This window comes from Finegoldia dalianensis, from assembly GCF_046255015.1.
GTDB lineage: Bacteria > Bacillota > Clostridia > Tissierellales > Peptoniphilaceae > Finegoldia > Finegoldia magna.
The window spans coordinates 1-57,671 of the sequence record NZ_JBDLBQ010000005.1 but is presented as its reverse complement, the minus strand read 5'-3'; the positions used below and the strand labels follow the sequence as shown (position 1 = coordinate 57,671).

General features: G+C 32.3%; 57 protein-coding genes and 2 pseudogenes (1 of these 59 running past the window's edge). 49 read left to right on the top strand and 10 right to left on the bottom strand.

The genetic code is table 11. From position 1 onward, the window contains the following. The 6 genes from ABDJ34_RS06315 to ABDJ34_RS06290 form a co-directional block, all read left to right on the top strand. On the top strand, window positions 1-978 hold the 3' portion of the coding sequence (locus ABDJ34_RS06315; RefSeq protein WP_002835631.1) for a DUF4097 family beta strand repeat-containing protein. Its footprint begins 57 nt before the window's first position; the window shows 978 of its 1,035 coding nt (coding positions 58-1,035); its start codon lies off the left edge, out of view; it ends in the stop codon at window positions 976-978. 130 nt (window positions 979-1,108) lie between these two features. Then, window positions 1,109-2,230, top strand: a complete 1,122-nt coding sequence (locus ABDJ34_RS06310) for a THUMP domain-containing class I SAM-dependent RNA methyltransferase (protein ID WP_304066398.1) — start codon at window positions 1,109-1,111, stop codon at window positions 2,228-2,230. A 12-nt stretch (window positions 2,231-2,242) separates the two neighbouring features. Further along, the gene (locus ABDJ34_RS06305; RefSeq protein ID WP_094208196.1) at window positions 2,243-3,349 is read left to right on the top strand and encodes a PP2C family protein-serine/threonine phosphatase; all 1,107 of its coding nucleotides are present in this window, start codon (window positions 2,243-2,245) and stop codon (window positions 3,347-3,349) included. Window positions 3,350-3,357: 8 nt separating this feature from the next. Beyond that, complete coding sequence (locus ABDJ34_RS06300) at window positions 3,358-4,635, top strand: glucose-6-phosphate isomerase (protein ID WP_353316536.1); 1,278 nt, start codon at window positions 3,358-3,360, stop codon at window positions 4,633-4,635. Window position 4,636: 1 nt separating this feature from the next. Beyond that, window positions 4,637-5,146: a hypothetical protein gene (locus ABDJ34_RS06295; RefSeq protein ID WP_412701757.1), complete on the top strand. Its 510-nt coding sequence runs from the start codon at window positions 4,637-4,639 to the stop codon at window positions 5,144-5,146. A 15-nt stretch (window positions 5,147-5,161) separates the two neighbouring features. After that, window positions 5,162-6,613 (top strand): helicase HerA-like domain-containing protein, encoded by a 1,452-nt coding sequence (locus ABDJ34_RS06290; RefSeq protein ID WP_412701756.1) that lies wholly within the window; start codon window positions 5,162-5,164, stop codon window positions 6,611-6,613. A gap of 44 nt (window positions 6,614-6,657) precedes the next feature. Here ABDJ34_RS06290 and ABDJ34_RS06285 read toward each other — a convergent pair whose 3' ends face one another. Continuing rightward, window positions 6,658-7,362 (bottom strand): class I SAM-dependent methyltransferase, encoded by a 705-nt coding sequence (locus tag ABDJ34_RS06285; protein WP_412701755.1) that lies wholly within the window; start codon window positions 7,360-7,362, stop codon window positions 6,658-6,660. Between the two features lie 113 nt (window positions 7,363-7,475). On the opposite strand from ABDJ34_RS06285, the gene ABDJ34_RS06280 reads away from it, so the two are divergent. From ABDJ34_RS06280 to ABDJ34_RS06090, 39 genes and pseudogenes are all read left to right on the top strand, one after another. Then, a complete protein-coding gene (locus tag ABDJ34_RS06280) occupies window positions 7,476-8,456 on the top strand; it encodes a C39 family peptidase (protein WP_412701754.1) in 981 nt (326 codons plus the stop codon). Then, window positions 8,457-9,161 carry a TrmH family RNA methyltransferase gene (locus ABDJ34_RS06275; protein WP_412701753.1) on the top strand — a complete coding sequence of 235 codons (705 nt, stop codon included), beginning with the start codon at window positions 8,457-8,459 and terminating at the stop codon, window positions 9,159-9,161. Then, on the top strand, window positions 9,161-9,856 hold the full coding sequence (locus ABDJ34_RS06270; protein ID WP_412701752.1) for an HAD family hydrolase: 696 nt from the start codon (window positions 9,161-9,163) through the stop codon (window positions 9,854-9,856). Before ABDJ34_RS06275 ends, ABDJ34_RS06270 begins: the two co-directional genes overlap by 1 nt. After that, window positions 9,828-10,448 (top strand): epoxyqueuosine reductase QueH, encoded by a 621-nt coding sequence (locus ABDJ34_RS06265; RefSeq protein ID WP_412701751.1) that lies wholly within the window; start codon window positions 9,828-9,830, stop codon window positions 10,446-10,448. The genes ABDJ34_RS06270 and ABDJ34_RS06265 overlap by 29 nt, the downstream gene beginning before the upstream one ends. Before the next feature lie 120 nt (window positions 10,449-10,568). After that, the gene (fdhD, locus tag ABDJ34_RS06260) at window positions 10,569-11,321 is read left to right on the top strand and encodes a formate dehydrogenase accessory sulfurtransferase FdhD (RefSeq protein WP_412701750.1); all 753 of its coding nucleotides are present in this window, start codon (window positions 10,569-10,571) and stop codon (window positions 11,319-11,321) included. Between the two features lie 2 nt (window positions 11,322-11,323). Next, entirely contained in the window at window positions 11,324-11,959 is a 636-nt protein-coding gene (locus tag ABDJ34_RS06255; RefSeq protein ID WP_412701749.1) for a formate/nitrite transporter family protein, read from the top strand. A gap of 10 nt (window positions 11,960-11,969) precedes the next feature. Continuing rightward, entirely contained in the window at window positions 11,970-13,151 is a 1,182-nt protein-coding gene (locus ABDJ34_RS06250; RefSeq protein WP_412701748.1) for a molybdopterin molybdotransferase MoeA, read from the top strand. Further along, complete coding sequence (mobB, locus tag ABDJ34_RS06245; protein ID WP_412701747.1) at window positions 13,148-14,155, top strand: molybdopterin-guanine dinucleotide biosynthesis protein B; 1,008 nt, start codon at window positions 13,148-13,150, stop codon at window positions 14,153-14,155. Before ABDJ34_RS06250 ends, mobB begins: the two co-directional genes overlap by 4 nt. Window positions 14,156-14,164: 9 nt before the next feature. Then, window positions 14,165-14,620 (top strand): 8-oxo-dGTP diphosphatase, encoded by a 456-nt coding sequence (locus ABDJ34_RS06240; protein WP_412701746.1) that lies wholly within the window; start codon window positions 14,165-14,167, stop codon window positions 14,618-14,620. Next, the gene (locus ABDJ34_RS06235; RefSeq protein ID WP_316532430.1) at window positions 14,620-15,528 is read left to right on the top strand and encodes a DMT family transporter; all 909 of its coding nucleotides are present in this window, start codon (window positions 14,620-14,622) and stop codon (window positions 15,526-15,528) included. Before ABDJ34_RS06240 ends, ABDJ34_RS06235 begins: the two co-directional genes overlap by 1 nt. Beyond that, on the top strand, window positions 15,521-16,261 hold the full coding sequence (locus tag ABDJ34_RS06230; RefSeq protein WP_412701745.1) for an NAD-dependent protein deacylase: 741 nt from the start codon (window positions 15,521-15,523) through the stop codon (window positions 16,259-16,261). The genes ABDJ34_RS06235 and ABDJ34_RS06230 overlap by 8 nt, the downstream gene beginning before the upstream one ends. Then, window positions 16,251-16,649 (top strand): zinc ribbon domain-containing protein, encoded by a 399-nt coding sequence (locus ABDJ34_RS06225; RefSeq protein WP_353316524.1) that lies wholly within the window; start codon window positions 16,251-16,253, stop codon window positions 16,647-16,649. The genes ABDJ34_RS06230 and ABDJ34_RS06225 overlap by 11 nt, the downstream gene beginning before the upstream one ends. A gap of 211 nt (window positions 16,650-16,860) precedes the next feature. Further along, the gene (locus ABDJ34_RS06220; protein WP_412701744.1) at window positions 16,861-17,721 is read left to right on the top strand and encodes a DegV family protein; all 861 of its coding nucleotides are present in this window, start codon (window positions 16,861-16,863) and stop codon (window positions 17,719-17,721) included. 211 nt (window positions 17,722-17,932) lie between these two features. Next, complete coding sequence (locus ABDJ34_RS06215) at window positions 17,933-19,087, top strand: TlpA family protein disulfide reductase (protein ID WP_412701743.1); 1,155 nt, start codon at window positions 17,933-17,935, stop codon at window positions 19,085-19,087. A gap of 15 nt (window positions 19,088-19,102) precedes the next feature. Further along, a complete protein-coding gene (locus ABDJ34_RS06210) occupies window positions 19,103-19,255 on the top strand; it encodes a CD1871A family CXXC motif-containing protein (protein WP_353316522.1) in 153 nt (50 codons plus the stop codon). Then, complete coding sequence (locus tag ABDJ34_RS06205; RefSeq protein ID WP_353316521.1) at window positions 19,248-20,144, top strand: 4Fe-4S binding protein; 897 nt, start codon at window positions 19,248-19,250, stop codon at window positions 20,142-20,144. The genes ABDJ34_RS06210 and ABDJ34_RS06205 overlap by 8 nt, the downstream gene beginning before the upstream one ends. Before the next feature lie 101 nt (window positions 20,145-20,245). After that, on the top strand, window positions 20,246-21,016 hold the full coding sequence (locus ABDJ34_RS06200) for a rhodanese-like domain-containing protein (protein WP_412701742.1): 771 nt from the start codon (window positions 20,246-20,248) through the stop codon (window positions 21,014-21,016). A 54-nt stretch (window positions 21,017-21,070) separates the two neighbouring features. Then, complete coding sequence (locus ABDJ34_RS06195; RefSeq protein WP_412701741.1) at window positions 21,071-22,552, top strand: TIGR04282 family arsenosugar biosynthesis glycosyltransferase; 1,482 nt, start codon at window positions 21,071-21,073, stop codon at window positions 22,550-22,552. Beyond that, the gene (locus ABDJ34_RS06190) at window positions 22,524-23,186 is read left to right on the top strand and encodes a TIGR04283 family arsenosugar biosynthesis glycosyltransferase (protein ID WP_412701740.1); all 663 of its coding nucleotides are present in this window, start codon (window positions 22,524-22,526) and stop codon (window positions 23,184-23,186) included. Before ABDJ34_RS06195 ends, ABDJ34_RS06190 begins: the two co-directional genes overlap by 29 nt. Further along, window positions 23,161-24,108: a heterodisulfide reductase-related iron-sulfur binding cluster gene (locus ABDJ34_RS06185; RefSeq protein WP_412701739.1), complete on the top strand. Its 948-nt coding sequence runs from the start codon at window positions 23,161-23,163 to the stop codon at window positions 24,106-24,108. Before ABDJ34_RS06190 ends, ABDJ34_RS06185 begins: the two co-directional genes overlap by 26 nt. Then, window positions 24,105-25,025 (top strand): arsenosugar biosynthesis radical SAM (seleno)protein ArsS, encoded by a 921-nt coding sequence (arsS, locus tag ABDJ34_RS06180; protein ID WP_094223143.1) that lies wholly within the window; start codon window positions 24,105-24,107, stop codon window positions 25,023-25,025. The genes ABDJ34_RS06185 and arsS overlap by 4 nt, the downstream gene beginning before the upstream one ends. Further along, a complete protein-coding gene (locus tag ABDJ34_RS06175) occupies window positions 25,018-25,458 on the top strand; it encodes a C-GCAxxG-C-C family protein (protein WP_412701738.1) in 441 nt (146 codons plus the stop codon). Before arsS ends, ABDJ34_RS06175 begins: the two co-directional genes overlap by 8 nt. Before the next feature lie 295 nt (window positions 25,459-25,753). Beyond that, on the top strand, window positions 25,754-27,298 hold the full coding sequence (locus ABDJ34_RS06170; RefSeq protein WP_412701737.1) for an NAD(P)/FAD-dependent oxidoreductase: 1,545 nt from the start codon (window positions 25,754-25,756) through the stop codon (window positions 27,296-27,298). A 70-nt stretch (window positions 27,299-27,368) separates the two neighbouring features. Then, window positions 27,369-28,322, top strand: a complete 954-nt coding sequence (locus ABDJ34_RS06165; RefSeq protein WP_412701736.1) for a 1-phosphofructokinase family hexose kinase — start codon at window positions 27,369-27,371, stop codon at window positions 28,320-28,322. Window positions 28,323-28,509: 187 nt separating this feature from the next. Continuing rightward, window positions 28,510-29,961 (top strand): IMP dehydrogenase, encoded by a 1,452-nt coding sequence (guaB, locus tag ABDJ34_RS06160; protein WP_094207541.1) that lies wholly within the window; start codon window positions 28,510-28,512, stop codon window positions 29,959-29,961. Between the two features lie 9 nt (window positions 29,962-29,970). Next, a complete protein-coding gene (purE, locus tag ABDJ34_RS06155) occupies window positions 29,971-30,444 on the top strand; it encodes a 5-(carboxyamino)imidazole ribonucleotide mutase (protein ID WP_094205267.1) in 474 nt (157 codons plus the stop codon). Further along, window positions 30,444-31,469 (top strand): phosphoribosylformylglycinamidine cyclo-ligase, encoded by a 1,026-nt coding sequence (gene purM / locus ABDJ34_RS06150; RefSeq protein ID WP_412701735.1) that lies wholly within the window; start codon window positions 30,444-30,446, stop codon window positions 31,467-31,469. The genes purE and purM overlap by 1 nt, the downstream gene beginning before the upstream one ends. 245 nt (window positions 31,470-31,714) lie before the next feature. Then, window positions 31,715-33,310, top strand: coding sequence for an ABC-F family ATP-binding cassette domain-containing protein (locus ABDJ34_RS06145; RefSeq protein ID WP_412701734.1), 1,596 nt, complete (start codon window positions 31,715-31,717; stop codon window positions 33,308-33,310). A gap of 8 nt (window positions 33,311-33,318) precedes the next feature. Next, window positions 33,319-34,851, top strand: a complete 1,533-nt coding sequence (guaA, locus tag ABDJ34_RS06140) for a glutamine-hydrolyzing GMP synthase (protein ID WP_412701733.1) — start codon at window positions 33,319-33,321, stop codon at window positions 34,849-34,851. Window positions 34,852-35,313: 462 nt separating this feature from the next. Beyond that, a complete protein-coding gene (locus ABDJ34_RS06135) occupies window positions 35,314-35,871 on the top strand; it encodes an RNA polymerase sigma factor (protein WP_412701732.1) in 558 nt (185 codons plus the stop codon). Beyond that, window positions 35,868-37,508, top strand: coding sequence for a hypothetical protein (locus ABDJ34_RS06130; RefSeq protein ID WP_412701731.1), 1,641 nt, complete (start codon window positions 35,868-35,870; stop codon window positions 37,506-37,508). The genes ABDJ34_RS06135 and ABDJ34_RS06130 overlap by 4 nt, the downstream gene beginning before the upstream one ends. 176 nt (window positions 37,509-37,684) lie before the next feature. Further along, a complete protein-coding gene (locus ABDJ34_RS06125; protein WP_412701730.1) occupies window positions 37,685-37,888 on the top strand; it encodes a hypothetical protein in 204 nt (67 codons plus the stop codon). A 317-nt stretch (window positions 37,889-38,205) separates the two neighbouring features. Then, a pseudogene (locus tag ABDJ34_RS06120) lies at window positions 38,206-38,376 on the top strand (KilA-N domain-containing protein); the annotation flags it as partial. Between the two features lie 360 nt (window positions 38,377-38,736). Further along, window positions 38,737-40,062, top strand: coding sequence for a DUF2254 domain-containing protein (locus tag ABDJ34_RS06115; RefSeq protein WP_412701729.1), 1,326 nt, complete (start codon window positions 38,737-38,739; stop codon window positions 40,060-40,062). 159 nt (window positions 40,063-40,221) lie between these two features. Continuing rightward, window positions 40,222-40,407, top strand: a pseudogene (locus tag ABDJ34_RS06110) (MobA/MobL family protein); the annotation flags it as partial. 138 nt (window positions 40,408-40,545) lie between these two features. Continuing rightward, window positions 40,546-41,118 carry a uracil-DNA glycosylase family protein gene (locus tag ABDJ34_RS06105; RefSeq protein WP_412701728.1) on the top strand — a complete coding sequence of 191 codons (573 nt, stop codon included), beginning with the start codon at window positions 40,546-40,548 and terminating at the stop codon, window positions 41,116-41,118. A gap of 67 nt (window positions 41,119-41,185) precedes the next feature. Continuing rightward, window positions 41,186-41,473, top strand: a complete 288-nt coding sequence (locus ABDJ34_RS06100; RefSeq protein WP_094225060.1) for an AraC family ligand binding domain-containing protein — start codon at window positions 41,186-41,188, stop codon at window positions 41,471-41,473. 461 nt (window positions 41,474-41,934) lie between these two features. Continuing rightward, a complete protein-coding gene (gene fusA / locus ABDJ34_RS06095) occupies window positions 41,935-43,992 on the top strand; it encodes an elongation factor G (RefSeq protein ID WP_225560406.1) in 2,058 nt (685 codons plus the stop codon). A gap of 191 nt (window positions 43,993-44,183) precedes the next feature. Continuing rightward, window positions 44,184-45,782 (top strand): heparinase II/III domain-containing protein, encoded by a 1,599-nt coding sequence (locus ABDJ34_RS06090; protein WP_412701727.1) that lies wholly within the window; start codon window positions 44,184-44,186, stop codon window positions 45,780-45,782. Between the two features lie 380 nt (window positions 45,783-46,162). On the opposite strand, the gene ABDJ34_RS06085 is transcribed toward ABDJ34_RS06090, so the two are convergent. Continuing rightward, the gene (locus ABDJ34_RS06085) at window positions 46,163-46,828 is read right to left on the bottom strand and encodes a Crp/Fnr family transcriptional regulator (RefSeq protein WP_412701726.1); all 666 of its coding nucleotides are present in this window, start codon (window positions 46,826-46,828) and stop codon (window positions 46,163-46,165) included. Between the two features lie 108 nt (window positions 46,829-46,936). Here ABDJ34_RS06085 and cysK point away from each other — a divergent pair, with 108 nt between their 5' ends. The 4 genes from cysK to ABDJ34_RS06065 all read left to right on the top strand — a co-directional run bounded on the left by cysK (window position 46,937) and on the right by ABDJ34_RS06065 (window position 50,669). Next, window positions 46,937-47,833 (top strand): cysteine synthase A, encoded by an 897-nt coding sequence (gene cysK / locus ABDJ34_RS06080; RefSeq protein ID WP_316523031.1) that lies wholly within the window; start codon window positions 46,937-46,939, stop codon window positions 47,831-47,833. Continuing rightward, window positions 47,820-48,344 (top strand): serine O-acetyltransferase EpsC, encoded by a 525-nt coding sequence (gene epsC / locus ABDJ34_RS06075; RefSeq protein ID WP_412701725.1) that lies wholly within the window; start codon window positions 47,820-47,822, stop codon window positions 48,342-48,344. Before cysK ends, epsC begins: the two co-directional genes overlap by 14 nt. Before the next feature lie 90 nt (window positions 48,345-48,434). Continuing rightward, the gene (locus ABDJ34_RS06070) at window positions 48,435-49,436 is read left to right on the top strand and encodes a hypothetical protein (protein ID WP_412701724.1); all 1,002 of its coding nucleotides are present in this window, start codon (window positions 48,435-48,437) and stop codon (window positions 49,434-49,436) included. 141 nt (window positions 49,437-49,577) lie between these two features. Continuing rightward, window positions 49,578-50,669, top strand: coding sequence for a glycerol dehydrogenase (locus ABDJ34_RS06065; RefSeq protein ID WP_412701723.1), 1,092 nt, complete (start codon window positions 49,578-49,580; stop codon window positions 50,667-50,669). Between the two features lie 59 nt (window positions 50,670-50,728). Here ABDJ34_RS06065 and ABDJ34_RS06060 read toward each other — a convergent pair whose 3' ends face one another. From ABDJ34_RS06060 to ABDJ34_RS06025, 8 genes are all read right to left on the bottom strand, one after another. Continuing rightward, complete coding sequence (locus tag ABDJ34_RS06060; RefSeq protein WP_412701722.1) at window positions 50,729-52,303, bottom strand: antibiotic ABC transporter permease; 1,575 nt, start codon at window positions 52,301-52,303, stop codon at window positions 50,729-50,731. Next, window positions 52,290-53,030, bottom strand: coding sequence for an ABC transporter ATP-binding protein (locus ABDJ34_RS06055; RefSeq protein WP_094208245.1), 741 nt, complete (start codon window positions 53,028-53,030; stop codon window positions 52,290-52,292). The genes ABDJ34_RS06060 and ABDJ34_RS06055 overlap by 14 nt, the downstream gene beginning before the upstream one ends. A 294-nt stretch (window positions 53,031-53,324) precedes the next feature. Further along, entirely contained in the window at window positions 53,325-53,864 is a 540-nt protein-coding gene (locus ABDJ34_RS06050; protein WP_412701721.1) for a DUF3783 domain-containing protein, read from the bottom strand. Between the two features lie 9 nt (window positions 53,865-53,873). After that, on the bottom strand, window positions 53,874-54,290 hold the full coding sequence (locus ABDJ34_RS06045; RefSeq protein ID WP_412701720.1) for a hypothetical protein: 417 nt from the start codon (window positions 54,288-54,290) through the stop codon (window positions 53,874-53,876). Between the two features lie 23 nt (window positions 54,291-54,313). Then, complete coding sequence (locus ABDJ34_RS06040; protein ID WP_412701719.1) at window positions 54,314-55,180, bottom strand: hypothetical protein; 867 nt, start codon at window positions 55,178-55,180, stop codon at window positions 54,314-54,316. Between the two features lie 3 nt (window positions 55,181-55,183). Next, window positions 55,184-55,597: a conjugal transfer protein gene (locus ABDJ34_RS06035; protein WP_102164278.1), complete on the bottom strand. Its 414-nt coding sequence runs from the start codon at window positions 55,595-55,597 to the stop codon at window positions 55,184-55,186. 92 nt (window positions 55,598-55,689) lie between these two features. Continuing rightward, window positions 55,690-57,066 (bottom strand): ATP-binding protein, encoded by a 1,377-nt coding sequence (locus tag ABDJ34_RS06030; protein ID WP_412701718.1) that lies wholly within the window; start codon window positions 57,064-57,066, stop codon window positions 55,690-55,692. Window positions 57,067-57,229: 163 nt separating this feature from the next. Continuing rightward, on the bottom strand, window positions 57,230-57,628 hold the full coding sequence (locus ABDJ34_RS06025; protein ID WP_412701837.1) for a GNAT family N-acetyltransferase: 399 nt from the start codon (window positions 57,626-57,628) through the stop codon (window positions 57,230-57,232). Window positions 57,629-57,671: the final 43 nt, after the last annotated feature.

The window sequence follows — 57,671 nt, the reverse complement described above, 5'->3', positions numbered from 1 at the left end:
ACAACTTACAGAGAAATAAAGAATGATTACGAAGAACATTTTAGAATCGGCGTTGAAAACGGAAAAACTGAAGAAGAGATTTCAACTGAATTAGGTAATCCAAGAGAGATATTCAACGAATGTAAAGAAGCTGGAATCATCAGAGAAAACAACTTATTCGGTATGTTTAACTTGGATAGCATTGGTGATTTCTTTAATTCCAAAATTTTTGACCAATCCAAAGACAAAGACTATGATTTGTCACAACAAACATTGGAATTCGACAATGATTTCCACAGAATTGAAGTTAAATCGAATGCGGACATAGATGTGTCAACTCACGAATTGGATAAAATAATCGTAACTTACACTACAACTGATGAAACACAAAAGTTAGATGTAGATTATATGAATCACGTGTTGAAGCTTGGTAAAGTTAAAATGGAAAAATTCTTCCAAAAAAGTTTCATCAAATCAATTTCTATCAAAATTCCACAAGACAGTGATTTGGGACTAAACATCGCCACAGCAAGTGGAGATGTAAATGTAGATGTTATTAGTAATGATGTTACTTGCAACACTTCAAGTGGTGATGTAAATATCACTACACAATCAAACAATGTAAATGTCAACACTGCAAGTGGAGATGTTCAAGTTTCCAAATGCAAAAAAGAAATTTATGTTAATACTGTAAGCGGTGATGTGAAGGTGAATTCTGAAAATCCAGAAATCACAGTGAACACTGTAAGTGGAGATATCGAAATCGATGTGAACGAAAACAAAGATTTGAATGTGAGGGGTGTATCTAGCGATATCAATATCCATATCAAAGAAAAGAAAGGTTCTATAGAACTTAGAACTGTTAGCGGTGAAATTCAAATTGATAGTTACTACAAAGATAGTTCGAAAAAAATCAGTAAATCTCACGACCAATCATTCTCAAATGATGAAATCGAAATAAGTGCTGCAACAGTTAGTGGAGATATTACTGTAGATTAGAATTTAAATAGACTGCAATGATTTTTCGTTGCAGTTTTTTTATTGTAAATTTACAGTTAAATATTATTATAACGTAAAAAAAACATTGAAAATATGATAAAATAGAAGGTAATATGGAGGAATAATAATTTTGAAAATAATAGTAACTTGCGCATTCGGTTTGGAGAGTTTAGTCAAAAGACAACTTTTGGATATGGGCTATGAAAATTTGAATGTAAACGACGGAAGAATAATGCTTGAATGCGATGAAAAAGATATCGCAAAATTAAATATAAATTTGAGATGTGCAGACAGAGTTCTAATCGAATTGGGTAATTTTAAGGCTGTATCATTTGAACAACTTTTTAAGGGCGTTGAAAAAATAAATTGGTTAGATATTTTGGAAGCGGATTCTAATTTTATTGTAGAAGGCAGAAGTTACAAATCAAAATTATTTTCTATTAAAGACTGTCAATCGATTACAGAAAAGGCGATTATTAAATCTCTTCAGAAAAAATACAAGGTGGATTGGTTCTCAAAATCCAAGGGGAGATTTAGGATTGAAGTTAGTCTTGTAAAAGATATTTGTTCGATAACTTTGGATACCTCGGGAGACGGACTTCACAAAAGAGGCTACAGAGAAGAATCAGTTCTTGCCCCTATAAGAGAAAACTTAGCAGCAGGAATTATCGATTTGTCATTTGCAAACAGCGACAGACCTCTTGTGGACTTGTTCTGTGGTAGTGGAACTTTTGCGATAGAAGCTGCGAGAAAATTCAGAAATATTGCACCAGGGATTGACAGGAAATTCGATTTTATTAACTTTAATGATAAATTCAACGATGCCTACAAACAAGAGCGTACCAAAGCCTTGGAGAGCATTGATTACGATAAAAAGATAGATATTTTCGCTAGTGATGTGGACGGCTCAGCGATTGAAAAAGCAATAGCAAATGCGGAAAATGCTGGAGTCAGGGAGGATATTAGATTCGTGACGAGAGATTTCAGAAATGTTGTGTTAAATGATAATTACTTCGTTCTAATATCTAACCCACCTTATGGAAAAAGGCTTGGCGAAAGACAAGAAGCCGAGAAAATTTATAAGGATTTGGGAATTAAAATGGCGAAATTCAAGACCGCCTCACAATATATAATCACAGATTGCGAAGAGTTTGAGAAATTTTACGGCAAAAAAGCATCTAAAAATAGAAAGATGTACAACGGAAATATGAAGTGTTATTTGTATCAATATTTTGGTCCGAGACCTAAATAGGAGGAGATATCCTTGGAGAAGAAATCAAGTGAAGATGTTAGTGATTTCAAAGGATCTGATTACGAAGTTCTAAATTCTATGAAGGATTTAGTTAGAGTAATAGATAAAGATGGGGTAATAATATTTGCCAATACTAGCATGATAAAATCTATGCCTATCAATCCAATAGGAGTGAATTGCTATTTGGATTATAGTGAAGATTTTCCAAAATGTTTGGCAGATAGGAAATACCGTTTGAACAGCACTATCAAAGAAAAAAGAAAAATAAATGGCGTGGATTATTCCATAACTTCTTCTCCAGTTATGGATAAAGATGGAGAAGTGGTAAGTACTGTCGAGGTTTTCAGAGATATTTCAAAAGAGGTCAAAACTCAGATTGATTTGATTAATGCGAACAAGGACATCAAGGATGAAATCATATTCGCCAAGCACATTCAAAGCAAAACTTTGCCTAGTAAGGGTGAGCATGTTGGTTTGGATTTGGATTACAGCTATATTTCATCTAGGGATTTGTCTGGAGATATCATCGATTGCATAGACATTGACGAAAGATTTGTAGGAATTTACATCGCAGATGTTGTGGGCCATGGGATTGCGGCATCTATTCTGACGATGTTTATCAGACAGACAATGAGGTATTTGGTAAGTAGAATTACAGATTCTAGACCGAAAAGAGTGCTGAAGGATTTGAATACCACATTTACTGAACTTAATTTATCGGTAGACAAATATTTTACGATTTTTTATGGATTATACGATAGAAAACTCAAAATATTTTCATATGCAAATGCTGGTCACAATGGTATTCCATTTTTGATTTCCAATGATAAATTAGAAGAATTAAAAGTTACAGGTCATCCCATCTCTCCAATGTTTGAAGGAGTTGGGTTTGACCAAAGAGATATATTGGTCTCCAGTGGTGATGAATTAATTATGTACACTGATGGGATAACTGAAACTAGAGGATTTGACAACGAATTTTACGGCGAAGAAAGACTAAAAAGAGATTTAATGAAAGTTCCAGACAGAAGAATTGAATATGTGCTAAGCGAATTGAATTCTTTTAGGTTTTTGGAACAGGATGACGATATTGTTCTAGTGAGTTTGAAGGTTCTATAGGAGGAAATATGTTCAAGCTAGATTTTTCAAATACGACAAGTCATAATTCTGTGGATACTTTGAGGACAGAATCCGTAAATGCTTTAGAAAAGCTTTTAAATAAATCCTGTGAAGGTAAGGAATTCACAGGATGGATTGATTTGCCTAAAAATTACGACAGAGAAGAATTCGAGAGAATTAAAAAATGTGCTAAGAAGATAAGAGAAACGTCTGATTGTTTAGTTGTCATTGGAATCGGTGGAAGTTACATGGGAGCTAAGGCGATTGATTATGCGATGAGCGATTATTTTGAGAAATCGGGCATCGAAATCATCTACGCTGGTTTCCAATTGTCTTCTACGTATTTGGCTGAACTTTTGGATTATTTGAAAGACAAGGATTTTTGTGTAAATGTAATTAGCAAATCGGGAACTACTACAGAACCTGCAATCGCTTTTAGATTTATAAAGGAATTAATGGATGAAAAATACACAAAAGAAGAACAAAAGAGCAGAATTTTCGCCACTACTGATAAACAAAAAGGTGCATTGAAAGAATTGTCTGATATCAATGGTTATGAAACTTTTGTAGTGCCAGATGACATCGGTGGAAGATTTTCCGTTCTAACTTCTGTTGGATTGTTGCCACTTTGCGTAAAAGGATTGGACATTGATCAATTGATGGTGGGTGCAGCAAATGCAATGGAAGATTTTACAAAACTTGATTACGAATCAAATTTTGCTTTGCAATACGCTTCATTTAGAAATGATATGTATCGCAATGGAAAAGATATTGAGATACTTATTAATTACGAAATGAGATTAAAATATTTTTCTGAATGGTTCAAGCAATTATTCGCAGAATCGGAAGGGAAAAACAACAAAGGAATATTCCCGATGATGTGTAATTTCACGACTGATTTGCATTCAGTAGGTCAAATGATTCAAGATGGACAAAAAAATGTATTTGAAACTGTGATTTCAGTAGAAAATCCACGCAAAGATTTGTATATAAAATCCGATGCTGATAATTTGGATAATCTGAATTATTTGAGCGGTAAATCAGTGGATTACGTGAATAAGATGGCTATGCAAGGAACGCTTAATGCGCACTTGTCGTCAAATGTTGAAAGTGTTGTCGTGAAAATTGATGAGATTAATGAAGAAAATCTAGGATATATGATTTATTTCTTTGAAATGAGTGTAGCAATTTCGGCGCTTGTTTTGGGAGTGAATCCTTTTAATCAACCGGGAGTTGAAGAATACAAGAAGCAAATGTTTAAATTATTAGAAAAGCCGGGTTATTAATATGAAAGAGAATTTAAAGAAAATAGTTTTGTACGAGAAAAGCTACGAAATTTCGAAAATAATATTGATTTTATTGACATCTGTTTTATTTTTGAAATTTGCTAAGGTAGACCATGTTTTTGTTAAATCGTTTTTTATAACTGTATTTTCATTCGTGCCAATAATAGGAGCGGGAGTGTATTTTATTCCAGCAATCATTCTTAATTTATTAGAATCAAATACACTCAATTTGGCGATTTATGTGTGGTTGTTATTGGCAGTAATATGTATTAACAGAATACTCTACAGTGTTTTTTATGATTTGCCGTTTGATTACAGCCCAATATTTTATGTTATTATGGGAATGATTTTGTATTTGATATTTGGCAAATACATATTGATGGTGTTTAGTTTGTTTGTTTACGGAATAAACGTGTACAACAATTACAACAAGTACAAGAAAACAAAAGCTTTTTACAATAAAGCTTTGTTCAATTTCATTGATTTGAAACAAATTATTCAAGAAAATTAGAATGCGGAGGAAATTGTGGAAAAATTATTGATTGCAAGAGGAAACGAAGATATCGAACTTCTTTCAAATAAAGTAAATCAACATGGGCTTATCGTAGGAGCGACTGGAAGCGGAAAGACAGTTACATTAAAAGTGTTGTGCGAATATTTCTCCGATTTGGGAGTGCCAACTATTTTGTCAGACGTTAAGGGAGATTTGTCAAACTTAGCATCGGTTGGTGAAATGAACGATAATCTTAAATCTAGACTAGATGAAATGAATATCACTGATTTTAATTTCAAAAACTATCCGGTAAATTTATGGGATGTTTACGGAGAAGCTGGACTTCCATTGAGAGTTTCAGTTTCTGAAATGGGTCCGATTTTGTTATCGCAAATTTTGGATTTGAACGATACACAAGCTGGAATTTTGAATATTGCATTCAGGGTTTCAGATGAGGAAGGACTATTGTTGTTGGACATAAAAGATTTGCGTTCTATGCTTAATCATTTGTCAGACAACAGGGAAGTTTATTCAAAAAAATACGGAAATATCACAACTCAAAGTATCAGTGCAATCATGAGAAAATTATTGTACATCGAAGATATGGGTGCAGATAAATTCTTGGGAGAACCAAGTTTGGATATAAGAGATTTGATGAAGACAGATTCTGATGGACGCGGATTTGTGAATATAATTTCTGCTGCAAGACTTATTAACGACAAAAACTTGTATTCGATGTTTTTGTTGTGGCTATTGTCAGAACTTTTCGAATCACTACCAGAAGTTGGAAATCCAGAAACCCCAAAACTTGTGTTCTTCTTTGACGAAGCACATTTGTTATTCGATAATGCAAACAAGATGATAATGGATAAAATTGAACAAGTTGTAAGACTTATTCGTTCAAAAGGTGTGGGAATATTCTTCATCACACAAAACCCACTAGACATCCCAGATTCGATTTCTTCGCAATTAGGAAATAGAATTGTGCATCAATTGAGAGCTTTCTCTCCAAAAGAATTGAAGGCTGTGCAAAAAGTTTCTGAAACTTTCAGAGCAAACGCAGATATGAATGTAAAAGATGAAATTGTAAACTTAAGAACAGGTGAAGCGTTGATTTCATTTTTGGATGAAAAAGGAGCACCAAGTATAACTAAAAAAGGACTTGTACTTCCACCACACTCATCGTTTACGCCACTTTCTCAATCAGACGTGGATTATATTGTGAAAAACTCTGATTTGCATCAAAAATATTCACAATCAATCGACAGAGAATCTGCTTATGAAATACTGCAAAAAAAATTGCAAAATCAAATCAAAGAAGAGCCGGAAAAACAAACTAAGAAATCTAAAAAACAAGAAAAATCTCCGATAGAAGATTTCGCGTCTAAAAGCATCAACTCCATGCTTGGTAGTTTTACAAGACAAATCGGAAGAGATATAGCGCGTGGAATTTTCGGGTCAATAAAAAAAAGCATAAAATTTTAATAAACCTCCCAGAAGGGAGGTTTTTAAATGTGCTAAATTTTATTTTATAGTTTTTCAGCGACTAATACTAACGGTCTAGAATTTTCCTTATCAAAGTCTGCTTTATTAAATCCTCCGTATATTTTTATATTCTCAAAACCATTTTGTTCTAAAAGTGATACTAATTCGTCAGATGTTATTGGGAATAAATTAACGTCGTTTTCAATGGATTTATCACCGGCTGTCATAACTGTGTTAAATCGTATAAAATCACCATTTCTGAAATATTTTCGTACAAATTCCACTTTTTCGTTTTTGATAGTAGGAAGATCTCCCAAGTAATCATCATCTACTTGTAAAAATGGATGGAAGTTAATGATTTGAATTACAAGATTTCCTTTTGTGTCTAACTTGTCGTAGCATTTTTTCAAGAATTCATTTATTTTTTCTGAAGAATCTAAGTGTACCAAAGAATTTCCAATGCAATAAATCAAACCGAAATTATCTCTCAACTTGTCGATATCTAGCATATTCATACATTTAGCATCGATTTTATTTTCATTAATCGCTTTGTTCACAAACTTTTCTTCCAAATCAATCCCCATCACATCAAATCCATCATCTTGAAGTCTTTTCGCAACTTTTCCGGTGGCACATGCTACATCCAAGATTTTACCGTGAGCAAGTTCTTCTAAGAAACTAATTTGTTTATCATTTGGCTGGAAAATATCTTCGTAATTATCTGAAATTGAATCGTAAAATTTACTCATATCATCACCTCTAATGTATTTATACCCAAAAGAATGTTACAATTTTATAAAGTTGTCATAATTTTGTAATAATTTCAAATCCTGTGATATAATTAGATAAATGAGGTGGAAACTTGATACGTAATAATCACGATAGATTTCTAGAAGAAAAAAGAAGGCGCGCAGTAAAACGAAGGATTGTGTTTTCAGTATTTCTTTTAGTAATTCTATTTTCAATCATAAAAGTAAAAAACGATAGACAAGAGCATGCAGTTGAACAAAAACAAGCTGAGATAGCTCAGGAGAAAAAAACTTCCGTACAACAAGACTCCAAACCCGAAGAACCAGTGGAAAAAGAGAAAACTGATGAAGAAGTTTTTGAAAAAATCAAAAAAACTGAAAATATTTACCAAAACACATTTAAGAGAAATGAATTGTTGCACAATTTGGAAGTTTACGCTAAGTACAATCCTAATGCAAAATTAGTGATGAAAAACGCTGATGACATTCATCCATCTCTTTTAAAACTTGCTGGTAATAACTACACTGCAGTTAATTTCGTGGCGAAAACAATTGATTCTACAATTAAAAACGACTATTCATATCCAGAAAACGCAAATAATTCAAATGTGCCATTGTATTTGCAGTGGGACAAGAGATGGGGTTATGAAAAATACGGCTACGGAATTATAGGTTTTACTGGATGTGGCCCTACAAGTTGCGCTATGGCGATGTCGTATTTGAAAAACGATCCTTCAATCACTCCTGCAAAAATAGCAGAAGAAAGTGATCGCAACGGATATTCGTCATCTGAAGGAACAAGCTGGGGATTTTATCCTTATATCGCAAGGAAATACGGATTGAAAGCTGTGCAAATGGATGCGAATTATAATGTTATAAAAGAGAATATAAAAAAAGGAAATCCGATTCTAATTTCTGTAAGACCTGGTGATTTCACACAAACGGGACATGTTATGGTGATTTCGGGAATAGATTCAAATGGCAATATTATAATTAACGATCCGAATAGCTTTACTAATTCACAAAAATCATGGAAATATGACAGATTACAACCACAAATCAAAGCGATGTGGGTGTTTAGTAATGGAGTATAAATGAAAAAATACACAAAATACAAAAAAGATCTTGAATATTCTTATACAATGGGACCTTTTCCAACTTATGAACTTATTGAAAATAAGGCTGATATTGTTGAGGAGGTCTTAATTTCTGAGGATTTCAATGACACAGAAAAACTGATAAATATATTGAATGATAAGAAAATTCCCTATACGATTTCAAGTAAACAAATAAACAAAATTTCATTAAAAGATAAGGAATACGTGATTGGAGTTTTCAAAAAGGAAAAATCAATATTACAAGAAAAAAACCACATAATTTTGGACGGAATAGACAACATGGGAAACTTAGGTACTATTATGAGAAGTATGCTTGCATTTGGATATAAGGATTTGGCTTTGATATCAAATACGTGTGATGTTTACAATCCTAAAGTTGTCCGTGCCAGTATGGGGGCTTTCTTTAAATTGAATATACAAAGATTCGATAATTTACAAGATTACAAGAAAAATTTCCCAGAAAATAAGATTTATTCGTTTTTGTTAGATGAAAGTTCAGATGAACTTGGCGATGTGAAGTTCGAACAACCATTTAGCTTGGCATTTGGAAATGAAGGGGCAGGGCTTCCAAAAGAATACTACAATGAAAATAAGATTTTCATCAATCAATCTAAGGATGTGGATTCCTTGAATTTACCGATAGCTTGTTCTATTGCAATGTATCAATCGAGGGCGATTTAATGAAGAGGGTTTTTGTATTTGATTTGGATGGAACGTTGATAGATTCTATTGAGATGATAAATAATTGTTTCAATTATACTACTAAAAAATTTGGGCTTAAACCTGTAGAAAAGGAAAAATTTAATTATTTTCTTGGAGATGGACCTAAAATTTTGGTGGAAAAATCTCTGGATTATTTAATAGAGCGCGATAATTTGGATGAAGCAGTGATTAATTCGAAATTTTATGAAATCTACGACAGCTATATTGAGTATTACAACGGATATGACGATAAGAAAACGCAGATGTATCCATACATTAGAGAAAGTCTGGATAAATTAAAAGAAATGGGCGCACTTGTTTGCGTATGCACGAATAAAACTCTTCCAGCAGCGGAGAAAATTTTGAACAATTTATTTCCACAAGGCTATTTTGATTATGTGTCTGCATTGGAAGATGAAACCAAAAGAAAGCCTAATCCATTTTTGCTAGAAAAAATCGTGGAAGATTTGGATATTAAAAAAGAAGAGATTGTATATTTTGGAGACACTGATACAGATATTGAGACGTGTAAAAATGCGAATGTAACAAGTGTCGGTGTTGAATGGGGATTTAGAGAAAGAGAAGAACTTGTAGAATCGGGAGCAGATTTTGTGATTTCTGATCAAAGAAGGATAGTTGATTTTTATGGAGAATTACCAAAAAATATTGGATAAAACAATTGAAAATCTAAATGGAGGAGAAACACTTCTTCTTCACAGTTGTTGTGGGCCTTGTTCCAGTTATGTTTTGGAATATTTGTCACAGTATTTTAAGATAACTATTTTGTTTTACAACCCAAACATTTCTCCGCAATCTGAGTTTGATAAAAGAGTTGTGGAGCAGAAAAAAGTCATCGCAAATACAAAAGCAAAATATCCTATTGACATAATTGTTGACAAATACGATCCAGATGAATTTTACGAAAGAGTTGCTCCTTATAAGGATTTGGGAGAAAAATCACAGCGCTGTTATGAGTGCTATGATTTGAGAATTGATAGAACTTTTGAGATTGCAGATGAGATGGGTTTTGATTTTGTAACGACGACGTTATCGGTTAGCCCTCATAAAAACAGCCAATGGATTAATGAAATCGGAGAAAAATTAGAACAAACACACAAAACAAAATTTTTGCATTCTGATTTTAAGAAAAAAAATGGCTACAAAAGATCTATTGAATTGTCAAAGGAATTTGATTTGTATAGGCAAGATTACTGCGGATGCGTTTACAGTAAGAAAGAAGCAGAACAACGACATAATAATGATTGATTGAATCGGTGATTTTTATCGCCGATTTTTTTGTGAGAAATTTTCAAAACAAAATTGATAATGGTGTTAAGTATTTGTATCGGCTAAAGTTGTTTGATATAATTAAATAAAGGAGATTTTATGAATTTTGAAAAAAATGTAATGGTTAAGAAATATAACGATGGAGTTATAGAAGAAGTAGAAGATGTTATTCTTAGAGAATTTTTGTTGGATATCAATATTAATTCCAAACCGATTGTTAAACTTTTATGTATTGAAAAGGATTTACAAGAACTTGTGACGGGATATCTTATCACAGAAAATATTGTAAGGCCAGAAGATATACAAAACGTAGATATACGTATTGATGGAAATATTTGTAATGTAGAGTTGAAAGATATCGATAACACTCCAAGTCACGTGACTACAGAAAGTGGAGATTACAAAAATGTTCCATACAATTTTACAAACAGAGATGAAAAAGTCACTCCGATTGATTGGGACGAAGAAACGTTGTTGAAGATTTCCAATTACAATTTATCGGGATCGCAGTTATTCAAAGAAACTGGCAATGTGCATTCTGTTGTTTTGGCAAAAGGAGAAGAAATAATCTGCCAATGTGATGATATTGGAAGATACAACGCTTTTGACAAATCTGTGGGAACAGCTGTATTGAAAGGCGAAAAATTATCCGATCTGATTGCATTTACATCAGGGAGAATTCCTTCATCAATTGTTCAAAAATGTATCAATTCAGGAATTTCTGTCATAGTTTCTAGAAGTGCACCAACGGATATTTCTTTGGAACTAGCAAGCAAATATAATTTGTCCGTAATCGGCTTTTGTAAACAAAGTCGTTTAAATATTTATAGGGATTTTAGGAAGAAGGATTAGTTATGAAAAAATTAGCGGATTTTTTGTATGCCATTATGGCAGGGGCATTTATTGCTATGGGCGGAGTTGTGTTTTTGAGCCTAGACAATAAAATCGTTGGAGCATTTATGTTCAGTTTGGGACTTTTTGCTGTGTGTACTTTGAAGTACAATTTGTTTACGGGAAAAGTTGGATATCTGTTCTGTAATGATGTGAAAACTTATTTGCCATGGTGCTTGATGGTGTGGGTTGGAAATTTAGTTGGTAGTATTATCGTAGCGGAATTGGTTCGTCTTACAAGAGTTGCTCCAGGAATTATCGAAAAATCCACGAAATTGGTTCAAGTAAAAGCAGACGATACTTTGATTAGTTTGTTTGTTTTGGGTATTTTCTGTAATATTATGGTTGTTCACGCTGTGGATCAATACTTAAACAATCCTCACGAAATTGGAAAATATTTGGGAATTGTAATGAGCATTATGGTATTTATCCTATGCGGATTTGAACACTGTATTGCAGATATGTTTTACATTCAAATGGCAAGAATGTGGAATTCACAAACAATTATCGCTCTAATTGTCATTACTTTGGGTAATGTATTGGGCGGAATTTTGATTCCAACAATGAGAAATATCAACACAAAATTAAAAAACGAATAAGGTTGAATTAATGTTATTACAAGTAGAAAAAGCAAAGGAAATTCTTAGAGAAACACAAAAAAAAGCATCTGATATTGAAGAAATTGATATCGATGATGCTTATAACAGAGTTTTGGCGGAGGATGTGTTGGCGAAGTTCAACAATCCTCCTTATCCAAAAAGTGCAATGGATGGATATGCTGTAAGTAGCAAAGATTCTGACAAATTATCGAAAAAGAAAATTATTGGAACGAATTTTGCTGGAGATTGCAATGATTTTGATTACGAAGAAAATACTTGCGTGAGAATAATGACAGGTGCATTCGTACCACGAGGCTACGATGCAATCGTAAAACAAGAAGACTGCGAAGTAGTTGATGATTTTATTGAAATCAAAAAATCTTACAAGCCTTTTGATTACTACATCAAAGAAGGCGAAGATGTGTCCAAAGGAGATTTGTTAATTCCTAAAAACACGAGGATTTCTTCAGTTGATTTATCGATTTTGGCTTCAAATGGTTATGCAAAAGTTAAAGTTTATAGGAAATTAAAAGTAGCGCTATTGTCGACAGGATCTGAATTGTTGTATCCTGGAGATGATTATACTCCAGGTAAAATCTACAGTTCAACTACTTTTACATTGAAATCTATTCTAAAAAATTCAGGCGTAGAAGTTGTCGAACAAAAAAACTGCATGGATGATGAACAATCAATTATAAAAGAAATAAAAAATCTAACACAAAAATCAGATATCGTTATAACAACGGGCGGAGTTAGTGTTGGTGACAAAGATTTAATGGAAACCTGCATGAAACAAATCGGAGAAGTTTTGTTTCATAGAATTGCCATGAAGCCTGGAACTCCAGTGATGGCATCAAAAGTAGGTGACACAATCGTTCTGTCGTGTTCTGGAAGTCCGTTTGCAGCTTTTTGTAATTTTGAAGTTTTATTTTGGGATTTGTACAATAAATATTATGGATTAAGTGTAAAACAATTTGAAAAAGGAAAAGTTGTAAAAGGATCGATGAAACCTTCGAAGCTTCAACGATACGTCAGATGTTTTGTAAAAGATTCTGAGATTACTATCTTTGATAAGCACAAAAATTCCATGCTACAAGATTTGACTAATTGCAATGCGCTTTTACTTCAAAAACAAAATGAAAGCTTGGATGTGGGTTCAAGCGTGGATTATATATATTTGGGTGAAATATGAGAGTTTCTGTAGGAATATTGGCTGGTGGAAAAAGTGTGAGAATGGGTCAAGACAAATTTGATTTGAACTTTTACGGTCACACTTTTATAGAGGAATTAATAGATAGGTTCAAAGATTTTGAAGTAATTGTTTCATCCAATACAGCCGATTATTCTCCAATTAAAACTGTAAAGGACACTTATATTGATGCGGGACCTTTGAGTGGAATATTGGAGATTTTGAAAAATTCTACAAATGAATATGTATTTGTAACTTCTTGCGATATGATAAATGTAAAATCTGATTTGGTGGATTTTGCAGCATCTATCGCAAGTTTTTCAGATGAAGCTGTAATTTTTGAAACAGATGAGAGATGCTATCCTACTTGCGGGATTTTTTCAAAAAAAATAATTCCTATTTTGGAAGAAATGCTTGAAAGTAAAGATTATCGTGTGATGAATTTGGTTAAGAAAATCGATGCGAAATTTGTTAATTTGAAATACACAATTTTTGAGGATGAATTTGTTAATATTAATTATCCAGAAGAACTGAAACAAAATACAACACCTTTGATTTGTATTTGTGGCAAAAAAAATAGTGGCAAGACTACTTTTATTAAAAAGCTTGTTTACGAATTGAAAAAAAGAGATAAAACTTGCTCGGTAATTAAACACGATGGGCACGATTTTGAACTTGATTTCAAAGATACTGACACTTTTTATTACAAAGAGTACGGCGCTTGTCAGACCTTGATTTTTAACGATAAATACTTTAAATTAGATGGTAGGAGTAAAAATATTTATGATTTGATCAAATTATTAGACGATGTTGATTTGATTATTATCGAAGGAATGAAGGATTCAGATTTCATTAAATACGAATGTACTCTTACAGATGATTTGGTATGTAGCGATGTGAACAAATATGGAATTATCAGCGACAGAAATTTTAGTGGGTTCGATAATTTCGATATCAATAATCCATCAGAGTTTACAAACTACATTATCCAAAAATTTAAAATTTAGAAGGTATTTATGGAAAATATTTTGTGCAATATGATAAAAATCAATCGTGGAAATGATGTTTTGGTTTTAGATAAAGTAAAAAAATACGGCTGGGAAGGGTTAACTTTTCCAGGAGGTCATGTCGAAAAAATAGAATCTATAACTGAATCTGTCATTAGAGAAGCGAAAGAAGAAACTAATTTGGATATTGAAAATATAAAATATGTTGGAATGATTAGCTGGTACGACATGGGCAACGACGACAGAATTGTCGGATTTTTGTATGAAACTGACGATTTTTCTGGAGAATTGGTAAAAGAAAATGTCGAAGGGACATTGGAATTTATAGATTACGATGAATTAAAAAACATGGATGGACATAGCGATTCTATGGGTGAAATTTTCGCTATTTACGACGGGGAATATTCTGAAATCGTGCTTTATTATGAAGATAATAAATGCGTAAAAAAGGAGTGTTATAAATAGTGAGAAAAGCTAAAGGAATGATGTTCGCCATTATTTCGGCGTTGATTTTCGGATTTACGCCAATAATGGTCAGAGAAACGTTGAGTAATGGAAGTAACGTAATAATGACTTCTTTTTTGAGGGGGTTTTTCGTAATTCCATTTTTGATTATTTCATTGAAAAGCAGAAATGTTAGCCTCAAAGTTACAAACCAAGAATTGAAAAAACTAATTTTGATGTGTAGCATTGGTGGTTGCATTACAATGACAATGCTTTATGCTTCGTATCAATACATTTCCGTCGGCCTTGCAACATCCATTCACTTTATTTTTCCGACGATTGTAACGGTGTATTCGGTTATGTTCCTAAATGAAAAGATGACGAAATACAAATTTATCTCACTGATTGCATCTATAATCGGAGTAATTTTACTAGCGAACAATGTCGGTGGAAGCAGTAATTTTCCATTGGGAATGTTCTTGGCAGTGGCATCTGGTTGTACTTATTCTTTTTATTTGATTTATATGGATGTATCCGGACTTAAAAACATGGACAGTGTCAAAGTTACATTTTACAATTGCACAATTAACTCAACGATGCTTTTGGTATTTGGGCTTATTACTGGAGATTTTACATTGTCTTTATCAAGATATGCGTGGATAATTGCATTTGTGATTTCGATATTGGTTTCAGTATTTGGCACATTATTCATTCAGCTGGCAATAGTAAACGCAGGTGTCAGCACATACACGATTTTTTCGACTTTAGAGCCAATTACATCTGTAATATTGGGAATTATTTTATTTAACGAAACTACAGATCCAAGAAGATTGCTTGGCTGTTTTATGATATTTATGTCAGTGATGATACTGGCAGTTTCAACGAGATTTCAAGAAAGAAAAGCAAAGGGAAGTGTAAATAATGGATGATGTTGAAAGATTGAAACAAATTGTAGAACAAAGTGACAAAATCGTGTTTTTCGGTGGAGCAGGAGTGTCCACTGCATCTGGAATTCCAGATTTTAGATCAGCAACGGGACTTTACAACAAGAAAAACGACAGCGATTTTTCACCGGAATATATGTTAAGTCACGAATTTTTCGTGACACGCCCTGATTTATTTCAAAACTATGTTCTTGAAAATTTAATTATTGAAGGAGTTAAACCGAACAAAGCACATTTATCACTTACAAAATTAGAAAGAGCAAATAAACTTCTAGGAGTTATTACTCAAAATATCGACAGCTTAGATAAAATGGCTGGAACGAAAAATATCGCAGAAATTCACGGTAATTTGAGAGATTATTATTGTGTAAATTGTGGTGCAAAATACGATTTGGATTATTACAAACAACAAAGACCATGCAAATGTGAAAAATGTGGAGGTGTTGTTCGTCCAGATGTTACATTGTACGGAGAAGTTCCACCGCAAAGGGAATTTGCAAAAGCTATCAGTTGGATTAACAAAGCAGACACGATGATTGTAGCCGGAAGTTCACTTGTCGTGTATCCTGCAAGTGGTCTTATCAATTATTTTAGAGGAGATAATTTGATACTAATTAATCTAGATCGTACAAGCTACGATAATATGGCAAATATCGTGATTCACGACGATATTGCAAAAACTTTAGAATATGTGACGAGGGATATAGATGAAAGATAAAATCAAAAATTATTTGCAAAAAGTGTACGGAGTTGATTTTTTGTCGAAAACTATGATAATAGTTGCTCTGATACTTTCTTTGATTAATTTAAAATTTAAAAATAGAGTTGTAGAAATCATCACAATGATTTTGATTGTTTATTTCGGAATTTTCAGAGTTTTTTCTGTTAATAAATATCAACGTATGATTGAGAATCAAAAATTCTCAAAGGCTGTAAAACCTATGACTGATTTTTTTGAAAAATACAAAATCAGAGCCGCAAATTCCAAGGACAAGAAGTACATTAAATGTCCTAACTGCAAAAAAGAAATGAAAATTCCAAGAAATAAAGGAAAAATCAAAGTAACTTGTCCTCATTGTGGGCATAAATTTGTAAAAAAAAGTTAATAAAAATGAGAAAATCTATTATTGAGTTAGTCGCTTGATAATAGATTTTTTTGTGTTTTTATTTGATAAATTATTCGGATAAAATTAATAATTCGAATTAAAATTGTATAATTGGCTAAAATTTTATGAGTTTATGTATATATATTACATATAATTGACCACATGAACAATAAATGTTATCATTAAAAAAATTAATTAGGAGGAGCAAACGATGATAAAAATTATATCAGATTCAGCTTGCGATTTGAAAAAAGCCTATACGGAACAAAATAATATAGGAATTGTTCCATTTAACATAATAATAAACGAAGTTACATCACTTAAAGACAAAATAGAAATACAATCAGAAGAATTATTGGAGATGATGAAGAATGATTCGCAATTTTTTGCGAAAACTTCTCAGCCAAGTCCTGACGATTACAAAATCGAATTTGAAAAGGCAGCAAAACAAGGTTATGACATAATATGTTTTACTATAACATCTGAACTAAGTGGGTCTTACCAATCAGCAGAAATTGCCAAGAGAATTATTCAAGAACAGTATGATGTGGATATCAGGATTGTTGATAGTTTATCGGCATCTCTTGGACAGGGGATTTTAATTAAAAAAGCTGTAGAAATGATGAGGCAAAATAAGTCGTTGGATGAGATAGAAGATTATGTAAACAAAATCAAATTAACCGGTAAGATTTTTTTGTTAGTGGACACTTTAAAATATCTTGAAAAAGGTGGGAGAATTAGCAAATCCAAAAGATTAATAGGAAATGCACTAAGTCTAAAACCTATACTGAAATTGGAAGATGGTAAATTAGACATTGTGGATAAAGTTATTGGCAAGAAAAGAGCCATAAAACATTTGCTGAAATTGATTAAATCGGAAAAAAATAATGCACATAAAGGCAATGAATTTTTCGTGGTACATGCAGACTCAAAACAAGAGGCTAGTGAAATATACGATGAATTAAAAACTGAAAATAATATACCTTTTGATATCGAATTATTATCTCCAGTTTTAGTTTGCCATTCGGGAAATGGCAGCATTGCTGTTGGAATTGTAAACACTGAAGTTTAATCTAAAATTATATATAGAAATTTTAAATAAATAATAGTGCGTTTTTTATAACGCATTATTTTTTTGCTCAAATATAGATTTTGTTAACTCCGATTTAATTAGAAAAAGTTTTTTGTTTCACGAACATTTCATAAAACTATCGTAATATAATATCAGATCACACGAATGCGTGTTATCTAAATATGAACTTAGATATTTTATGGAGGAAATTATGAGAAAAAATGTATTAAAAGGAACTACTTTGCTACTAGCATTGTGTTTTAGCGTTGGAGCAGTTGGATGCCAAAAATCTAGTGGAAATACGGGAAAAGAAACTAAAGTGGTAAGTCCAAAAGAAGCGGGAATGAAGGGTGATAAAAGCGGTGAAAATGAAAAATTCAAACCTGCTGATTATTCATTACAACCAAAAGATGAATTTGTATATGAGTTTTTGGGATTGAAGTTCAAGCTTTCAGAACAAGTTAAAAAAGATATGAAAGACAAGAAGATTGCGATGTTGGATGAACAAAGTCCTATCGACAAGGAATTGAAATACGCTATGCTTACTTTCAGCAAATTAACTGAAGAACAAAAAAATGCAGTAGTCGAAAAAATGGGTGATGGATACGAAAAATGGCAAAAAGAACTTGAAAGAGTGGGTTCTATTGGAATGTTTGACAAAAATATGACTGAAGCTGAAATCGCCAAAATCACAAAATGCGATAATAACAAAAAATTAGGTGAATCAAAAGACGGTAAGTTTGCTTACTACATAAGTTCAAAAGGTAAAATGGATGAAGGTTTTGCAAAAGAATTTGCTAAAACTCAAATTGATATTATAGACAAAAAACCACGTCCTGAAAATGGATTTGTATTATCTGAAAAAACTGATTTGGAAAACACAGAAGCATTCGACAAAAAATCTGTTAAGGGTTTGAACAATTTATCCACAAAAGACATCAATGGCAAAGATTTCTCAAGCAAAGATTTTTCAAAATACGACCTTACAATGGTAAATGTATTTGCCACTTGGTGTAGTGCTTGCGTGAATGAAATTCCTGATTTGAGTGAGGTTCAAAAAGAAATGAAGTCCAAAGGCGTAAACATCGTCGGAGTTGTTACAGATACTGTGGACGATAATGGTACTAATAATGAAGCATTGAAAAAGGCAAAACTAATTCAAGAAAAAACAAAAGCTTCATATCCATTTTTAATGCCAGATAAATCAAACTTCAACGGCAGATTAAACGGAATACAAGCAATGCCAGAAACTTTCTTTGTCGATAAAAATGGAAATATTGTAGGAGAAACTTATTCTGGTGCAAAATCAAAAGAAGAATGGAAACAAGTTATCGAAAAAGAATTAGCTAATTTAAAAAATAAATAAAATTAGGTGATTTAAATGTACAAAAAATTTATTCATAGCCGTATATTTTCAGTTACGATTTTATTTCTGTCTATTGGGATGATTTATTACGGTTACAACAACGGCGAAGTAAAAGTTGTTTTGGATAAGGCTATAAGAATTTGCATGGAGTGTATTGGAATTGGATAAGATTAAAGATTTACTAAGCTTTGGAACGAAGAAAAACAGATATAAAATAATGGATAATTTCAGACACGCTTTCCAATCGCTGTGGTTTTTGATTACAAATTCTTATGTAGAAGGTTTTAAAACCGGAAAGATTTACAGTGGAAATCTCAAGAAAATTTGCGTTCCGGGGATGAATTGCTATTCCTGCCCCGGAGCGAAAGGCTCTTGCCCGATTGGTTCATTACAAGCTGTAATTGGAAACTCTAATTTTAAGTTTAGCTATTACATAGTAGGATTTTTATTTTTCATTGGAGCTTTGATGGGAAGATTTGTGTGTGGATGGTTGTGCCCGTTTGGATTGATTCAAGATTTGTTATACAAAATCCCTTTTTTCAAAAAGATAAAAACTTTTAAATACGATAAACATTTGAGAAAATTAAAATATTTTATTTTGCTAATTTTTGTAATAATTTTGCCGATGTTTGTGGTGGATATTTTGGGACAAGGTTCTCCGTATTTTTGCAAACTGATTTGTCCGATAGGAATGCTTGAAGGAGGAATTCCTCTCGTATTACTCAACAAAAGTATGAGAGGAGCGATTGGATTTTTGTATTATTGGAAGGGAACTATTCTGATACTTACGATTTTACTTTCAATAATGATTTACAGACCTTTCTGCAAATATATTTGTCCTTTGGGTGCGATTTATTCATTTTTCAATCCGATTTCTATTTTTAAATATAGATTGGACAAAGACAAATGTATTAGTTGTGGAAGGTGTAAGAAAGTTTGCCAAATGAATGTGGATCCTACGAAAAATTGCAATCATAAGGAATGTATTAGATGTGCAAGATGCAAAAATGCCTGCCCTGTTGATGCGATAAGCTGTGGAATAAGAGATAAAAATTAATACTCAAAATCATTTATAGAAAATTTCAATAAATGAATCTTGGAATTTGTTGTGTCTGTATGATACAATGTTATCGAAAAGATTTTTAGGAGGAATTTATAGTGAAAAAACTTTTATTAACATTAGCTTTAGTATCAGCTTTAACTGTTACTGGATGTTCAAATAATTCAGATAAACCAGCTGACAATAATACTAAAACAGAAGAAAATGCTGAAAAACCAGCAGAAAAGACTGAAGAAAAAACTGAAGAAAAAGCAGCCATAAAAGAAATGAAAGGCGCTGATCTTGAAGCAATCGAACAAGACAAGAAGAAAAAAGAAACTGTATTGGTTGTTGACGTTAGAAGCAAAGAAGAATACGACCAAGGTCACGTTAAATGGGCTATCAATATGCCAATCGACACTTTTGAACAAGAAGTTTCTAAGTTAGATGCTTACAAAGATAAAGCTGTAATTACAGTTTGCAACACTGGAAAGAAAAGCCAAAAAGCTGCTGAAATTTTAGTAAATAACGGATTCAAAGATGTTACAAACGCAGAAGGCGTTAAGAAATTTGAATACAAATTAGTTAAATTCGCTAACATTTTACCAGAAGATTTAGTAAAAGCTTCCGAAGATACTAACAACGTAATAGTTGATGTTAGGGATAAAAAAGATTATGATGCAGGTCATATCAAAAATGCAATTAACATTCCATTAGATGAAGCAGATGCAAGATTATCAGAAATTCCTACAGATAAACCGGTTTACACTTATTGCTATTCTGGAAATAAATCTGGTCAATTAGCACAAAAACTAATTGACAGAGGAAACAAAGAAGTATTCAACTCTTTAGATGGAACTAAAGAACACGATTACGAATTAGTAAAATAGTTTTTTAAAATTAAAGCGGCTCATGTGTGAGTCGCTTTTTTTACAGGAGATAAAATGAACGCAGTAATTTTAATGACAAAAATTCCAAATAAAAATTCCAAAACTAGATTATCGACAATTTTATCAGAAGGACAAAGGATAAAGTTTAGTGAAAGTTTGATTGAAAAAAATCTGAATACAATAAAAGATTACAAAGTTTTCTTATCTCTGACTCCAGATGAACTATTTTCTGATTACGAAAAAAATTCTTCCTATGATTGCATCAAACAAAAAGGAGAAGATATCGGTCAAAGGATGAATAATTCCATAAAGTATGTTTTGTCACTAGGATATTCAAAGGTGATTTTGGTGGGATCTGACATTATAGATTTTGACGGTGAGATTTTTGATAATGCTTTTAACAAATTAAATAGCAATGATGTAGTGTTCAGTCCAACCGAAGATGGCGGATACAGTTTAATAGGAATGAAAAAAACACACGATATTTTATTCGAAAACAAGACATATTCCAATCCAAATGTAGAAAATGATTTGGAAAATTGTCTGATTGAAAATGGCTTGTCCTATTTTAAATTGAGACAAACTCACGATGTAGACACTGATATTGATTTTATCAAATACATATCGCAATCTAAAAATGTCAAATTACTTGGCAAAGGTGAGTATAATTCTAATTATTTAATAGATGGGGATTATTTGATAAGAATTGCAAGAGGCTCACAAATGCATTTGGATAATCAAATTGAATACGAGTATAATGCGCTCAAGTTTTTAGAAAAATCAAATGTAACTGCCAAGGTTTACGATTTGAAAAAGGATAAATTATCAGGAATTTCTTATCTTACGGAAGAATATTTAATAGGAAGGGATTTGGATTATCATACTGATTTAAAAATCGCAGCATATTTGCTTTCACAAATCCACTCATTAGATGTGACAGGACAAGATTTTATAAAAGCAGGCAGCCCTTTTAATATGATGTTCGACGAATTTACACAGATGTTTTTTCATTATCAAAAATGGGATAAGAAAAACAATGCAACTGAAGAAAAGATTTCGAATATGCTAAAATACATCAAAAATTTAGGGCTTGATTCTACACTTGAAAATCCATGTCTTATCAACACTGAATTAAACAACAAAAATTTTATAATTGATGAAAAATCTTACGTTATAGATTGGGAAAAACCGATTATAGGAGAGCGTGAACAAGATTTAGCGCATTTTTTGGCACCAACGACTACTTTTTGGAAGACGGATGTGATTTTTGACAAAGACACAATGGATGATTTCTTAAATGAATACGACAAATTATCAAAAATAAAAGTCGATAGGAAAAAATTTGTAAAGTATTTGCTGTTTACATGTCTCAGAGGGATTACTTGGTGTTCCATGGCATATACTCAATACGTGGATGAGAATAGAGATAGTGGATTTACCTTTGAAAAGATAAAAGCATATTTGTCTGATGAATTTTTGGATAATATATGGGAGTTTATAAAAGCGAATGATTTCAGTAATAGTGCCAGTGTATAATGAATCTGACAAAATCGATAGATTCATCGACCATCTGGATGTTTTTGATGATGAGTTTGAGGTGATTTTCAGCGTGAGTGGAGATGACGACACGTTTGAAAAAATCAGAGACAGAGGATATAAACCGATTAGAAGCATCAGGGGTCGTGGCAATCAAATTATAAATGGAATTGCAAATTCAACAGGAGAAATAATTCTGATTCTTCACGCGGATACTTTCTTCAAAGAAAATCCAAAAGAAGAAATCAAATCAATTTTACAAAATTATAAAATGGGTTGTTTTAGCATTTCGTTTGTTCCAAAACAGTTCATAATGCAAATTGTCGCATTTAATTCTAGTAATCGTGTCAGACAAAGAGACATCGCTTTTGGTGATCAGGGAATGTTTTTCACGAGAGATTTTTACGATGAGATGGGTGGATTCAAAAATATTGATTTAATGGAAGATTACGATTTTTCGATTAGAGTAAAGGAAAAAGGATACAAAATTTTCCTTTCAAAAATGAAGATATATTCTTCATCGCGTAGATTTCAAAAAAATGGTCCTTTTAGGACTATGTGGATGATGCAGAAATGTCAATACATGTATCGCAAGGGGGAAAAAATAGATGATATCAAACAAAAGTACAAATGATTACTTACAAGAAGTTAAGGACAAGTGTATTGAATGTGGTAAATGCACAAAATGTTGTCCTTTTTTGACGAAATACAAGATTAATTTAAAAGATTTTGCTGACAGACAAGACTTGGCATTTTCTTGTTTCTTGTGTCAAAAATGCAAAGCGGTGTGTCCGGTTGATTTGGATGGAAAAAAGATTTCTCTTATTTTAAGAAAACAAAATCCTAAATTCGAATCTGTGAAAAAACAAAAAGAAAATTATTTCTTCAAAAACAAATCTAAAAGAAAAACAAAAGATTTGTTGTATTTGGGCTGTAATTTCCCAGCATTTTATCCAGATACTACAAAATATTTAATGGAATTATTCAACAAAGAAGGATTTGATTATTCAATTGATTGTTGCAATCTTCCAAGTGATTATACGGGATTTGAAAATAATTATATGGAAAGATTTGAAAAAGAACTCAAAGACAAAGAAGTGGAAAGAATTGTGTGCGTGTGTCCAAACTGTTTCCACAAATTTTACAAAAATTTGTCGGTTGAAGTTATTACGATTTTCAAATGGCTTGAAGAAAGAGATATGATACAAGATATTGATGAGGAAGTAAATGTGTTCTTCCCATGCTCTGACAGATATAATCACATAATTTTTGAAGAAATCAAAAGACATATCAAAGGATTTAACAATAAATACATAAGTACAAACTGCTGTGGAGCAGGTGGAATTGCAGGAAAAAGCGAAAAAGACATCGCAACTCAAATGCAAAACTCCATTAAAAACGAAAAGATGTATACTTATTGTGCGACTTGTTCGTCCAAGTTTGTGGCAAATAATGAAGTGCACCACTTTGTAAGTAAAATGGTTGGTATAGATGAAAAATGCGATCCAAGCTTTTTCAAAAATGCATTAAAAGGAAAATTTAGGGGGAGAAAATGAGATTCGAAGATAGAATTTCTGAAAAATATAAAACAACTGGCGATATCACAACACTACAATTAAACATTACTGAAAAATGTAATTTGCGTTGTAAACACTGCCACGTTATGAAGAACAGCGAAAACTTAGAAATGAGCAAAAAAACTATGGAAGATTGCTTGAAGTTTTTGGATAACCACAAGATGAAAACTGTGGATATTACAGGTGGAGAACCAACAACACATCCAGAAATTGTGTGGTTTATGAAGGAATGCTTGAAAAGAGTAGACGAACTTATTATTAGAACAAACGCAACAGATATCGAAAAAAACAAAGAATTAATGGATTTATTTGATAAAGAAAAAATCAAAATCGTCGTATCTCTTCCTTGCTACACACAAGACAATGTAGATAGCCAAAGAGGAGATGGCGTATACGACAAAGTCATTGCAAACTTAAAGAAACTTAATGAAATGGGCTATGGAACTGAAAAAGAATTGGACTTGGTTTACAATCCACTTGGTGGATTCTTACCACCAGAACAATCCAATCTTCAATCAGATTATGAACGCGAATTGAAAAAGAAGGATGTTGTGTTCAACAATTTGTTCACTATTACAAATATGCCTATTGGATATTTCAAAGATTTTTTAATTGAAAAAGGCGAATACGAAGATTACATGAAATTGTTGGAAGATAATTACAATGAAGAAACTTGTGAAAATATAATGTGTAGATTCCAAATTTCTGTGGATAGCTTAGGAAATCTTCACGATTGCGACTTCCACTTAGCAGAAAAAGTCCCAATGAAAGACTACACAAACATCAAAGATTTAATAGATGTGAAGGATTTGTCCAGAGAAATCGTGTGGAAAGATTACTGCTACGGTTGTACTGCAGGAAGTGGATCAAGTTGTGGAGGTGCATTGGATGAGTAAATTAACTAACGAAGAAATTTGGCAACAATTTACAGAAGGAATAGATTGTGCGCAAGTAGTTTTGAGATATTTCGCAGATGATTTGGGAGTGGACAAGGAACTTGTTACAAAAATTGCATCACCATTTACAGGTGGAATTTACAAAGGAATGACTTGTGGAGCAGTAACTGGTGCCTATATGGTTTTAGGAATCAAATACGGACATTCAAAGCCGAATGAAGGCGAAAAGAAAGTTGAATTAGTAAAAAAAATGTTCGAATTCGATACCAAATTCAAAGAAAAACAATCTACGATAATTTGTGAAGAAATATTGGGAGATAATATAGCAGAAAGTCTTGAAAAAATCGAACAAGAAAACACGATGCAAAGAAAATGTCCACAAGCTGTGAACGATGCAATAGATATATTAGAGGAAATGTTTGAAGAAAAATAAAATGAGAGCTGTCTACTTTGGTAGGCAGCTTTTTAAGTGTGGATTTAAAAATACTAATGCTAAGAATATCATACGGAAAAAATTGGCTTGATTTCAAATCGAAAAAATCCGGCTAAAATCGCACTGTTTGAGCGAAGGCGAGTTTGCGATTTTAGGATTTTGAGATTTAGAAATCTACAATTTTTGTAGTCTAGATATTCGTGCATTAGATTTTTAAAAATCATTATGCTTTGCTAATAAATATTTCTATTTAAATAATGATATAATACAAGTAACAAATGAAAGAGAGAAAATTATGATTATTATTAGAAATATAAAATTAAAAAATGACGACGAAAATGAATTGAAGAAAAAAATCTCTAAAATGATTGGAATGAAAAACTTAAATTATGAAATCTACAGAAAATCAATTGATGCTAGAAGAGGAATTCTGTTTAATTACCAAGTTATCGTGGATGTTGATTTGTCTGATAAAAAAATAAAATCAATCAAAAATTGCGAGAGATATCATGAGGAAGATTTTAACTTAGAAGATGTCGATAATTCGAAAAGCGTCACAGTTGTTGGAAGTGGTCCTGCGGGATTGTTTTGTGCGTATTTATTAGCGAAAAACGGAGCTAAGGTGAAAGTTATTGAACGAGGAAGCGAGGTATCCAAAAGAGTTGACGATATCAACAAATTCTTGGATACTGGTAAGCTAAACACAAACAGTAACGTGCAATTTGGTGAAGGTGGAGCTGGAACTTTTTCTGACGGAAAATTAACTGCACGTTCCAAAGACAAAAGAGTCAGGGAAGTTTTGAAGACATTTGTTGACTACGGCGCTCCAAGTGAAATCATGTACGACTCCAAGCCACACATCGGAACCGATGAATTACAAAAAGTAATTGTGAATATGAGAAATGACCTTATCAAAATGGGTTGTGAATTTGAATTCGATACATTGATCGACGATGTCGAAATTGAAAATGAAAAATGTGTGGGAATAAAATCACATAATAGAAAAATTCAATCTGACTGTTACGTTTTGGCTCTTGGAAATAGTTCTAGAGACACTGTGATGATGTTAGCCGACAAGATTAAAATGACGAACAAACCATTTGCGGTTGGATTTAGGATTGAGCATCCACAAAAAATGATTGATTTTGCACAATATAAATGCGACAGAGATCTTCCAAGTGCGACTTATCAGCTTTCTTATTCTGAAGAAAACAAAAGAGGAGTGTACACTTTCTGTATGTGTCCAGGCGGATATGTAATCAATGCTTCTAGTGAAGAAAATGAATTGTGCGTCAATGGTATGAGTTTTCACAAAAGAGACGGCAAAAACGCAAATAGTGCGATTGTGTGTGGTATAGATGAGAATACTTACGGGCACAATTTGTTGGACGGAATTAAATTCCAACAAGAGATTGAACGCAAGGCTTTTGAATTGGGAGGATCGAATTACAATGCTCCAGTTCAATTGGTAAAAGATTTTATGGATGATAAAAAATCTGAAAAAATCGGTGAAGTCGTCCCGACTGTGAAACCTGGATATGTTTTAAGCAATTTGAATGATATTTACCCAGAGCATGTTACAAATTACATTAAAACTGCGATTAAAATGATGGACAACAAGCTTCACGGATTTTCAATGGATGATGCTATACTCACAGGAGTTGAAACGAGAACATCGTGTGCAGTGAGAATGGATCGAGATGATTTGTTAAGAAGCGAAAATGTTGATAATTTGTATGTGATTGGCGAAGGTAGTGGATATTCTGGAGGAATCGTGTCAAGTGCTATTGACGGATTGAAGGCTGCTGAAGTTATTCTTACATCCAAATTATCCAAATAATTTAAAAAGCTAAATTATTGGGTATATTTATTAAAGATAAATTTTTAATTAATTTGAAGAGGGGAATAAAATGATACTTTGTATAACTGCGAATCCTGCTATTGATGTGATTTACGAAATGGATGAGCTGGATACTAATGGAGTAAATGTTGTTGATGATGCGTACAAAACGCCTGGAGGCAAAGGGATAAATGTGTCCAAAGTTTTGGATTTGTTGAGAGCAGATTTCATGGTTACAGGCTTTATTGGAGGAAGTAACGGAGATTATGTAATCGACAAGTTGGACGATGTGAATATCAAGCACGATTTTATTTTTACAAATGTCGACACAAGAAACTGCATTAGAGTGATTCATGGCGATAAGCAATTTGAAATCTTTGAAAAAACTAACAAAATTGATTCTAGATTTGAAAGAACTTTTATGTCACTTATAAAAGAAATCGGAAAAAATTACAATATAGCAGTAATCAGTGGAAGTTTGATGAACGGTTTATCCGAAGATTTTGTCGAAGAAACTATGGATATTCTAAAAGCTAAGAGCAAGATTATTTTAGATACAAATGGACAAGTGACTAAAAAAGTTTTGGAAAATAATTATAAACCATTTGCTATCAAGCCTAATTTCTACGAATTTAAGGAAATCATTGGTTTAACAGAAGATGTTTCTTCAGAAGATTTCGTCAACAAAGATTCTGAGTATTTGAAGGAAATTTTCAGCAATAAATTGTTGGATGATATTGAAATTGTTTTGGTTACCAATGGAAAATACGGAGCGATTTTAAAATACAAAGATAATTTGTACAGGATTTCTGTTCCTCAGTACAAAATTCAAAGAACCGTCGGAAGTGGAGATGCTACTGTGGCAGGCCTCGCGAAATTCTTGGATGATGAAGAAGGCGTAATGGAAACTGTTTTGAAGGCTTTATCTCTTGGCGTATTAAATGCGAGAGTTTCAGAAGTTGAAAAGCTGGACGCAGATAAAATAAACGAAGTAGCAGAACAAATAAATGTTGAATTATTATAGAAGATTTACGCATCAAAAGTTTTTTTGGTGCTTTTTTCTTGCTCAAAAATTTGTATTTCTGATATAATAACTGTAAAGAAAATAAAAGGAATAAATTTGCTTGACTTGTGATCATTTGTATGGTAAATTTATTCTCAACATTAAAAATTTTTAACAAAGTTTTTATTTATTTTATGAGGAGGGTATTATGCAATTTATCGGCGAAGGATTAACATTTGATGATGTACTTTTAGTACCAGGTCCATCAGAAGTGTTACCTAATGAAACTATCTTGAAAACAAGATTAACTAAAAAAATTGAATTGAACATTCCTATGATGTCAGCAGGAATGGACACTGTAACTGAGTCAAAAATGGCTATCGCTATGGCGAGACAAGGCGGGATCGGAATTATTCACAAGAACATGACTATTGAAGAACAAGCAAGAGAAGTAGATAGAGTTAAACGTTCAGAAAATGGAATAATTACTGATCCTTTTTACTTATCTGCAGATGACAAAATCGTTGATGCTTTGAAATTGATGAGTCATTACAGAATTAGCGGTGTACCTATAGTTAATGATGATATGACTTTAGTCGGAATCCTAACTAACAGAGATGTTAGATTCGTAAAAGACGAACAACTTCCAATTGGAGATGTTATGACTAAAGAAGGATTGATTACAGGTCACGAAAACATATCAATGGACGAAGCCTTGGAAAAAATGATGAATGCTAAGATTGAAAAACTTCCAATTGTAGATGAAAACTTCAAATTAAAAGGTCTCATCACTACAAAAGATGTTGAAAAAACAATACAATATCCAAATTCAGCCAGAGATTCACAAGGAAGATTATTAGTTGGTGCAGCAGTTGGTATCACTAATGATATGATTGAAAGATGTCAAGCTTTAGTAGATGCAAAAGTTGATGTCGTAACTATTGATACAGCTCACGGTCATTCAAGAGGAGTTTTGAATGCTGTCAGAAAATTAAAAGAAGCTTTCCCAGATCTTCAAATAATCGCAGGTAATGTTGCAACAGCAGATGCTACAAGGGATTTGATAGAAGCTGGGGCAGATTGTGTTAAAGTTGGTATTGGACCTGGATCTATTTGTACGACAAGAGTTGTAACAGGTATAGGTGTTCCTCAAATGACAGCTATAATCGAATGTGCGAAAGAAGCTGATAAACACGGTATTCCAATCATCGCCGATGGTGGTATTAAATACTCAGGAGATATTACAAAAGCATTAGCAGCAGGTGCATCTGTTATCATGGCAGGTAGCTTGTTCGCTGGTACTGAAGAAAGCCCTGGAGAATTAGTTGTATTAGAAGGTAGACAATACAAAGAATACAGAGGAATGGGTTCACTTGGAGCTATGAAAGCTGGAAGTGGAGACAGATATTTCCAAAATAACACTAAAAAATACGTTCCAGAAGGAGTAGAAGGTAGAGTTGCTTACAAAGGATCTGTAGCAGAAGTTGTTTATCAATTAGTTGGTGGACTTCGTTCAGGTATGGGTTATGTAGGAAGCAAAGACTTAGTTGAATTAAAAGAAAAATCAAAATTCGTGAAGATTTCTCCAGCAACACTTGTAGAAAATCATCCACATGATATTACAATTACTAGAGAATCTCCAAACTATACAAAAAAATAGGAGCAAACAATGGATATTAGATTAATAATGGGAAGCAGTTCAGATATTGAAGTTGCAAAAAAAGTTACTAAAATGTTGAAAAAATTTGATCTATCTTATGAAGTATCAGTTATTTCAGCACACAGAGCATTGGATGTTTTAAAAGAAACTGTTGAAAAAGACGACTGCAAAGTTTACATCACAATCGCGGGCAAAGCAGCACACTTAGGTGGAGTAACAGCAGGAATGACAACAAAACCAGTTATAGGAATTCCTGTAAAAGGATCTGCACTTGCTGGAATGGATGCTTTGTATTCAATAGTTCAAATGCCTAAAGGAGTTCCAGTTGCAACTGTAGCAATCGATGGTGGAGAGAATGCAGCTATCTTAGCAGCTCAAATGATTGCTTTGTCTGACGAAAAACTAGCTCAAAAATTAAAAGATTACAAAGAAGAAATGAAACAAGGTGTCATTGATTCTGACAGGGAGTTAGAAGAAATATAATGGGATTAACTTACAAAGATTCTGGTGTAGATAAAGAAAAAGGCTACGAAGAAGTTCAAATCATAAAAGAAATCGTAAAGAAAACTCATGGAAAAGAAGTTCTAACAGGTATCGGTGGATTTGCTGGTTTATTTAAACCAGAAATCTCCGATATGAAAGAACCTGTATTGGTTAGTGGAACTGATGGCGTTGGAACAAAAATCAAATTAGCAATGGAACTAGATAAACACGATACAGTTGGTATTGATTTGGTTGCAATGTGTGTTAATGATGTTTTGTGCCAAGGAGCAAAGCCATTGTTTTTCTTGGATTACATCGCTACAGGAAGTTTAAAACCAGAAAAAATGGCGGATTTGGTTCGTGGTGTAGCAGAAGGTTGTACACAATCAGAATGTGCATTAATTGGTGGAGAAACTGCCGAAATGCCAGGATTGTACAAAGAAAATGATTATGATTTGGCGGGATTTGCAGTTGGAATTGTAGACCGCGAAAAAATAATTGACGGAAGTAGCATCAAAGAAGGAGACGTTGCAATATCACTATCTTCAAGCGGAGTTCACAGCAATGGATTTTCACTTGTAAGAGCGGCATTGGATATGGCAAATGTAAAATTATCTGATAAATTTGAAGACACTACAGTTGGAGAAAGACTTTTGGTTCCTACGAGAATTTACGAAAAAGAAATCTCTGCATTATTAAAAGAAGTTCAAATCAAAGGAATTGCTCATATCACAGGTGGTGGATTGTACGAAAACGTACCTAGAATGTTGCCTGAAAGTATAGGAATAGAATTTGACTTAAAAGAATCAGAAATTGATCCTGTGTTCAAAGCAATTCAAGAATGGGGAAATGTCGAAACAAAAGAAATGTTCTCCACATTTAACATGGGAATTGGAATGGTAGTTGTAGTAGATGCAAAAGATGTGGATAAATCTCTTGAAATATTACAAAAAATAGATCCAAAAGCAAAAAAATGCGGAGTTTGCAAACAAACAGAAACAAAAGTTGCGATTAATCTGGACTAATTTTTGAATAAATGAATTTTTTAAATAAGTATATACTTTAGAATTTCGGTACAGAAAATTTAAGAAACTAAGTAAAAATACTTTTGCCAAAAGGATTGACCAATATATAAATTTATAAAATTAACAACCATTTATTTTTCAAAATTAAATGGTTGTTTTTGAATTGAAAAATGTATTCAAATATTGTGATATCAAGACTTGATAATACTTTTATGGTATAATATGTGAGTATTGGAGGGATTTAGATGTTAACAGTTAACAATTTAAGTGTCATATTCCCCGATAAAAAATTATTTGAGGATGTTAACCTAATTTTTAATCCAGGTAACTGTTACGGAGTTATTGGTGCGAATGGTGCTGGGAAATCTACATTCCTCAAAATTTTATCCGGAGAAAAAGAGCCCACAAAAGGCAATGTCACGATAGATAAGAACACAAGATTATCAAAACTTAACCAAGATCACTACGCTTTTGAAGAAAACAGCGTAATGGATACAGTTTTGATGGGAAATAAAAAGCTTTACGATATCCAAAAAGAAAAAGATGCGATATACATGAAACCAGATTTCAGCGATGAAGATGGAATGAGAGCAGCGGAATTAGAAGCAGAATTCCAAGAACTTGGAGGATATGAAGCAGAAGCGGAAAGTTCATCTTTGCTGCAAGGTTTGGGAATAACGACACAACAACATTTTATGTTGATGAAAGATTTGAAAGAATCTGACAAGGTAAAGGTGTTATTAGCACAAGCTTTGTTCGGAAATCCAGGAATATTGCTACTAGACGAACCTACAAATGGTTTGGATTTAAAAGCAATATTGTGGCTACAAGATTTTCTGATGGATTTTCCAGGAATTGTAATCATAGTATCTCACGATAGATATTTCTTAAACGAAGTGTGCACTCATATGGTCGATGTTGACTACGGAAAGATTAATATGTTCGTTGGTAACTACGATTTCTGGTATGAATCAAGCCAACTTGCACTTCGAATGCAAAAAGAACAAAACAAGAAAAAAGAAGACAAAATCAAAGAACTTCAAGATTTCATTCAAAGATTTTCTGCAAATAAATCAAAATCCAAACAAGCTACAAGTAGGAAGAAACTTTTAGACAAAATCACATTAGATGACATTAAACCATCTAGTAGACGTTATCCATTCGTTGGATTCGAGCTTTCAAGAGAAGTTGGTAATGAAATTCTAAATGTAGAAAACTTGACTGTAGAACAAAATGGCAGCAAGCTTATCGATAATTTGAGCTTCAGAGTAAACAAAGGAGATAAGATTGGATTCATCGGAAACGAAATCGCCATAACGAAATTCTTCGAAATAATCAACGGAAACGATGATGATTATACAGGAGAATACAAATGGGGACAAACTATAACTCACACGTATTTTCCAAAAGATAACACTAGGTTCTTCGAAGGTTGCGATTTGAATTTGATTGATTGGTTGAGACAATTCAGCGAAGAAAAATCTGAAATTCACATCAGAGGATTTTTGGGAAAGATGCTTTTTTCAGGTGATGAAGCTTTGAAGAAAGCCAACGTTCTTAGCGGGGGCGAAAAAGTCAGAATGATGTTTTCCAAAATGATGGTAACACCGGCGAATGTCTTGGTGTTCGATCAACCTACAAACCATTTGGATTTGGAAAGTATCGAAGCTGTAAATAACGGTTTGATTACATTTAAATCAAATATTTTGTTCACATCACTCGATCACCAATTTGTATCTTCTGTTGCAAATAGAATTATTGAAATATTTGATGACGGAACTTATCGTGACGTATCAATGAATTACGAAGACTATATAGAAAAATATTTAACTAATAATTAGGAGTAGAAATGAAACATCAATTAGTTATTGTAGTAGATTTTGGAGGACAATATAATCAACTAATCGCTCGCCGCGTTAGAGATTTGAACGTGTACTGCGAAGTTGTTCCTTACAAAAAAGCATTGGATGTTATCAAAGAAAAACAACCAATCGGGATAATCTTTACAGGTGGACCAAACAGCGTTTACGAAGAAAATTCTCCACAAATCGACAAAGAAATTTTTGAATTAAATATTCCTATTTTGGGAATGTGCTACGGAATGCAACTTATCTCCAAAGATTTTGGTGGAGTTGTTGAAAAGGCAAAAAATCGTGAATTTGGTAAAACTGATTCCAAAATCGAAAACCAAAGCCCTATATTAAAGGACATGAGCGACGAAAGCATCGTGTGGATGAGTCACACTGATTTCGTATCAGAAAAACCAGAAGGATTTGACATCATTCAAACAACGGATTCTTGCCCAGTAGCAGCAATTGCAAATGAAGACAAGAAAATCTACGCTGTTCAATATCACCCAGAAGTTAATCATACAGTTGAAGGTAAAATACTTATCAAAAACTTCCTTTATGAAATCTGTAAAGCAGACGGAGATTGGACAATGGAAAACTTCTTGGAAGAACAAATCCAAAAAATCAGAAAAACTGTTGACGACAAAAAAGTTTTGTTGGCATTATCAGGTGGGGTAGACAGTTCCGTATGTGCATCACTTTTATCAAAAGCTATCGGCAAAAACTTAACATGTGTATTCGTTGATCATGGATTAATGAGAAAAAATGAAGGCGACGAAGTTGAAGCCGCATTCAAAAATGACGAATTGAACTTCGTAAGAGTAGATGCAAAAGACAGATTCCTAGATAAATTAAAAGGCGTATCAGATCCAGAACAAAAGAGAAAAATCATCGGAGAAGAATTCATCAGAGTATTTGAAGATGAAGCTAAGAAAATCGGATCTGTGGATTTCCTAGCGCAAGGGACAATCTATCCCGATGTAATAGAATCTGGACAAGGCGATGCATCAGTTATCAAATCTCACCACAACGTTGGAGGACTTCCTGATGTAGTTGATTTCAAAGATTTGATTGAACCATTAAGAGATTTATTCAAAGACGAAGTCAGAAGATTAGGATTAGAATTAGAAATGCCAGAATATTTGGTATATCGTCAACCATTCCCAGGACCAGGACTTGGAATCAGAGTTATGGGAGAAATCACTGAAGAAAAATTAGAAGTGTTGCGTGAAGCAGACTATATATTCAGAGACGAAGTTGCAAAAGCAGGAATCGACAAAGACATCAACCAATACTTCGCAGTAATCACTAACAATAGAACTGTTGGAGTAATGGGAGATTTCAGAACTTACGACTACACATTAGCACTAAGAGCCGTAACAACAACAGACTTCATGACAGCTGATTGGGCAAGAATCCCATACGAAGTATTAGATAAAACTTCAGTAAGAATAATCAACGAAGTAGACCACATCAATAGAATAGTTTACGACATAACAAGTAAACCACCAGCAACAATTGAATGGGAATAAATTTGCGGTCTAAATGGCGTATTAAACTTGATTCGTCGCCTCACAACCTCGACGTACTAATTGTACGACTCGGCTGCGAGGCTCCTCATCGGCGTCTAATCCATCCATTTATTTCCACAAATTAGACAGTGCTGCGGGATTAAAATGGGAACATTTATAAAAAAGAATAAATTGAATAATAGTTCCAAGTGGTTTACATGAGGACAAAAAATTAGACCGTAGTTTCAAGCTACGGTCTTTTTAGTTAAAAATATGTTTTTTTGTTATAATTATATTAACAAATAGAGTGTACATGGGAACTACTATTAATCTTTGCCATAAACTTTGTGCAGATTCTTATGATTTTAGTTCTCAGATGGATGCTAATGAATATAAAACTAGCAAAATTCATAAAAAATAGAAGATTTATGTAATATTTCTCACTAATATACGTCTTATAGGATAGAGGGGGTGAATGCTTTTATGGATGATAAGGACATAATCAAACTATATTTTGATAGAGATGAAGCTGCAATCAAAGAAACAAATTTAAAATATGGGCCCTATTGCTTTAGCATTAGTAACAATATTTTGGATGATTTCCAAAGCTCAGAGGAATGTGTTAATGATACCTACCTAGAGACTTGGATGACCATACCACCTCAAAATCCCAATATTTTCAAATTATTTCTGGCAAAAATTACAAGAAATTTGTCCCTAGACTGCTATCGAAAAATACATGCCGAAAAAAGAAGAGGAGGGCAAATGCCATTGATACTTGACGAGCTAGATGAGGTTATTGCAGGTAATAATGACTTGGAGCAAGAGGTTATCTATAGAGATTTGTTAAGTCTTTTAAATGACTTTGTCAAAAACTTATCCGACGAAGATAAAACAATCTTTCTACAACGTTACTTCTACGCCATACCAATCAAGGAAATCGCATCAAATTCAAACTACAAGTACAACAATTTAGTGACAAAGCTCTATAGGCTTAGGAAAAAACTAAGAGACATCTTAGAAAGCGAGAAATTATTATGAGAAAAATTAATAGAGAAAATAATAATGCCGAGATTCTCTTTAAGGCAATTGGTGACCTAGAAGAAGATAGCTATAAGTCAACTGGGGGAGAAACTATTGACCCGACCACAAAGGCTAGGTATAAAAATTTTTCATGGAAAAAATTTGGAGGCCTTGCAGCGTGCATAGCCTTAGTAATTGTTTCTGTTAGCCTTTTGATAGATATGTTGCCTGGCATTAGTTCTAGGGGGCCATCTAAGAAAATCACTACTGATGAGTCAGGCTCATTTATGCGATACGAGGGACCAATCCTACCGCTAATCCTAGGCTATGCCGATTATATGGATGATATAAGTGCTGAACGTAAATTAACTTTTGATTTCTTTTCTACGAATATCGCAGATTCAAGCCCGAAAAGAGCCTTACTAAAGGACCAATATTTGATAAAAAACAAGGGCTCTGCAAAGAAAATAAAGGTCTTCTATCCATTCATATCAAGCGCTGATGACTTGGCCTACTCATATCCAAAAATTGAGCAAGATGGAAAAGTTTTGCAAGCAAAATTGTATTATGGCAAATATACAGGGGACTTTGTTTCAAGTGTCAATGAAATAGATCCATCTGAAACCCTAAACCTTATGGATTATAAATCTTGGAAAGACTATCAAAAAGCCTTAAATGACGGATCATATTTGAAAGACGCCCTTAGCCACGCCACAGATACCAAGGATATACCAGTAACAGTTTATAGTTTTACAAATAGCTACTATGAAGAAAGCCCACAAGCGAAAAATCCAACTTTAGTTGCTGGTATCCAAATTGATAGGGACAAGTCCAAGGTCATAAGCCTAGGCTTTGATGGCTTTGCCAAACTTGACGATGGCAAGGAAGAATTTTACCAGTACTCCATACCCAAAAAGGATGAAAAATCCTTCCATGGAGACAAACGCTATCTGATTATACTAGGCCAAGACACACCAAGAGTAAAAATTGAAGCCCAAAGTACAGGGGGCTGGGATGGCTACGAAGACAAATCATCCAAGCTTAGAAATAATTTGAAAAATGCTGGAGCAGACCTAGATCGACAAGAAATGAGTCTGGATGAAGCATTAGATTTGACATTACCAATTCTTTTCGACGGATATAAAGATAATCAATCATCAAGAGAAAAAGGCGCTGCCTATTGGAAATTTGATAATGATATTATTCCATCATACACCTTATCTTATGAAGAATACAAAGCTCTCTATATCAGAGAACTATATGCCACAGGCGTGCTTAGCGAAGAACCAATGATGAGATACGAAGATGGCAATCTAGACCTAATGGATGTAACCAACATTCAAAGAATCATCTATGCTGAATTTGAAATAGACCTAGGAGAAAACAAAGCAAGTCAAATAACTATAAGCTCCTATAAGCAAGGATCCTACGACTTTTACGGTAAAAGAAATGACCAGAAAATATATGGCTACGACCTATTAACCAACGTAGACTCAGCCATAGACTTGGATAAATTCGAAACAGAAATCATCGACTACGACAAGCTAGACATAGGAGAACAAAACTTTGCATTTGATTTAGAAAAAAATATTAAGAGCCTAATCCTATCCAAGGATCTAGATCACTACTTTATGGAAGTAACCGCAAAGAAATAAATCAAGACAATCTCAATAAGGCACCTAGAAAAACTAGGTGCTTTTTGCTAATTAAAATTAATATCTAACAAACATGATATAATGGGTAAAGAATTCCACTGTGCGTGAGTTCTACGAGAAAAATAGTTAGGAGCGCACAGAGCAGTGAAACTCTATATCTATGAAGGAAGGTATTTATGAAAAATTTATCAAAACTATATCCGCTTACTGTTGCCTTAGGGTTAATATTTTTAAATTTCAATTTTTTTAATCAATATGAGTCTCTAAGGACTGCTGGAAAAATACTAATTGTAATTTCAATTATTTTGTTTTTTGTAAAATATTTTCATCTAATAAATAGAGAAGATAAAAATAAAAAGTTAATTAAATATTTTAACTAGAGGATATGCGAAATGCTTATCCTTTTTTTGTTGTACTTATTAAGATTTAAAACTTCAATAAGTTATAATAAAAATAAATAAATGTAACTAGGATTAAAATGGGAACATTTGTAAAAAAGAATAAATTGAATAATAGTTCCAAGTGGTTTACATGAGGACAAAAACTTAGATCATAACTTAAGTGTTATGGTCTTTTTTATTTGATATGTTATACACTTAAAAGCGACAATAAATTTTCGGTTTGAGTGTCGGTTTGGACAAAATTTAAAAGAAAGTGATAGAACTTTTGATAGAGAATTCAATTGTATAGCAAAATAAGTCTTAATGAACTATTAGTACTTTCTAATATGGAATCCTACAATGCAAATTTAATTGAAAAAGGGTTAGAGCAAAAAGAAAGAATGATTGAACTTAGAAATCTTGCAAAGACCCAACTTATATCTTTAGAGAAATTAAACCAATTAGATATTAAAAATTTTTCTAATTAAAATTATTATAGAGTTTTGTCCGGTACTGGGACTGGGACAGGACTAAAAATTTGAAAGCGTCCTATAATTAGGTGGATTTAGTGATACAAGAAAAATTAGAACCTAGTGTTTTGAATGGTTTGGGATATATTGTACGTTTGGAAAAAAGAATGAGAATAGTAACTACATCTAAGGGTGACCGATGCTAAAGCATCGGTCATTTTCGATATGAAACAAATCTGAGTCCGAAACACTAAGCGAGAAAATCGCTAGTGAATTTTCAATGACAAGGATATAAATATATAAATTCATATTGTACAAAAATCAAGTATATGATAATATAGTCCAATAATTACAATATTTAAACAGGAGGATTGATGTATGTTGTCCAAAATTAAATTGTGGTTTTTTAATCATAAGAATTTTTTAAGGATGTCAAGATTTTTAATTTTAACAGTGTCGCTTCTTTTAGTTACCTGGATTTTTGATCATCAATATATTGAAATTAAATCTTATATTCCCAAACAACTATTGCTGTCGGTTGAAGTTTCGATAGATTTCCTTTCTAATATATCTGGAATATTTCTGACTATAAGTACTTTTTGTTTTACAATTATTGTCACTGTACTTAATAAATATAGCAGTAGCATATCACCTAGGATGCTTCAGAGTTTCATAGATAGGACCGGAGTTCTTGGTTTATATGGTATATTTGTCAGTGGTTTTTTCTATTCAGTAATCAGTATCCTATTATTGCAAGATATTGCTCCATACCAACATGTTGTCGCTGGAAGTCTAGGAATTGCTTATTCCATAATTGCGATGCTAAGTTTTATCGCTTTCTCAAGACAGGTTCTTGATAATCTAAAAGTATCAAATATTATAGAAAATATTTTTAATGATTGCGAGAAACTTATTGATAAAGAGGTAGAACTAAGAAAAAAAGCTAAGCATTATGAAGTAGATGACGAATCTACAAAGTTATCAATTGTAGCTGAGAGCTCAGGTTATTTATTTGAAATAAAATCAGATGAGATTTTTAAAGAGCTTAATGGTATAAAAGCAGAACTTGTTATAAACAAGAGAATTGGTGAATACACAACCAAAGGCGAAACCTTAGGAGAATTAAATATTTTCGAATGTGAGTTAGATGATAATGATAAAAAAGAATTAAAAGAAAAATTAAGTCCATTGTTTATAATAAATGCTTACAATAATAGAGAAGAAGATTATCACCGTGGAATTGTAAACTTAACGGAAATTGCGAATATGGCGCTAAGTCCTGGAACAAATGATCCAAATACTGCAATAATGTGTATAAATAAAATGTCATCATTGCTAGGGAAACTATTATCTGCAGGCAATCATTTTATAATCATGAAAGAAGACGAAAATGTAAAAATAATTTATCAAAGTTATTCTGTGGAGGATGAACTATATCTTGGTTTCAGCCAGATAATTTCCTATTCAGCAGGTGATCCATTGGTTACCAAAGAGATTTTAGAAGGAATTTTTATAATATATACAATGGCAGATATAAGTGCTAAAAAAAGCATAAAAGAATTTTTTGATGATAGTTATGAAATTTTAATAGAAAATTTTACTCACGAAATTCATTTGGATATTTTTAAAAGAATAAGAAACAAAATGGAAGAGCACGTAAGCTTACAGGAAAATGAGACAATGTTTTTAAAAAATAGAAAATGATTCCAAACTAAAAAATCTGCATGATAGATTTAATAATTACAGATCTACAAATTATTATTCTCAGGTAATGGGATGGGACTAAAAATTTGAAAACATCCTATAATTAGATGGATTTAGTGATACTCTAAAAAATAAAATCTAGTATTTTGAATGATTTGGGATATGTCGACCTTATGGAATAAAGTAGAAATGGCAGAAAAAAATTCTAATGCACAACTAAAAAGACAATTAATAATAGGACTACCAAAAAAATTATCTTTAAATGAAAATAAAAACTTAATTGAAAGATTTATAAAAGAAAATTTAACATCACAAGGAATGATAGTAGATTATGCAATTCATGATTAGAATCAAGAGAAAAATGGGTAATAATATTATGTAGGTTAAAAGTTTTACTATGCTAAGAATAGATTTTTTACGAAAATTGTTACTTGCTCTAAAGCTTGGTAAGGTTCTATTTCTAATGAAGGTGATGGCAAAATTATGAAAGAAAAACTCATTATTAAAAAATTAAGAGAAGATAGCAGAAATGAAACCTACACAAATAGAGGAATTAACCCAATATTCCAGCTAAATCCAAAATCAAAAATTTTGATAATTGGGCAAGCTCCTGGGGAAAAGGTTGAAGAAACTGGTATTTTATTTAATGATAAGAGTGGGGAAAATCTTGTCAAATGGTTGGGTATATCGGAAGACGTCCTCCATAGTGAAGATTTTTCTATAATTCCAATGGATTTTTATTATCCTGGAAAGGGGAAATCGGGCGACAAGGCTCCTAGATCTTTTATTTCAAAAGAATACCATCCACTATTATTAAATGAATTGAAGGATATAAAGTTAACCATTTTGATAGGAACCTATGCTCAAAAGTTTTATTTGAAGGATAAATTTAAGAAAAATTTAACCGAAACAGTAAAATCTTACAAAGAATTTTTGCCAGAATATTTCCCAATAGCCCACCCAAGTCCTCTAAACAACAGGTGGATAGCAAAAAATCCTTTTTTTAGAGAGGAGGTTCTGCCTGAGTTAAAGAAAATTGTAAAAAAGCTGAGATAAATTGTGTTTGTAAAAATTTATTGTATACCATTTTTTATGGTAATGGTCATTAACAAGGAGAGAAAATATGAAAAAAATAAGTGCGAATATTTTAGACGGCAAATTTGAGCATTTGGTGGATGAGGATAATTTACAAATAACCCACTTACAAATCAAAAAGGGCGATGAAATACCAAGTCACAAGTCAGATAAAAGTGTAGTAGTTGTAATTTATAAGGGCAAGGTAGATTTTAAGGGAGAGAACGGAAATCAGATAATAATTCCAGGTGATATAATCACAATGGATCCTAATGAAATCCATGCTCTTAAGGCTCTTGAGGATAGCGATTTGATGGTTATAAAAGTAAAAATTTAAGAATATATTTAGCTAAGATAGGCAGGTGGTTATTTTATCAACCTGCCTTTAATTTTTATATATTTAAGCAAAAATTTGGGGGAATCATATATGAAAAAAACTTAGTTTTATTTAAATTACAGAGGTTTTATGTTTTATGAGGATAATTATTTTATTTTAGAAAGATATCGTGCTTGAAGATTATTTTATGCAGATGGAAGACATTAGATTTAGATTCAAGCAAAACAAAATCTCATTAAAAAAAATATAAATATGTAAGTAGGAATTTTTGCATAATATTTTTTAGGTTGTTAGGAATTTTAATTTTTGGGTATATATATTTTAATAATATAAGAGAAACGTTGCGGTCATTTTGCAAACGATATTATAAATATTGTTTGGCAAATTTATTTATCAGTTTGCGTATTAAACTATGCAATAAAAATGCAAATGTTTTCTTATAAATAATAGGAGGCACAATTATGAAATCTTATCCAACAAACAAAATCAGAAATCTTAGCTTGGTTGGGCATAGTGGAAGTGGAAAAACTCAACTCACTGAAGCATGCCTATACTTAACCAATGTGATTAACAGAGTCGGAAAAGTTGAGGACAAAAACACAGTTTCTGACTATTCTAAGCAAGAAATGAAGAGGGGTATTTCTATATCCAGCTCTGTTATTCCAATCGAACACAACGACATAAAAATCAATTTCATAGACACTCCGGGCTATTTTGATTTTGAAAGAGAAGTATATCAATCATTAAGAGCATCTGAAGCAGCTCTTATTGTTATTGATGCTGTTAATGGTATAGAAGTAGGAACAGAAAAAGTTCTTCGTTATACTCAATCAATAGATCTTCCAAGAATTATTTTCGTAAATAAAATGGAAAAAGAAAATGCTAATTTCAACAAATGCGTTAGTGATTTGCACGTTAAGTTTGGTAATAATATTATTCCGTTCACTTTGACTCTTGGAGAAGGCGAAGACTTTAAGGGAGTTATTGATGTTATCGACAAGAAAGCATATGAATACAATGGTTTCGAATTTAAGGAAGTTCCTATTCCAGAAGATAGAGTGGATGAAGTTAACGTCGTATTCGATGAAATTTGTGAAGTTGTCGCTCAAACAGACGATGATTTGATGGAAAAATATTTTAACGGAGAAGAATTTACTCACGAAGAATTCAAAAAAGCTTTGGTATCGGCACTTCTTGAAGGTAGTTGTGTACCACTTATAGCAGGAAGTGCGCTTACAGGAGTAGGTGTTGATGTTTTATTAGAAATTATCGAAAAATACATGCCAACACCTGACGATGAAAGAGCAAAATACGGTTTCAGACATGCAGATGATAAACAACGTAAATTCTCAGTTGACGAACCAATGAGTGCAGTTGTATTTAAGACAATTGTGGATCCTTTTGTTGGAAAGATTTCAATTTTCAAGGTTATATCAGGTAAAATAACCAAAGATACTTTAATATATAATTCAAGCAAGGAAGTTGACGAAAAAATTGGTGATTTGTTCTTCTTACGTGGCAAGGAACAAATAAAAACCGATGAAGTTCACGCAGGTGACATCGGTGCAATTAGCAAATTGGTTGAAACAGAAACAGGAGATACTATTTCTGATAAGAATGATCCAACTGTTTACAAACGTTTGAAATTAAAGCCTGCAACATTATTCTTTGCTATTCAACCAAAATCAAAATCAGATGATGACAAGATTTCAACAGCATTAACTAAATTGCAAACTGAAGATTTGTCATTTGTATCTGAAAGAAATAATGAAACTAAGCAATTATTAATCGGTGGACGAGGCAATGTTCAACTTCAAGTAATGATGGATAGATTAAAAGATGAATACCAAGTAGAAACGGAAGTTGTTCCATTGAGAATTGCATATCGTGAAACTATCAAATCAAAATCAGACGTCGAAGGAAAACACAAGAAACAATCTGGTGGTGCTGGACAATTTGCGGATGTATTTATTAGATTTGAACCATTGACAGATTCTGAAGAAAACTTCGTATTTGAAGAAGAAGTATTCGGTGGAGCTGTTCCTAAGAATTTCTTCCCAGCAGTTGAAAAAGGCTTGGAAGAATCTTTGGAAAAGGGACCTTTGGCAGGATATCCTGTAGTTGGTGTCAAGGCGATACTTTACGATGGAAAATATCACCCTGTAGATTCAAATGAAATGGCATTCAAGATCGCAGCTCAAATCGCATTTAAAAAAGGAATTGAAGAAGCGAAACCAATTTTATTAGAACCTATTATGAAAGTTACAATCAAAATCCCTGAAGAATACATGGGAGATGTAATGGGAGATATGAACAAACGCCGTGGTAAAATATTGGGAATGGAATCTGACGAAGACGGTAACCAAGTAGTAATCGCAGAAGCTCCTCACAAAGAATTATTCGAATATTCAATAGATTTGAGATCAATGACTCAAGCAAGAGGAGAATTTGAAATGGAATTTGTCAGATATGAAGAAGTTCCTTCTAATGTTACAGAAGAAATAATTAAAGAACAATAAAATTAGAGATGCCCTTATCGTGTGATAGGGGCATTTTTGCGTGAGGAAAATAAGTGTTGAGATATTAGCGTGAAAGCACAAGACTTACTTAAATATATATTAATCTATTATTTATTTCTATTGCAAATACATTTGATTTATTGTAAGCTAATATTGATATTATATATGAAAAATGCATACAAGGAGTTAATATGAAGTTAAGGATTTTATGTCTGGTTATATTATCGTCTATTGTTCTGTCTGCTTGTGGGCAAGAAAAATTAAATAATAAACCAGAACAAAAAATTGAGCAAACAAATAATTCGAAATCTAAAATTACTGCAGATAAAATTATCAATGGTACAATGGTTATTGATTTTAAAGGTAAAGAACAGACATATAAATTTGATGGAGATTGGAGAGCTTTCAGTAATATAGAAAGATCTTTTCAAAGATTGATTTATGGATTTTCTTTTTTAGACGATTTTTTTAATGCGTATGTAGATACAAAGGATATTTCATATATAAAAGAAGGGTATTCATTGATTATTTCTTTTGTAGAGCAAATGGAGTTTGATAAAAGTAAAATGTCATGGCATGATGAAACAACTGCTCTTAGAATGACAAATATTCTAAACTTTATTAAAAAAACTGAACAATTAGATTTTAAATTGTCTAATAAAGATGAAGAATTGCTTGACGATAATTTGAAGAAAACCGCAGAACTTTTTGCATTTACTGATTTCTATTCTGGTAATAACAATCATGGGTTTTTTCAAGATGAAGCAGGTCTTATGTATGCAGTAAAATATGGTAGAGATGACATAAAAGATATATGCAGTAAAAGAATAGAAAAATATATTAAAGATAACTTTGATAATGATGGTGTCCATTTGGAAAATTCATCTGAATATCACTATGTGTTAGTTGCTGAATTAAAAAAAGTTTTAGATAATTATGACGAAAATGTGATTCCAAATTACAATGAATTAAAGGAAATTTACGTAAAATCCGCAGATTTTGCCTACCAAACTCTTCTTCCAAGTGGAATCATACCTAATATTGGTGATTCCTGGTCGATGAAGATTAATCTAAATGATTATTATAGTGATGATATTTTAAATAATAGAAACACTAACAAAAGACAAACTTATTATGAATCTGGTTATGACATTTACAAAAATATGGACAAAAAAGCTTTTCTTTTGTTTAGGGGTGGTTACATCAAGAATCCTCACCATCATAACGATGATTTGAGTTTTTGGCTATATAAGGACGGTAATATATTTACTGAATTTGGTTCGTATGGATATGAAGAATCTAATCCTCATACAAAATACCAAACAGATTTTGAAGCCCATAATACTTTAATTGTAGACGATGGAAATAAATTTAAGGGTAAGGATGTAAAAATAACAAAAACAGATTCTCCATGGGAAATGTCAGGTGTGACTAAAAGAATTTCAAATATTACTTTCAAAAGGAATATAAGATTTAACAAAGACTTATCAAATATTTCGATAATTGATACTGTAAAATCATTGGACAAACAAGAACATAAATACACTAGACTATTTCACTTAGATCCTTCAATTCAACCTAAAATCAAGAAGAAGTTAGGGAAAAATGTTGTTGAACTTTATAGAGGCGACAAGCTTATTGGAAAGTTAATTACTGAAGATGAAGTGAGTTTAACAGATGATTTTTATTATTCTGTTTACTATCAAAATCCTCCACAAAGTACAAAAGTAATTAAAGTTGATTGTAATGGAATAGATAAAGAAATGAAAGTTGATATTGAATTAAAATAATTATACTAAGTAGAGAATGCTCTTATCGTGTGATAGGGGCATTTTTTGTGTGGAGGAATTTGGTAGCATATAGGAAATATTACAGTTGCTGTACACACAGGTCAAGCTTATAGCAAACATCTCACACGAATATCTTTGGTAAATATAATGATTTCAATCGCTCAGCCTCACTTCTGAAATCTTTTTTAGAAAAGAATAATGAAGATTTCATCGTTCGAAGCGTCGCTCATGAAAAACATTAAATTTTATATGATGATATTCGAATGCTTCGATTGTTCGCTTAAAAGTTTCTTCGGATTTACAGTTGCACACATAGGTTAAGATTATAGCAAATATCACCAACAAATATATTTTTTCACACAATATGCTGTTACTCATTTCTAGATTACGTAGAAGTATTCTTCCTTGAAATTTTTGTAGAGTGAGAAGTGGTTTTTATTGTAGTCGAGTAGTCCTTCTTTTTTCATTTCCATTAGTTCCTTCGATAGTGCACTTCTGTCGACGTTCAGGTAATCTGCTAGTTCTTGTCTATTAAATGGTATTTCGAATTGGTTGGTTTCTTTTTTTAGGGCGACAGAGCTTAGGTAGACGGATAGTTTTTGGCGAATTTTTTTGAAGGAGGATTGGCAAAGTTTTTGTGATAGTGAATAATTGTCGTTCGATAATATAAGGAGAAGATTTTTGATTAATTTGTCGTTGTAATCGTTGTGATTTGTAAAAATTTGGTTTGTTTTTATAAACAAGATTTCACAGTCTTCACTTGCGATTACATCTATGATTAATTTTTCGCCACTTATTGCGTAGGACTCTGCTATTATTTGGAATTTGTTCCTGTTAGAAAGTATCATTCTACTTCCCCAATAATTTGTGATTTCTAATCTAACTTTTCCTTTGAGTATTAACCCGAATGTGTCTGTTGTGTTCCCAGATTTGTATATGTATTGGTGTTTTTTATAGAATTTTTGGTAAATAAAATTTGAGTTTAATAGTTGTTCGATTTCTTGTTTTGAGAAGTTTTTAAATAATTCTGATTTTAATATTTCCATTTCTACCTCTTATGTTGTTTTAACAACGTACTTTTTCATTAAATTATATTAAACTATAGACATAAAATCAAATGTGGTTTATTATATATGGAAACAAAGGAGAGAAAAATGAAAAATATTTTAGATACAATTGGAAATACAAGACTTGTTAGATTGAAAAACATAGGAAATGGAAATATTTATGTTAAGGTTGAAAAGGAAAATGCAACTGGTTCAATCAAAGACAGAGCAGCTCTTGAAATGATAAAAGGTGCGATTGATGATGGTTCATTAAAACCAGGCATGAAGATTGTTGAACCAACAAGTGGTAACACGGGAATTGCGATTGCAATGATTGGTAAAACTTTGGGCTACGAAGTTACAATTGTTATGCCAGAATCAATGTCTATCGAAAGACGTAAATTGATGCAAGCTTATGGCGCTACAATTATTTTGACTGGCGAAGGTGGTATGCAAACAGCTGTTGATAAGGCGAAGGAATTGGAAGCTACTGGCGAATATTTTATGCCAAATCAATTTGCAAATCCTTACAACACATTGGCTCACGAAAAATACACAGGTCCTGAAATCTATTCTGAATTACCAGAGGTTAAAGGATTTATCGCTGGTGTTGGAACAGGTGGAACTGTTAGTGGTGTTGGTCATTTCTTAAAGGAAAAGAATGAAAATGTAGCCGTGTGGGCAATTGAACCAGAAGAATCAGCGTTGTTAAGCACTGGAAAAGCTGGTGGACACAAAATCCAAGGAATTGGAGCAAACTTTGTTCCAGAAATTTTGGATAGGGAAATGTTAGATGAAGTAATCACTGTAAAGGGTGATGATGCTTTGGATATGGCAAGAAGACTTGCAAAAGAAGAAGGACTTTTGGTGGGGATTTCTTCGGGCGCAAATGTATTTGGCGCATTAAAAATGTTAGAGAAAGTTGATGGTCCGATAGTTACTGTTCTTCCAGACACTGGAGAAAGATACTTGTCGACTGAATTATTTGAAAATGAGGCTAATTAAAAGATTATCTGAATACGGTGATTTTATTTTAAAAGAAGATCCTGCATGTCGCACGAAATTTGAAGCGTTATTTATGTATCCAATCGTGAGGGCGTTGATTTATCATAGAATCGCAAATTATCTTTACAGAAAAAAGCACACAACTCTTGCGAGATTTTTCTCACAAAGAGCGAGGCGTAAAACTGGAATTGAAATTCATCCAGGAGCGACAATCGGCAAGAATCTGTTCATAGATCACGCGATGGCAGTTGTGATTGGAGAGACTGCGATTGTTGGTGATAATTGTCACTTTTATCATAACGTAACGCTTGGTGGTACTGGCAACGAAAAAGAACACCAACGTCACCCGATTGTAGGTGATAATGTTATAATTGGAACTGGAGCGACTATTTTGGGGCCGATTAAAATTGGAGATCGTGCGAAAATCGGTGCAGGTGCAGTTGTTTTGAGTGATGTTCCAAGTGATTGCACAGCAGTTGGAATGCCTGCAAAAATAATACGACACCATTAATATTGAGCACAAATCTCTTTGGCAAATTTATTTGCTGAGGAGATTTTTATTTGTGGTAGAATGGATGTATAAGTTAGCAGGAGGAATTTTATGAAAAAGAAAATATTTGCAATTTTAATGGCGCTTTTAATGTTGTGTTCATGTAGCATTGGAAAAAGAGAAGTGTATTTGTATGGAGAAGACCACGATATAAAACCTATTTATAATGAAGAGTTAAACATTTTGAGAGATTACTACAAAAAAGGTGGTAGGAATTATTTTTTGGAGGATTCTCATTATGGTGCACAATATCTTAATTTGTGGATGAAATCAGATAATGATGAGTATTTGAACAAAATGTATGATGTTATTAAAAAATACGGAAACTATGATTATGATTACGATATCGAATATTTCAAGACAATAAAAAAAGAAATGAATGATATTAAATTCTACGGTGTAGATGTGGGACATTCATACGATATTATAGGCAAGGATTATCTTAAATTAGCAAAAGAAAAAGGCGATAAAAAAGATATTGAACTTACTGAGAAGGCTATAGAACAAGGTAAGAATTTCTATGACAAGGAAAAAGTTGATGACTTAAAAGCCAGTGAGTACAGAGACAAAATGATGGCAGAAAACTTTATGAATACATATAACAGGACAAAAGGAGATGTTATTGGATTTTTTGGATTGGCACATATAGATGGAATAGGTTATGTTAACGATAATATGACGAAAATTATCCAAGATAAAATTAAAAATCTTCACACAGTTAATTTGTTGAAAAGTAAAAATCTCAAACCAATCTCAACAGAAAAAATCACATACAATGGAAGAGAATTTGAAGCAGATTATTATGGAATTATAAGCCACAAGTACTCCACATATCCTCACGAAAAATTATACCGAATTAAAGATGCGGAATATTTCAAAGATTTTACGACAATAGGTTACAATCAATCATTTCCGTATAATTTCAGCTTTGAAAAAGGAGACATCATATTAACTAGACAATACAACGATAAAGATCAAGAAGATGTAGTTGTAAGAGTTAGAAGTGATGGAACAGAAAAACTTTTCTTAGTAGACTACATTCAACCAAAATAATTAAAAAATGAACAGCAATGAACGAAAAAAGTTTGTTGCTGTTTTTGTTTTATCTATTTGGGTATAAATATTTTAGAGGTTATTTGGACATAAATGTTAAATAAATAACCTTGTTTATCAAAATTACGAAAGGAGAATTAAATGTTAAAATTAATTAGAACACCTCAAAAATACGTTCAAGGCAAAGACGCTTTGAATGAATTTGGTAAATACGCAAAAGATTATGGAAACAGGTTTTTGTTCGTATCTTCAAAAAGAGGATTGAACGATTGTAAGGAAAAAATCGAAAAAAGTTTTGAAGGAACTGATGCTTTCAGAAAATATGAAATTTTCTCCGGAATTTCTTCCAATGGAGAAATAGAGAGAATGAGAAAAATCGTAGTAGATGAAAAAATCGATGCAGTCGTAGGAATCGGCGGAGGATCTGCTATTGATACTGCGAAGGCCACAGCATTTTATGAAAACAAACCAGTTTTGGTAGTTCCTACAGTTGTAGCAACTGATGCTCCTTGTACTGGACTTTCAGTTATTTACAATGACGATCACACATTTGACAGATATATTTTCTATCCAGATAATCCTAACATGGTAATTGTGGATACTACAATAATTGCCAACGCTCCTGTGAGATTTTTAGTTGCAGGAATGGGCGATGCTTTGGCAACTTACTACGAAGCAAGAAGCTGTAAAAAGGTTGTTGCACCTTCACTTGAAAATGGTGGAATTAGCGAATCAGCAATGGCTCTTTGCAAATTGTGCAATGAAATTTTGTTTGAACATGGAGAAATCGCGAAAACATCTGTAGAAAAGCATGTATTGAACGAATCTGTAGAAAAAATAATAGAAGCAGCAACTTATCTAAGTGGTGTCGGCGCAGATAATGGTGGACTAGCAGCAGCACACTCTATCTATAACGGATTTACTGAAATAGAAGGAGTATCTGCGATGCACGGAGAAATCGTAGCTTTCGGTACGATTGTACAATTGTTGATGGAATCAGCTCCAAAAGATGAATTGATGAAGGTTATGGATTTCTGCTACAATATAGGACTTCCAATGACACTTAACGATTTGAATATACAAGAAGCAAATCTTATGGTAGGTTGTGAAAAGGCATGTGTAGAAGGGGAAACTATCCACAACATAGTTGGAGAAATCACACCAGAAAGATTAAAAGATTTCGTATTAACTGCAGATATTTTAGGAAGAAGATATTACGAATCACACAAATAATTATTATTTCAATAAAAAATCATCCTCATTTTTTAAACTTGAGGATGATTTTTGTGTGTCTATTTTATTTTTCTCCAAAAACCGATTTGATTGTAAAGTTCAATTCCTATCACTATTAATGCCCATGGAACTAATATTCCTAAGAGAATCCATTTAATAGGGGCTGATTGAATGCTAAACATTACAAATGAGAATATTGCTATTGTCAGAAATGAAAGTCCCATCATTTTAATAATGTAGGCGAATTTGGATTGTCTGTTCATTATGTCTGAAATGCTGGACCAATTTACATATTTGTGTTTGTAGTCGCCAGCGACTTTGAATCTACAAAATACGAATATAGATATTAAATTCAATACAATTGCAACGATTATGAAATAGAATTTTACTCTGAAGAATATCGAGCATCCTAATATTGCAAGTGCGGATAATCCTCCCATAATTAGAGCTGAGAATTTTACTTTTTCGTTCAAATAAGTTTTCTTATTCATTGGTAGGCTCATCAAATAATCGTGATTTTGTCCGTCTAATGAAACTATTATCGATTGAAGGTTCATAGGAAATAGTCCAATGAACACACTGTACATAAATGAAATGCTAAGTGTAACAGCAAGTGATTGCAAATCGGAAATATTTGTACCGAGGTCACTTCTCATATTTGACAAGTTTGCAAATGTCATTATTATTGGGAACATCACTGGGAATAAAATACACGATGTGATAGTTGAAGCATCACTCAAAAGCATTTTGTTGTATTTGAACATTTCCTTGCCGATATTGCTTGGTTCTTTGTCAACTTTAGTTCTTCTGACAGAATTTTTTCTGTTTTGAATATCGCTCATGTGTTCGTACAAGTTCTTAGATGCGAATTCAAGGATTGCCTTTCCTAAAATAACCTCAACAACTGCCAATATAGCGATGAAAATAATCGCTGAAACTGGATTGTGAAGTAATCCTGAAATAGGGCCAAGTCCTGTAGTGTTTTTCATGATGTTTGAATTTTGAATAAAAATCACAAACACTATGGCAACGACTTGAATGAATATATTAAGTCCAACCATTATTTGCGTGTTGAATTTGTACAAGGCAGATGTTCTAACCAAAAGCTCTGCAACTACAATATTCAAAATTATTGTAAAAACAAATAAAACTACGAAATTCAAAATTCCGAACAAAATTGCCAAGAATATATTGAATTTGAAATCAATGAAAAACTTTATCGACAACAATAAAATCGGACTTAAAACTGTCAATGAACTCAACATTGTCAAGAAAGTCTTTGATATGAACATTTCTTTCTGACTAATTGGGAAGTAGGACATCTTCAACGAATCCTTGTTTTCATAAAAAAGATTGAATACGCTGATAAAGTTTTGTAAAGTTCCCAAAATTACCAAGTAAAACACGAATAAATCATACGCCTTAGGTGCCTTACTGTAATCAAATATAAGTCCGAACATAAGTCCGTAAATTACAATCATCATCACAGCGGACATTATATATTGTCTGATAATTTTCTTGTAAATACTTTTATTATCCGCAGGCTTCGTCTTCTGTCTGATTTGCCCTGTGAGCATTGGATTTATATTCAACAAATCGATTTTCATCAATTCTTTTAATTTAGTCTTGTTCATTTGGAACCTCATCGTGTGATTTTATCATTTCAAGATAAATTTCTTCCAAAGATTTATCCGGATGCAAGTCTTTTAATTCTTGAACAGTACCCAAGAATATGAGTTTTCCTTTTTGTAAAATTCCGATTCTGTCGCAAAGTTTTTCTGCGATTTCCAAAATATGTGTTGAGAACAAAACAGTATTTCCTTTGTTGGCGTGTTCTCTCATCATTTCTTTCAAATTGTAAGAGCTTTGTGGGTCAAGTCCTGTCAACGGTTCGTCCAATACCCACACATCTGGATCAGATAACAGAGCAGCTATTACGAAAACTTTTTGTCTCATACCATGTGAAAAAGATTCAATTGGTTGGAAAAATTCTGTCAAATCAAATTTTTCGGAAAGCATCTTGCAAGTAGCATTGAATTTGTTTTCTTCAATTTCATAAATCGTTCCGACAAATCTCCAAAATTCGTAAGGAGTCATCTTCAAAAACATATCTGGACTGTCAGATACATATCCGATTTTTTTCTTAGCTTCCATTGGATTATCTTTTACATCAATATCGTCAACTTTGATAGTCCCTTCTTCAGGTTTTATAACACCAACTAAGGATTTTATCGTAGTTGATTTACCGGCTCCGTTATGTCCAATAAGACCAAAGATTTCGCCGCTATTAATTGTAAGATTCAAATTATCCAAAGCGATTTTCTTGTCATATTTTTTTGTCACATTCTCAAAAGTAATCATACATACCTCCTCTTGTATCATACTGTATCATAATCGTAGCACACTTGTGATATCGTGTCAAATAAAAAAAGAATTAGCTATTGCTAATTCTAATACGTAAGCAAACCCTCATACACGAATATCTGGACTACAAAAATTGTTGATTTCTAAATCTCAAAATCCTAAAATCGAAAACTCACTTACGTTCAAACAGTTCGATTTTTACGGATTTTTTCGAATTGAAATCAAAGCAATTTTCTCCGTATGATATTCTTAGCATGAGGGTTTATTACTTTGACTATGAGTTAAATAAATCTAGCCAATTCTTTCTATAACTGATTTTAAATGGTTGAACCTTCTGATAAGTTCATCTTTTTCAAATTCTTTTGGTTGCATATATTCAGTGACTTCAGTAATAGTTTCATAAAGTTCATCATCGTCGTTTTCTTTATACAATTGAATAGCTTGTGATCTGAGAGAAGCAAGCTCCTTGTAAATCGTCATCACCTCGTGCTCTTCTTTGTTTTCCAAAAGAAGTTGTTTAAGTGGCCAATTGATATTGTGCTCAGTAGTCACGCATTTGTTTGGAATGTAAATATTCTCACGTTGCATATCTTTCAAAAATCTATTTAAAATTTGGTTGTTGAATTTATTAATCATAAGAAAATTAATATCAACACCTTCTTCAGCACACTCAATTTTTTCGCCGTCTTCTTCTGTTAAAAGCACAGATATTTTAGTGCACAAATCAGAATCGTCACATTCGATTATTTCAAAATCGTGCTTCTCAGATTCAATCTTCAAAAATTCTTTAATATTTTCAGGCATATTGTAAATTAAAATCGATCTAGCCATAAAACCTCCTTAAATATTCATATCTTCCCAATCAAAGTCATCACTCAAAGGTTTTTTATTATAAAAGTCCTTGAACAAATCCTTTGTGTCTTCGACACTCACATCATCGACACATTTCACCAAACTATCAGTGATATCTTTCATATATTCAATATGATAGACACACTCATCAGCAGCAGGAATGAAAGTCGCTTGAATGAAACTTTCGCCCACAAATTCCAACGAGAAAAAGTAAGTCTTCTTACCAGATCTCACTTCCTTGTAATTTCTAAGCGCATCTTCTGAAATCTTGTCTATCTCATCTAAAACTATATCAAAAGGGGGAGAGTCGAATGTTTTTTCCGAAGTTTTTAAAATCAATTTACTCTTTTGTTCCAAAAACTCATCAGTTCCACTAAAAACTCCTTTTTTCAAAAACTCAAGCATAAAAACCTCCTTAAATTATACATTTAATTGCTTAAACTAGTAGTATATAATTCATACTTCGCTACGAAATTAAAACCAACACTTTCAACTATTTTTCTTTCCTTTTCTTCAACAAAAAACGTAGTATGTTTTTGATTATCTAACTTTGATGTATTCAAGCATTTAATCAATAAACTTCGCATTATATTTTCGTCAAAATCATCCTTATAATCAATCCCGAAGATTTCCATAAGTAAAGGCGTGTACACAAAATAAATACATCCTTTTAAAATATTTTTTTCGTAATATAAAAAAATATTCCATTTTTTATTTGACTTTGAATTTAAAGCGTTGAAAAGCCTATCGGAATTCCAGTAAATATCACTTGTTTTATCATGTAAATCTCGAAAATCATTCCAATTCTCAATATTAACACTAACTATGACTCCATCATATTCTAAAGGAGAATATTTTTCAAAACTTAAAGTGTATACGTAGTTTTCGTCAATTTTTTCTGAATCTATACTTTTTAAATACTCAATACTTAGTGTATTATCTGAAGGAAAACCAAAATAAATAGTATAGTTTGGATATCTGGATTTTGAAAATTCAATAAATTCTTCAATAGCTTTTTGTTGATTATTTTGAATATTAAATACATTAAAACCTAAATAATGGTCTTGTTCAATCCAATAGTAATCAATCCAACCTAACACTTCATCATTATTTATAAATAAGAGTATTTTTGAATTTGATTTTGAAAATGATGAATATGCTGATTTGTAAAAATCATTTTTAGTCTTGATACCATCCAAATAAGTTGGAAATGCTGAAGTTGTCAAATCTTGTGATAAATTATATGAAAAGTCCAAATAATTTTCTATATCTTGCAAAGTCGCTTTTTTTAACATATACTACCCTTGGAAATCATTTCTGAATTTAGGTGTTTTTCCATTTTCATAAGGATTGTAGTTGTTGATATCACATTGAAATTCTTTTAGTTCAATAATTTTCTCTGAATCATTCCATAGAACAAGCGAAATTCCCTCAAAACTTGAAAAGTCGCCGTTACTCATTTTACATTCAAAAATCCACTGAACAACTGATTGGTTTTCATGATGAAATATTTGTAAAATATCCCATTTTATAACCTTACCGCGAGTATTCCATTCATCAAACCATATCTTTATAGTTTTTTTATCTGAGTACCTTGGACCCCAACATTCTGTGTAGACAACATTATCAGCAAAAATGTTATCTATTCCAAAGTCTTTTTGTTCTAACCACATTTTAAACCATAATTTTATAATTAATTCTCTATTATTCATCATAATCTCCCTTAAAAGATTTCTGTCATACATTAATGATACCACAAATCAAATAAATTACGGTAACTTAGCCAGTACATTATCATATAAAACTAAGCGTACATGTCATCTAAAGTAATAAGCTCAACATTGTCATCGTATGAAAAATCTTCAAAGCCAGACATGCTAATTATCCAGTAAAATTTTTGGTTGCTGTTAAATATTTTCGATTTTTCAATGAGTTCATTGAGTACAGATTTCGGACAAAGTCCATTTCTCCATTTGCATTCCACGAACAGATAATTTTCACTGTCATAAGCTAATATATCAATCTCTGATTGTTTTTTACGAAGAGGATCATTACCCCACCAATTGCCGTAATTAGTAGGTAAGAAGCTCAAATCTCCAGATTTGATTCTGTATTCCAAGTATTCTATCGAAATTTTTTCGAAAATTTTACCCATATAATCATTTATATAATTTTCTATTTTTTCTGAGTATACTCTGTTACCTAATTCAATATTTATCAAATTGAGATTAGGTTGTACAAATTTGTACCAGAAATTAAACATCGTATCTTTAATCAAATAAATAGGTCGATTGGATTTGCGATTAGTTACAGGAGTTTTTCTTTCAATAATTCCTAATTCTATCAAACTTTCAAGATAAGGACTGATTGAGCCAGATTGCACACCTAATTTATTAGATATTTCAGATACTTTGGTTTGTCCATGGGAAATTAAATACAAAATATCGTTGTATCTTTTTGGGTCCCTAAGTTCTTGTTTCAATAAATTAGAAGGTTCTTCGTATAATCTGCCTTGCACCGACAAAAAATTATTGATTATATTTTCTTGTAAACTAATAGAATCATCAAAAAAAACTAGATATTCTGCAACGCCGCCAGTTAATCCAAAAACAATTGCCTTGTCATGATTAGAATAATTCTCTACAAATAATGCAGATTCCTTATAGGAAAAAGGATTGATTTTTAGTTGAATTGATCTTCTTCCATAGAGTGGGCTTTTATATCCTAAAACTTGGTTTTCCATAAAACTCATAGATGAACCACATAATATCAAAAACAATTTGCTTGTCGTTTTATACTCATCAATCAAATTTTGAAGAACTGAAGAAATTGAAGGGAAGGACTCAGCAATGTATGGATATTCATCAATAACGAATGCGATTCTGTGATTCACGGAATACTCAAATAAAAATCTAAATGCATGATCAATATCAGTAAATGTAGGTAAATTTCCATCATAATTACAAGCCTTATAAATTGATTGTGACAAATGATTTAAGTTGATAAACTTATCAGATTCTACACCGACAAAATACGATCCAGATTTTTCTTTCATAAATTTTTGAATCAAATAAGTTTTTCCGACTCTTCTTCGACCGTAAATTACACACATAGAAAAATTTTCCTTAGAGAATTCTGTATTTAGTTTTTCAAGTTCATGTTCACGACCAATAAATTTCATATTCTCACCTCAACTATATTATAGAACACAATATCGTACAATGCAATATTACGATATTGTATATTACGATATTGCATTAAAAATATCAAAATAATAATGAGTTGAAAAGTTTTGCGATAGTTTAGTAAATTATTGCAACAAAAAAAAGCGACAAGTTCGCCGCTTAAAATTTGTATTCAAATAATTCTTCATCGATTTGCTTAAAACCTACAGCTTCAAACATTTTTCTGCTTTGGTGATTAAAAGCGTAGATATTTGCCATGACAGATTTTAATCCATTTTCTTTTGCTAATTCCAAAATTTTTGTGACACAATTTCTACCGATATGTTTGTTTTGAAAATCTTTGCACACAACTATTGTTATTTCATTGTCATCAGTCAATGAAATATCTCCAACTAATTCATTTTTGTATTCAATGTAGTACAACTTTCCATGAGTATTCAAATAGTTGTACATTTTTTGAAGCCTTTCAATATCGGATAAAGTCCGTATAATTGTGTAAAAGTAAAAAGGCCATATAACAGTCCTTTTACGGTACAATGTTTTTAACGACAAAAACATACCCAGGAGGACTTTTACATGACCCAAGTACATTTTACACTGA

Excerpts from the sequence above, each read along its gene's own strand:
- ABDJ34_RS06300 (WP_353316536.1), top strand. The coding sequence starts at position 3,358 with ATGTTCAAGCTAGATTTTTCAAATACGACAAGTCATAATTCTGTGGAT.
- ABDJ34_RS06295 (WP_412701757.1), top strand. The coding sequence starts at position 4,637 with ATGAAAGAGAATTTAAAGAAAATAGTTTTGTACGAGAAAAGCTACGAA.
- ABDJ34_RS06285 (WP_412701755.1), bottom strand. The coding sequence starts at position 7,362 with ATGAGTAAATTTTACGATTCAATTTCAGATAATTACGAAGATATTTTC.
- ABDJ34_RS06275 (WP_412701753.1), top strand. The coding sequence starts at position 8,457 with ATGAAAAAATACACAAAATACAAAAAAGATCTTGAATATTCTTATACA.
- ABDJ34_RS06270 (WP_412701752.1), top strand. The coding sequence starts at position 9,161 with ATGAAGAGGGTTTTTGTATTTGATTTGGATGGAACGTTGATAGATTCT.
- ABDJ34_RS06265 (WP_412701751.1), top strand. The coding sequence starts at position 9,828 with ATGGAGAATTACCAAAAAATATTGGATAAAACAATTGAAAATCTAAAT.
- fdhD (WP_412701750.1), top strand. The coding sequence starts at position 10,569 with ATGAATTTTGAAAAAAATGTAATGGTTAAGAAATATAACGATGGAGTT.
- ABDJ34_RS06255 (WP_412701749.1), top strand. The coding sequence starts at position 11,324 with ATGAAAAAATTAGCGGATTTTTTGTATGCCATTATGGCAGGGGCATTT.
- ABDJ34_RS06250 (WP_412701748.1), top strand. The coding sequence starts at position 11,970 with ATGTTATTACAAGTAGAAAAAGCAAAGGAAATTCTTAGAGAAACACAA.
- mobB (WP_412701747.1), top strand. The coding sequence starts at position 13,148 with ATGAGAGTTTCTGTAGGAATATTGGCTGGTGGAAAAAGTGTGAGAATG.
- ABDJ34_RS06240 (WP_412701746.1), top strand. The coding sequence starts at position 14,165 with ATGGAAAATATTTTGTGCAATATGATAAAAATCAATCGTGGAAATGAT.
- ABDJ34_RS06230 (WP_412701745.1), top strand. The coding sequence starts at position 15,521 with ATGGATGATGTTGAAAGATTGAAACAAATTGTAGAACAAAGTGACAAA.
- ABDJ34_RS06225 (WP_353316524.1), top strand. The coding sequence starts at position 16,251 with ATGAAAGATAAAATCAAAAATTATTTGCAAAAAGTGTACGGAGTTGAT.
- ABDJ34_RS06220 (WP_412701744.1), top strand. The coding sequence starts at position 16,861 with ATGATAAAAATTATATCAGATTCAGCTTGCGATTTGAAAAAAGCCTAT.
- ABDJ34_RS06215 (WP_412701743.1), top strand. The coding sequence starts at position 17,933 with ATGAGAAAAAATGTATTAAAAGGAACTACTTTGCTACTAGCATTGTGT.
- ABDJ34_RS06210 (WP_353316522.1), top strand. The coding sequence starts at position 19,103 with ATGTACAAAAAATTTATTCATAGCCGTATATTTTCAGTTACGATTTTA.
- ABDJ34_RS06195 (WP_412701741.1), top strand. The coding sequence starts at position 21,071 with ATGAACGCAGTAATTTTAATGACAAAAATTCCAAATAAAAATTCCAAA.
- ABDJ34_RS06190 (WP_412701740.1), top strand. The coding sequence starts at position 22,524 with ATGATTTCAGTAATAGTGCCAGTGTATAATGAATCTGACAAAATCGAT.
- ABDJ34_RS06185 (WP_412701739.1), top strand. The coding sequence starts at position 23,161 with ATGATATCAAACAAAAGTACAAATGATTACTTACAAGAAGTTAAGGAC.
- arsS (WP_094223143.1), top strand. The coding sequence starts at position 24,105 with ATGAGATTCGAAGATAGAATTTCTGAAAAATATAAAACAACTGGCGAT.
- ABDJ34_RS06175 (WP_412701738.1), top strand. The coding sequence starts at position 25,018 with ATGAGTAAATTAACTAACGAAGAAATTTGGCAACAATTTACAGAAGGA.
- ABDJ34_RS06170 (WP_412701737.1), top strand. The coding sequence starts at position 25,754 with ATGATTATTATTAGAAATATAAAATTAAAAAATGACGACGAAAATGAA.
- ABDJ34_RS06165 (WP_412701736.1), top strand. The coding sequence starts at position 27,369 with ATGATACTTTGTATAACTGCGAATCCTGCTATTGATGTGATTTACGAA.
- guaB (WP_094207541.1), top strand. The coding sequence starts at position 28,510 with ATGCAATTTATCGGCGAAGGATTAACATTTGATGATGTACTTTTAGTA.
- purE (WP_094205267.1), top strand. The coding sequence starts at position 29,971 with ATGGATATTAGATTAATAATGGGAAGCAGTTCAGATATTGAAGTTGCA.
- purM (WP_412701735.1), top strand. The coding sequence starts at position 30,444 with ATGGGATTAACTTACAAAGATTCTGGTGTAGATAAAGAAAAAGGCTAC.
- ABDJ34_RS06145 (WP_412701734.1), top strand. The coding sequence starts at position 31,715 with ATGTTAACAGTTAACAATTTAAGTGTCATATTCCCCGATAAAAAATTA.
- guaA (WP_412701733.1), top strand. The coding sequence starts at position 33,319 with ATGAAACATCAATTAGTTATTGTAGTAGATTTTGGAGGACAATATAAT.
- ABDJ34_RS06135 (WP_412701732.1), top strand. The coding sequence starts at position 35,314 with ATGGATGATAAGGACATAATCAAACTATATTTTGATAGAGATGAAGCT.
- ABDJ34_RS06130 (WP_412701731.1), top strand. The coding sequence starts at position 35,868 with ATGAGAAAAATTAATAGAGAAAATAATAATGCCGAGATTCTCTTTAAG.
- ABDJ34_RS06125 (WP_412701730.1), top strand. The coding sequence starts at position 37,685 with ATGAAAAATTTATCAAAACTATATCCGCTTACTGTTGCCTTAGGGTTA.
- ABDJ34_RS06115 (WP_412701729.1), top strand. The coding sequence starts at position 38,737 with ATGTTGTCCAAAATTAAATTGTGGTTTTTTAATCATAAGAATTTTTTA.
- ABDJ34_RS06105 (WP_412701728.1), top strand. The coding sequence starts at position 40,546 with ATGAAAGAAAAACTCATTATTAAAAAATTAAGAGAAGATAGCAGAAAT.
- ABDJ34_RS06100 (WP_094225060.1), top strand. The coding sequence starts at position 41,186 with ATGAAAAAAATAAGTGCGAATATTTTAGACGGCAAATTTGAGCATTTG.
- fusA (WP_225560406.1), top strand. The coding sequence starts at position 41,935 with ATGAAATCTTATCCAACAAACAAAATCAGAAATCTTAGCTTGGTTGGG.
- ABDJ34_RS06090 (WP_412701727.1), top strand. The coding sequence starts at position 44,184 with ATGAAGTTAAGGATTTTATGTCTGGTTATATTATCGTCTATTGTTCTG.
- ABDJ34_RS06085 (WP_412701726.1), bottom strand. The coding sequence starts at position 46,828 with ATGGAAATATTAAAATCAGAATTATTTAAAAACTTCTCAAAACAAGAA.
- cysK (WP_316523031.1), top strand. The coding sequence starts at position 46,937 with ATGAAAAATATTTTAGATACAATTGGAAATACAAGACTTGTTAGATTG.
- epsC (WP_412701725.1), top strand. The coding sequence starts at position 47,820 with ATGAGGCTAATTAAAAGATTATCTGAATACGGTGATTTTATTTTAAAA.
- ABDJ34_RS06070 (WP_412701724.1), top strand. The coding sequence starts at position 48,435 with ATGAAAAAGAAAATATTTGCAATTTTAATGGCGCTTTTAATGTTGTGT.
- ABDJ34_RS06065 (WP_412701723.1), top strand. The coding sequence starts at position 49,578 with ATGTTAAAATTAATTAGAACACCTCAAAAATACGTTCAAGGCAAAGAC.
- ABDJ34_RS06060 (WP_412701722.1), bottom strand. The coding sequence starts at position 52,303 with ATGAACAAGACTAAATTAAAAGAATTGATGAAAATCGATTTGTTGAAT.
- ABDJ34_RS06055 (WP_094208245.1), bottom strand. The coding sequence starts at position 53,030 with ATGATTACTTTTGAGAATGTGACAAAAAAATATGACAAGAAAATCGCT.
- ABDJ34_RS06050 (WP_412701721.1), bottom strand. The coding sequence starts at position 53,864 with ATGGCTAGATCGATTTTAATTTACAATATGCCTGAAAATATTAAAGAA.
- ABDJ34_RS06045 (WP_412701720.1), bottom strand. The coding sequence starts at position 54,290 with ATGCTTGAGTTTTTGAAAAAAGGAGTTTTTAGTGGAACTGATGAGTTT.
- ABDJ34_RS06040 (WP_412701719.1), bottom strand. The coding sequence starts at position 55,180 with ATGTTAAAAAAAGCGACTTTGCAAGATATAGAAAATTATTTGGACTTT.
- ABDJ34_RS06035 (WP_102164278.1), bottom strand. The coding sequence starts at position 55,597 with ATGAATAATAGAGAATTAATTATAAAATTATGGTTTAAAATGTGGTTA.
- ABDJ34_RS06030 (WP_412701718.1), bottom strand. The coding sequence starts at position 57,066 with ATGAAATTTATTGGTCGTGAACATGAACTTGAAAAACTAAATACAGAA.
- ABDJ34_RS06025 (WP_412701837.1), bottom strand. The coding sequence starts at position 57,628 with ATGTTTTTGTCGTTAAAAACATTGTACCGTAAAAGGACTGTTATATGG.